Below are 55,895 nucleotides of genomic sequence, written 5' to 3'. Positions count from 1 at the left end.
GTGGGTGGTCGCTCAGGACAGTCGCCACGCAGCCACTCCCGAGGACAAATAGTAGCCACTGCACGTCAGTGCGCACCTGCTCGGCAGACGGATCGGCGATCAGTGTGCAACTCGTTGCAGTGACTACTATAGTTCGATCCAGGCAAGAGTTTATATACGAACGAGCGGCCAACAGCGGCGTGACCAGCGATCTCGTCTCGTTCAGCGATCTGCGAACCGCCGCGTACTGTCCGCGGAAGCTCTACTACCGGCAAACGCGCGATACCGATCGCGAGCCGCCGCCGACGGTTGACGCGGTTCGGAGCCTCGAGCCTCGCTATGAGGAACTACTCGAGACGCCGCCCGGCACGCTCGAGGACGAGCCGATCGCGGTCTCGCCCGTTCGGTACCGCGAACGGCTGGCAGCGACCAGGGATCGACTCGACGCTGACGGACAGTGGGAACGGCTTCGTGAGCCGAGTGAGCGAGCGCGCCTCGTAACTGGCCGGGACTGTCGCGGGATCGTCCACAAGGTACTCACGGCCCCGCTCGAGCCGGTGATCGTTTCCGCGGGTGAGCCACCGCCACGGGGAGTCTGGGAGTCACAGTCCGTTCACGCCGTCGCCGCCGCAAAGGCCCTCGCCTGGGAGCACGAGACGTCGGTAGACCGAGTCTGGCTCGAGTATCCAGCGTACGGCGTCGTCCGCTCACTCGCGATGACGACCCGGCGGAAAGCGAGATACCGTCGCACGCTACGAGCGGTTCGAGAACTAGACGGACCGCCTCCACGGACAGCGAATCGGTCGAAGTGCGACGCATGCGAGTTTGCGGCGTCGTGTGGCGTTCGAACGCGGACGCTGCGGTCGGTGCTTGGATTCGGTCGCGGTGACTGATACTGAAGACAGGGATGTGTGTGAGCGGTGACTTCGCGACGCTCGAAGGGCGGCGACACCCGCAGCCTCTCAGAGGCCGTCCAAGGCCAACCATGGTCGCAGCCCTTAACAGTCGTCACCGCCTCGATTCGTCCATGACCGACCGAGAGGGCGATCGCGACCACCGCTTCTCAGACGGGCAGGGCTTCGGCGATCCCTACGACGACTTTGACCTCGATCCGCCGGAACTGGACGTCGATCCCTCGAAGATCGACCCCGTCGATTCACGGGTCGTCGCCGACATGCTCGACGAGCACAACGTCGTAAAAGACGATGTCGACGCCGGGGAACTCCTCGATGTCGGCCTCAACTACGTACAGATCAATCGGTACGAACAGGCCACCGAAGCCTTCGAGCGGGCCGCTCGCTTCGCCGATGACGAGCGCGTCGAACAGGAAGCGTGGGTGAACAAGGGCGTCGCCCACGCCGAACTCGAGGAGTACGACGAGGCGATCGGTGCCTACCGCGAGGCCCTTTCGATCGACGACTCGAGCGAGCACGCGGCCACGGCGGAGACGAACCTCGCCTACGCGCTCTGGGAGTTCGGCGAGACCGCCCAGGCACTGGATCACGCCGAACGCGCCGTCGAACTCGACGAACGGTTCGCCGAAGGCTGGTTCAACCGGGCGTTTTTCCTCGCCGAACGCGGGCTGGCCGAGGAGGCACTCCACTGCATCGACAACGCCATCCGACTCGGCCTGCGCAACGCGAAGGTTCTCGAGGAGAAAGCGACGATCCTCGAGGAACTCGGCGAGTACGACGAGGCCGAAGCGATCGCCGAGGAGGCAAACGAGATGCTCGAGCGCGCCGAGCGACAACTGGTCGAGGAGCGCCGCGAAATGCAGGGCCAGGAAGCCGGCACTGCCGGCCAGCCACGCGGGGACGTCGAACTCGACGATCCGGGGCGCGAAGGCGAGCGCGACCGGGAGTGGCAACTCGAGTGAGCATGATCGTCAACGAGCGAGAGACCGAGCAGGGGTTGCTCGTCGCCGTCTGCGACAGCGACGTTCTGGGTGAGACGTTCGAGGACGGCGAGTTCTCGCTGACGGTCACCGAAGCGTTCTACGGCGGCGACGAAGTCGACGAGGGAACCGTCATCGACAGCCTCGTCCGGGCCGACGTCGCCAACATCGTCGGCACCCGGGCGGTAGCGCTGGCGATCGAAGAGGGGATCGTCGACGAGGCGAACGTCCTCGAGGTCGGCGAGACGCGTCACGCCCAGTTGCTGCGGATGTACTGAGAGCGACGGCGATACAGTGCTCTCAGCGAGCGACTGTGAGGCGAATGCTGATGCTCGAGTGACACGTATGTGTGTGTATGCCGGACGCTTCCCCACCGCAATCGGTCCGAACCGGCATTCGCCGGCTCATCGAGACGTACACGCCCGATGGGGCACTCGGACGGGTCGGGCTGTCGGCGGTCGCCGGGCCGGTCGGGATCTACGCGCTGATGCTCGCGGTCGGTTTTCTGGTCAACCCCTGGATCGCGTCGGTGCTGGTCGTTCCGGTGGCCGCGGTCGCCGGCGTGTTCCTCACCGTCGTGACCGTACTCACGCTCTGGCCGCTCGATCTGTCGGCGATCGGGCGGATCGACGCCGCGACCGAGTATCGAAACCACCTCGAGACAGTCTCTGAGTCCGACCGACAGTCCCAAGCCGAAGCCGACGCGTCGGCGACCGAACAACTCAAAACGCGGTATCGGCAAGGAGAGCTGTCCGAAGAGGCGTTCGAACGCGAACTCGAGCGAGCGCTATCGGAAGACGGGCACGGAACCGACGAACGGACTGAACCAACCGACAGGAGGCATCGGGGCAACGAGCGGGTTCGAGAGACCGAAGAGGGAAACTGATCATCGAGTCCAGAACGGGTCCACTGCACCGGCTGTCGTCGACGGCTCACTCGATCCGGTGGCGTTTGCCGATCGGTTCACCGGCTGTCGTGTTCGAGCCGGGTCCCTGGAGAGCGGGTTACAGGTCGGCGCGGATGAACCGATAGTAGCCGATGGCGACGGGAACGACCAGCCAGATCAAAAGCGCGACCGACGCGAACCACTCCTGGAGGTAGACGGGTGCGTCACCGGGGTATCGCTCCGCCGGCGTCATCCCGGCCGCCTCGATCGACTCGAGCCCGTACTGGAACTGCAGCGGGACCAGGTCGTTCTCGAGGACGAGATTCGTCAGGGTCGTGTACGCGAGAACGGGGTTGAACTGCTCGAGTGCGAGATACCAGGGGGCGGCCTGAACGGGCGGCCCGTGGCCGTACAGCAGGTAGTACGGACCGGCGGTGAGTAACTCCCAGAAGGCGACGATGGCGACGTAACAGCCGACGACGAACGCCATCGCCCGACCTCGAGTGGAGACGGCGGCGGAGACGCCGATGGCGACGGCGACGAACACCGAGCCGAACAGGAGCGTGATCGCGCCGAAGGTAAGCCACTCGAACACTGGAGCCTCGCCGAACAGCACCGCACCGAGGACAAGTGCGACGACGAACGCGAACGCGATGGCGACGGCAACGACGGCGAGCCGTCCGAGAAGCTTCCCGAGGACGACGTCGGTCCGGGTCGGCGGCAGCCCCAACAGGAGCTTGATACTCCCGGATCGTCGCTCGCCGACGACGGCCATGTAGCCGACCACGAGGGCGGCGATCGGAAGCAACACCTGCAACGGCACTCCGAGGAACGCCAGCGCCTCGCTCGCAGTGACCGGCTCGTCGGCGTACCACAGCGCCGCGTAGCCGAGCGACGCGACGAGCACGAGCAACCCCACAAGCGTCCAGAGCAGCCGCGAGCGACCGGCGTCGTCGAACTCCTTTCGCGCGACCGCCCACACGTTCGACGTCATCCGACCGCCTCCGGTTCGTGTTCAGCGTTCGTGTCCGAGCCGGACCCGTCCTCGAGCGCCTCGGCTGCGACGTCAGCCGCTTGTTCGTCGGTCAGCGTCGTATAAAGCGACTCGAGCGAGGCGTCTTCGACGCGAAGGTCTCGGACGGTCATGCCCGCGTCCTCGAGTTCGGTGACGGTGAGTGCTTTCGCTCGCGGATGAGTAACCAGGCACTCGAGGGTTGATCCCGTGGTCGTGACGTCGGTGACACCCTCGAGTGCGGCGACAGTCTCGGCGGCTCGGTCGACCCGCCCGGCGAGGGTGAGTTCCATCGTGGCCCCGGTGCCGACCGATGCGCGCAGCCCCGCGATCGTATCGACGGCGGCCAACTGACCGTCGACGAGGACGCCGACGCGGTCACAGACGGCTTCGACGTGCTCTAGAATGTGACTCGAGAAGAAGACGGTCGTTCCGGCGTCGGCTTCCTCGCGGACGAGCGTCTGGAGGTCGCGGATGCCGTGGGGATCCAGTCCGGAGGCGGGTTCGTCCATCAACAGCAGGTCGGGGTCGCCGACGAGGGCGATTCCAGTCGCCAGACGCTGTCGCATCCCCGTCGAATACTCGCCAGCAGGTCGATCGCGAGCGTCCGGCTCGAGGCCGACGCGCTCGAGGATCGCGTCGGGGTCGTCGTCGGCGTCGGTGGTTTCGATGGCGAACTCGACGTGGCGACGGCCGGTGAGTCGCGGATAGACGTCGAACCCCTCGGGGAGAACGCCGACGCGTTGGCTCACCTTCTGAGGGGCAGCCTGGGCGTCGTAGCCGAGCACCGTCGCCGAGCCGGCGGTCGGACGGACGAAATCGAGCAGGAGATCGATCGTGGTCGACTTGCCGGCACCGTTCGGACCGAGAAATCCGAACACCTCCCCCTCCTCGACGGTCAACTCGAGGTCGTCGACGGCCGTGACGTCGCCGTACCGTTTGGTCAACCCAGCCGTCTCGATGGCTGCCATGTTCTCCGCAGCTACCACGATCGAGCATATAAGCCGATGGTCGACCTCTCAGAGGCAGAAAACGCCTCTGTGAGACAGGGAGTGGTCGAGCGCGACCAACAGCACCAGCCTCGGATCGCGAACCGAGGACGAGCCGTTACAGATATCGGCGATCCAGTCCGTCTCGAGGCCGCAGAACCGAAGGAGTGTTTTGTCTGGGGCCCTGCTAGTCGTATGATGAGTCATCAGAACCTCGAGTCGCTCGACGTCGAGGCCATCCGGGAGGAGTTCCCTATTCTCGAGCGGGAGTTCGACGGCCAGCAGGTCGTCTACCTCGACAACGCGGCGACGACCCAGACCCCCGACGCGGTCGTCGACGCGATGAGCGAGTACTACCGGACGTACAACGCGAACGTCCATCGCGGCATCCACCACCTGAGCCAGGAGGCCTCTATTCGCTACGAGGAGGCCCACGACCGCGTCGCGGAGTTTATCGGGGCGGACGGCCGCGAGGAAATCGTCTTCACGAAGAACACGACCGAAGCCGAAAACCTGCTCGCGTACTCGTGGGGGTTGAACGAACTCGAGCCGGGCGATACGGTGGTGCTGACGGAGATGGAACACCACGCCTCGCTCGTCACCTGGCAGCAGGTCGCAAAGCGCACCGGTGCGGACGTCGCATACGTCCGCGTCGACGACGACGGCCGCCTCGACATGGACCACGCCCGCGAGCTGATCGACGACGAGACGGCCATCGTCTCCGCCGTCCACGTCTCGAACACGCTGGGCACCGTCAACCCCGTCAGCGAGTTGACCGAACTGGCCCACGACCACGGCGCCCTCGCGTTCATCGACGGTGCCCAGGCCGTCCCCAACCGCCCCGTCGACGTCGGCGAGATCGACGCCGATTTCTACGCCTTCTCGGGTCACAAAATGGCTGGCCCCACCGGTATCGGCGTCCTCTACGGCAAGGAAGCGCTATTCGAGGAGCTAGAGCCCTATCTCTACGGCGGCGGCATGATCCGCAAAGTCACCTTCGAGGAGTCGACCTGGGCCGACCTCCCCTGGAAGTTCGAACCCGGGACACCGCCGATCGCCGAAGCCGTCGGCCTCCACGCCGCCATCGACTGGCTCGAGGACCTCGGCATGGATCGGATCCGACAACACGAGGAGGAACTGGCCGCCTACGCCTACGATCAACTCGCGGCCGAAGGCGACGTCGAACTCTATGGCCCCGAGGGCGGCCCCGACCGCGGCGGGCTCGTGAGCTTCAATCTCGAGGGGGTCCACGCCCACGACCTGACCTCGATCCTGAACGACCACACGATCGCCGTCCGCGCTGGCGACCACTGTACCCAGCCGCTTCACGACAAACTCGGCGTCCCGGCATCGACTCGAGCCTCGTTTTACGTCTACAACACGCGCGAAGAGGTCGACAAGCTGGTCGCCGCACTTGACGACGCACGTCAACTGTTCGCATAATCGTGATGGGCCACGAACCGACACCAGCGGTGTAAGCACCTCGGACGCCGACCGAACTACCGACCGTCCCGTCGGCCGTAAAGGGTGGCTTTTTATGCCGACCGTCCGTACCCCGATCTATATGTTCAAGGCCATCGTGAGCGCGGAAACGCTCACCAGCGCGCTCGATTCGGTGAGCGTGCTGGTCGACGAGTGCAAGATCCACCTCGAGTCCGAGGGCCTCGAAATCCGGGCCGTCGACCCCGCGAACGTCGGGATGGTCGATCTCTCGCTCGACGCGGCCGCGTTCGAATCCTACGAGGCCGATGGCGGGACGATCGGCGTCGACCTCTCTCGGCTCGAGGACATCGCCGGAATGGCCGAATCCGGCCAGCTCATCCAGCTCGAACTCGACGAGAAAACCCGAAAGCTCCACATCCAGATCGACGGGCTCGAGTACACCCTCGCGTTGATCGACCCCGACTCGATCCGCCAGGAACCGGACATTCCGGACCTCGACCTCCCCGCTGAGGTCGTCCTCGAGGGCAAAGACGTCAACCGCTCGGTGACCGCCGCGGACATGGTCTCCGATCACATCGCCCTCGGCGTTGAGGAAGGCGAGGAGTTCTTTTATGTCGACGCAGAGGGGGACACCGACGACGTCCACCTCGAGCTCACCGAAGCAGACCTGATCGACCTTCAGGTCGGCCCGGCCCACTCGCTGTTCAGCCTCGATTATCTCAAAGACATGAACAAGGCGATTCCCGGCGACACCGAGGTCACGCTTGCACTCGGCGAGGAGTTCCCCGTCAAGATCTACTACGGCTTCGCGGAGGGCCACGGCCAGGTCACCTACATGCTCGCACCCCGCATCCAGAGCGACTGATACGGACCGCCGTACCGATGTTTGATAGCTGCAGTCCAACTCGCGGCTTCGATGGGACCGGTGGACGATAACCGTCGAAACAGCGATCCGACGATTTTTGCTGTCCGTTTCACCTCGAGCACCGACTTCGACAGCAGTGGCTCCGGGCGGTAAGAACTTGTTACCGCGACTGGAGCGAGCCGTGGTCCCATCACCCGGCACGGCCGGTCAGTAGTATAGTGCCATTACATGGAAAGGATTGGACCTAACAGCAAGAGCACAGTAGTACGAGCCATGCCCTCCACAGACGACTCCGACAACGGTTCAGACGAGCGACCGCCAGGGTACGTCACGACGTTCGATCCGGCTGGCGGCGACGAGCCGAGCGAGGCCATCGTGACGGCCGTCGCCGCGGTTGCCAACGTAGATCCGCTCGAGCTGTCACCGCTATACGACGTCGTCGAACCGGGCGCACTCGATACGCTGGTCGAACACGCCCATCGAATCGGTGCCGACGCTCATCAGGTGTGGTTCACGTACGAGGGCTTCGACGTCGGCGTCCGAACGGACGGCCAGATTCGAATCGTCGACGGGACCGATCGAGTCCAGCCGACCGCCTGAACGGTCCCGCAGACCGCCAATTGCCGTCGTCTGGGTCACCGTGATTTCGTCTTCCTCGAGCTTCGAGGCGACGGTTCGTCCACCTCCAGAAGGGGCGACTCGAGCGGTCGCTCCGGTCGGTCAGACGTCGCTCGGAGCCGTCGCGGTCGAGTTAGTCGTAGTCGTCGAGAAACGAGCAGAGTGCGTCGTTCACTCGCGGTGCGTCCTCGACGAACAGACAGTGTGAGCCGCCCTCGACGAGTTCGAGACGGGTAGTGGCGATCTTCTCCTCGAGCAGTCGGGCGTTCTCGACCGGAACGACGCGATCGTTCGTGCCGTGGATCACGAGCGTCGGGACCCTGATCTCGTGGAGTCGGTCGCTGACGTCGAATCCGAGGACTGCCGCCGCCTGTGCCTCGCGGGCCGGCTCGCCGGCGTCTTGTTCGAGTCGCCACTCGATGATCCGGTCGAGGAGGTGTGGGTTGCGGTTGGTGAAGCCCTCGTTGAACGCTGGCCGCATTTGGTGACGGAGCGTCTCACGCTCGCTGGCTCCCTTTGGGGTGTCGAAGATGTGTTCCTGGGTTTCCTCCGGTACCGGCACAGCGTCCGGGCCGCCGTGGCTCGTACACAAAAGCGTCAGCGTCTTTACGCGGTTGTAGTCGATGGCGTGTTGCAGGGCGATCATCCCACCCATGCTCGCGCCGACGAGGTGGACGGTGCGCGTGCCGACGTCGTCGAGGACAGCCTCGAGGTCGGCGGCCAGCCCCTCGATCGAGTAGCCGGCCAGTTTGAGGAGGAGAGGCACACGCAGTTTCTGTGGAAGCCGTGGGACGAGCGGCGGGAGGCCGGCGTCCGACCGACCGGTTCCGCGGTTGTCGGGGGCGATCACGGCGTGCTCGCCAGCGATGGCCTCGCGTTGCCATCGCCACATCCACCGGCCGTATCCGAGTCCCTGGACGAAGACGACCGGCGCACCGTCGCCCTCGTCGTACTCGTAGTAGATCGACACGCCGTCCCGAGTCGCACGTGGCATACCCGAACTGACGTATCGGGTCCCCTTGAAATCGACCCTCCCTGGCCGAGACGACCGTTCGGAAAGGAAGCCGACTGTAACCACGGTTTACCAGCGCCGCTGTCGTCGTCGCGGATCGAATCGCATCCCATCGTCGTCTGGGGACGGTCACCACAGCCCAGGGAATCGTGATCGCAGTAAGAACCATTTAACCGCCGTACTGGGCAACCAGCGCGCTTATCCCGTCGGAGTAATATCGTTTTACCGATGCAGCGACTTCACGCCCGGTACCCGTTTCTCGAGGCGGCCCGCGAGTCGGTGGCGACGGCAGCCGTCGACCTCGCAGCCGTCGTCGAACGGGACCAGGCGGTCGTCGACCGCGCCCGAAATCGCGTCCTGAGCGCGCTCGAGGACGGCACGATCGGTGAGCCACACCGCGACTCGCGGACCGAGTTGCTCTCGTACCCGGTCGCTCGCGTGCTCGTCTCGGTCGTCGGCGAGCGCGTCCTCGTCCGCCGGTACGCCCGGGCGGAAGCCGAGACGGCCCACGAACGGTTCGTCGCGGATCTCGAGGATACGACCGAGTTGAAAAGCGTCGAGTCGACGGCTCTCGACCTCACGGACCTGCTCACGGAGTTCGATCTCGAGTCGGCGGTCCAGGAGCGTGGCGACGAGGAGTATCGAATCGGCGTCGGCACCTATCTCCCGCTCGCGGCGGATTGTTGGGGTGACGAGTGGCGACTCGTCAACCGGTCGCTCGCCGACGGGGAGGTGCCGGTCGACGAAGACGAACTCCACGAACTCTTGCGGGAGGCGATCAGAAACCGGATCGAAGACGGCCTCCCGTTCGACGTTCCCGAGGCCATCGCAGACGACCTCGAGGGCGACGTCACGGAAATCAGGGACGTCCTCGCCGACCTCGATCTCACCCGCGAGATCGACACGGTCGTCCCCGACCTTTTCCCGCCGTGTATGAAGGCCTTGCTCGACGACGTCCAGAAGGGCGAACACCTCCCACACCACTCCCGGTTCGCGATCACTGCCTTCCTGGCGAGTATCGGGATGAGCACCGACGAGATCGTCGATCTCTATCAGGTAAACGCCGGCTTCGGCGAGGATATGACCCGCTATCAGACCGACCACATCCGTGGAGAGACCTCACCGACTGAATACTCGCCACCCTCGTGTGCGACGATGCAGTCGTACGGAGATTGCGTGAACAAAGACGACCTCTGTGAGCGCATTCCACATCCGATGGCCTACTACGAAGAGCGGATCGACGACGCCGAAGACGACGACTTAGAGGACTGGCGCGAGGCAGACGACGAAGCCGCGAGCGCCGAGTGACTCGAGCAGGAGGGGTTACTTTTCCGGTGGGTCGTTGGATAGCTCGTCGGCCTGTTTCTGAATGTCCTGAAGCGCCTGCTCCTGTTCGCTTCGGGCGAGGCCACCCGATTCGACGTGTCGACCCTCGTACTGCCAGGACGGAATAGCGTCCCACACGCTCGAGTCCTCGTCCTCAACGGTGTCGTCATCGTCGTGACCGCTCTCAGCGGTGCCGGTACGTCGCGCGAACAACAGTGCGGCAACGACGGCGAGCGTCGCCAGCCCGACAGCAGCGAGCGACGGCTCGACGGCGGCGGGCGAACGTACGAGCAACGAGGAACCGAGCAACACGAACGCGAGGCCGACGGCCAGCGGCCACAGCGACGATCGACCGCCGTCGGTCGGATCAGTTTCGGATCTGACCATAGAGAATATCAGGTCTCGAACGTGAAAGGGCTGGCGCGGTAGTCAGGCCGTACTCTTCGCGTCGGCATCGTCGTCCTCGAGCCCCTCACCGGGGTCGTTCAGCAGGAACGCCAGGGCGAGGCCGACGCCCAGCAACAGGAAGATGAACCCGATGATGGCACCGACGAGCAGTTCTGCACCGTCGGGTGAGAGTGCGTCGCCGCCGTACGAGGAGCCGATGGAAACCATGACGCCCAGCATGGTGACGACGACGGCGACCGCGACCACGATTTCGATGATCCGCTCGCGCTCGAGCATTATACGGTCGATTTCGTCGGCCGGATCAAAAGCGCTTCGAAGGACTCGAGCGACGAGCGAGGACGGCGAGCATACTGTCGTCAGAGCCGCTCGAGGTCCCGAAGTTGTTCGATTCGCTTTTCTGTCGGTGGGTGCGTGCTAAACAGTTGGCCGACGATGCCGGACTTGATCGGGATGATGAAGAAGGCGTTCATCTCCGCTTCCTCGCGCATGTCGTTTTTCGGAACCTTATCCATCCGACCGGAGATCTTCATCAGTGCGGACGCAAGCGCGGCGGGGTTACCGGTGATCGCGGCCGCGCCACGGTCGGCTGCGTACTCGCGGTACCGGGAGAGGGCTCGGATGAGGATGTAGCTGATGATCCAGACGACCAACGAAACGAGGATAGCGACGACGACGCCACCACCCTGTCGGTTCCGGCCACCGCCGAAGAGCGCCCCCCAGCGGACGATCATGAACGCGATCGTCGAGAGGAACGAGGCGATCGTCATCACCATCATGTCCCGATTCTTGACGTGGGCGAGTTCGTGGGCGATGACGCCGTCGAGTTCCTCCCGGTTGAGCGTGTTCATGAGGCCGGTGGTCACCGCGACGGCGGCGTTCTTTTGATTGCGCCCGGTCGCGAAAGCGTTGGGGACGTTCGAGTCGATTACTGCGACTTTCGGTTTCGGGAGGTCGGCCTGCTGAGAGAGGCGTTCGACCGAGCCGTGGAGCTGTGGGTATTCGTCGGCTGTGACCGCTTTTGCACCCATCGTCCGGAGCGTGAGCGTGTCGCTGAAGTAATACTGCACGAGCGACATCCCGCCGAACAACAGTCCAAATATGAGGATGCTTCCTGCCCCCTCCGTGAAGTACAGCGTTAGTACGCCAGCGAAGACGATGTACAGTGCGAACAACAGGAACATCGTCAAGAACATCCGAAACCGCAGCCCCCAGTCAGCCTGCCAGTCCATACAATCCGTAGGGGGTCAAGCCGAATAAGTGTCACCAACGCGACTTCCGAGGAAAGTACGGGGGACTGACATATGGTGCTGTCGATCGTCGAACCCCTTCGTTTCGCATGGAGACCCCGGGACGCGACACCGTCTGACACGTCGGAGGGACCCATTGTCTGCCGTCCGTCTGACATCCACCCGAACCGGCGGTCGGGTCGACCGTGTGAGTTCGAAGATCAGGTTCCCCCACCACAGACGGCCGGAAACAGCCATCTCGAGGGGCGGGTTTGAGGGCGAGGCCGGACGGCTCGAGAACGCCAACCCCCCTGTTTCGCCTGGAAAGCGGCTCGGAGCTAGGTGGTTTGCTGTCGGGACCCGCTGACCGGGTGTAGTGGTGCCCACCGGAGAAAGGAGGGCGTGAGAAAGCGCAGGCAGCACGTGGTCGCGCGCGACGATGCGAGCGAGAGCGGGCCGTTTAACTCGATCAGTCGACAACGAGACGCAATGACTGATTCGCGTGCGTTCTGTCCCCGGTGTGGGGAGCCAGTGCCCGATCGGTCGGCCGAGGACGCCGATGGGCAAGCGGTCGATCCGCTCCGTCCGGGCGCAGAGGTCGAGCTCTGTGATGCGTGTTACTTCGAGGGGTTCGACTTCGTGGACGCGCCGGATCGGATCGACGTTCGGGTGTGTGCACAGTGTGGAGCCGTCTACCGGGGGAACCGGTGGGTCGACGTCGGTGCCGACGACTACACCGACGTCGCGGTCGAGGAGGTCAGCAAGGCGCTGTCCGTCCACGTCGACGTCGACGACGTCGCCTGGCAGGTCGAACCCGAACAGATCGACCCGAACACGATCCGGATGCACTGTTATTTCACCGGTGTGGTTCGGGGGACACCCGTCGAAGAACAGCTGATGATCCCCGTCAAGATCGCCCGCCAGACCTGCACCCGGTGTGGACGGATCGCGGGCGACTACTACGCCAGCATCGTCCAGATTCGCGCCGAGGATCGGACGCCAACGAGCGAGGAAATCGATCGCGCGAAAACGATCGCAAACCGAGTCGTCGCCGACATGGAGGCCACCGGCGACCGAAACGCCTTCATCACCGAAATGGGCGAGGTCGACGATGGGCTGAACATGCGTGTCTCGACCAACAAGATCGGCAAGAAAATCTCGAGCAAGATGGTCGAGGAGTTCGGCGGCACGGTCAACGACGCCGAGACGCTCGTCACGGAAGACGAAGACGGCAACGAGGTCTACCGTGTCACCTTCGCCGTCCGCCTGCCGCCCTACCGTCCTGGCGACGTTATCGACCTCACCGACGACGACGACGGACCCGTACTCGTCCGCAGCGCCCATGGCAACCTCAAGGGGACGCGCGTGACGACTGGCGAGCGCTACGAAGCCAGCTACGAGGACGGCGCTTCGCCCGACGCGCGGAAGCTCGGCCGACTCGAGGATGGCGTCGAGACGACGGTCGTCACCGTCGAGGACGAAAACGCCGTCCAGATACTCGACCCCGAGACCTACGAGGCAAAGACCGTCTCCCGACCGGCGTACTTCGATCCCGACGCCCAGACGGTGCCCGTACTGAAAAGCCGCGCCGGGCTGCACGTCCTCCCCGACCCCGATCCGAAAACAGAAGACGACGCGGAGACCGAGTACTACGACCCGTACACGGACCACGGCGAGAGCGATGCCTGAGAACGCAGACGACGACCTCGAGTCGACGCTACCCGACCCGGACGGCGACGTGCCGTTGGCCGTCGTCGTCGAGAAAGCACACACGGAGACGGCTATCGAATCGCTTCGGAATGAGGGCGTCTACGACGACTCGAGACGCGTCCGGGCCGTGAGCGAAGCGACGCCACTGGAGACGCAAACGGCACAGAACCAGGGGGACGTCACCGACCGGATCGCACTGCCCGTCACCGAACCGCCCGCCGAGACGCCGGTCCGCGAGGTGATCCGCCAGGTCGATCCCGACTACCGGAGTCGGGACCTCGAGGACCTGCTCGTCGACCGTGGCTGGAGCGACGCCGATCTCGAGTCCGCGCCGGGATCGTGGGCTGTGATCGGCTCCGTGATCCTCGTTCGTCTGCCGGCAGACTGCCCGGACGAGACCGAGGTCGCCGAGGCGTTACTCGACCTCCACGGCGAAGCCGACAGCGTGCTGGCCGACGAGGGGATCGAAAACGACGGCACGTCGGGAACCTATCGCGAGCCCCGAACGCGGTTGCTCGCGGGCGATCCGGACACAGAGACGATCCACACGGAACACGGCACACGGTACGGGCTCGATCCCGCCGCCGTCATGTTCTCGCCGGGCAATCAGGCCGAGCGCGCGCGAATGGGCGCGGTCGTCAACGAGGGTGAGCGGGTCTTCGACATGTTCGCCGGTATCGGCTATTTTACCTTGCCGATGGCTCGCGCCGGGGCGTCCGTGACCGCGACCGAACTGAACCCCACCGCCTTCCGGTATCTCCTCGAGAACGCGGTGTTGAACGACGTGAGCGACCGGGTCGACGCCTACATGACCGACTGTCGCGCCCTCACGGGCGACCTCGAGGTCGACCGGATCGTGATGGGCTACTACGGCTCGAGTAACTCGGCGGGCGGCGACGCCGGATCGGTCGAAAGCGACGATGAAGAGGCCGCCGCGGCCGACCACGGCACCCGCACGAACGAAGCCAACGAGTTCCTCCCCGACGCACTCGAGGCACTGTCTCCCGGCGGCATCGTCCACTACCACGAGGCGACGCCCGAGTCCTGCGGCTGGGACCGTCCGCTCGAGCGACTCGAGGCCGCCACAGCGGCGGTCGACCGGGAGCTGACGGTGCTCGAGAAACGACGCGTGAAGAGCCACAGTGCGGGCGTTTCCCACGTCGTCGTCGACGCTCGATTCGACTGACGGGCGGCGGTCGCTGGACATCGGGCGACGAGCCGGGCTTGCTGGTAGCCGAGTGGCAAGCGGCCGCTGGTGTGACAGCTCCGGCAGTGGGTCAGTGGTGTGACGACTCCTACCGGTCGGTAGCGGTCGTGACATTCATGCTCCCGGAGACTGAGAGTCTACGTATGAACATGAGCAAGATCATGGCCGTCCTCTTTTCCGTCCTCATGGTGACGTCCATGATCGCCTGGGGCGCACTCGCTGCGTTCTAACTGATCGGCTGGACGACTGTCGGGGCCACTCGATCGACAGAAACCTCGATCGATCAGCCGTCCGTATCCCAGACGTCTGCTAGCGGACTCGAGCCCGACGAGCGGCGGCGATTCGATCGTGACCAGCCACGGTCGCGGTCGGTGTCACCATCTCGTCGTCCACTCGAGGCGGTGCTCGTGCGTCCGTTCGCGCGTCCGGTCGTCGAGACGCCACCCGATCGGCCACCGGACGAGGAGTCACCGAGGGCGGCCTGCGGGTCGAACGCGGGTAACTCCGGCTGGCTCATGCGCTCGACCTGGTCGGTGAACCAGTCGGGCGTATCAGTTCGTGCACGCTCGAAAAGATCGAGCAGACTCGAATCGGCGAGGTACGTCGAGCCGTAGTCGTCGGGCGCGCGGACGACGCGGCCGCAGGCCTGGATGACGGTCCGCAACGCGGCGCGGTAGTACCACGCCCACTGGCCCTCTTCCAGACGGTGGGCCACCCTCGAGTCACCCGTATTGAGGAATGGTGCCTTACAGAGCACTTGCCAGCGACAGCGGTCGCCTTTGAGGTCGAGTGCTTCTTCCATCTTGACGGAGACGAAGACGTCGGGATCGTCGGTCGCTTTCCAGGCCTCCAGGTCGGCGTCCCGGCCGTCGCGGTCGTGGACCCGGATGCGGTCGCCGACGCCGAAATCGGAGAGGAGGTCGGCGAGCCGTCCCTGGATGTCGTAGGAGTGTGCGTGGATCAGTCCCTTCTCGTCGGGGTGTTTTTGCATGAGCCGGACGATCGTGCGAGCGATCTTCGGCGTGGTCTCGTCGCGGTGCTCGAAGGTCATCTTTCCCTGGGTGACGTCGTACAGCGGCCGGTGTTCGACGGGAAACGTGTGACCGACGTCGACGAGCGCGACGTGGTCGGGGTTCAACCCGACGTGACGGCAGAACGCGTCCTTGTTGAGGATCGTCGCGGACAGTAAGACGAATTTGTTGCCCCGATCCCAGACGGTGTGTGCGAGGTACTTTTCGGGGTTCATCGGCTTGATCGTCAGCGGCCCGCCCGCCTGATCGTCGGCGTCGCCGGAGCCGTCGTCGTTCCCTCGAGCCCCCGCGTCGCGGGGTTCGCTCTGGTCGACCAGCCACGTCGTTGGACTCTGAGGGTCACGAAAGTCCTTGACGAACCACTCGAGTTCGCCGATGAGTTCTTGCAGGCGGTCGCGTTCGCGTACCTCGCCGGGGGTGAGCGACTCCTGGGCGAGCAACTCGTCTTTGCGGCGCTCGCAGGTGCCCGCGAGGTTCTCGGCGTAGCGAACCGCGCGCTCGATCGAGTCGATCGCGGGGACGCGCAGGTCGTCCCAGAACGGCACAGTGCGAGGGCCGAGTTGGATCGTCGCATACATTTCGGCCCACTCCGCGAGGCCGTGGGCTTCGTCGACGACGACGACGTCGCGCTTGCGAAACACCTCGCTGCCGGCGGTCTGCATGAAGTACGCGAGCGTCATCGCCGCAATCGACCGGTTCGAGGCAATCGCCCGGTCTGAGAAGTACGGACATCGGTGTTTGACCGAACAGTCGTACCCCCGCTCGCGAACGCAGGGGGCCTGGTTGACCGGCGTGTTCCGTTCCTGTGGGAGAATACAGCTGTAGTTCGACTTGCCGCGGATGACGTTCAAATCCTCGAGGAGGTCGTCCTCGGCGACGTCGTCGAGCTGTGAGACCTGCGGCGTCGTGTAGTAGGCCCCGGTCGCGTCGCTGGGGTCCGCCTCGTCGATCCGACGGGCACAGCCGGCGACGGCTCGGGCGAGCAGCGATTTGCCGCTGCCCGTCGGCGCACGGACGAGAACGACGTCGTTGCCGGCCGCGAACGCGTCGCGGATGTCCTGGAGGGCCTGCTCTTGATTCCCGCGGTAGCTCGGCGCGGGAAACGCCTCGAAGATCCGGTCGGGATTCACCGTTCGATGCACGGAGCGGCCCGGCCCTAAAGGCTGCGGAGCGTCGCGCCCAGTGAACTCGAGTCCGCCGGAGCTGGTGGAAGGCAGCGCTTACCGCACGAGTGGCCGCCGGCTCGCGGGCGTAAGGGTGTGCTACAGTGGGGTAGCCGACCGATTACAAATACGAACTCGGCCATCGAACCGAGTACGGAAGGGTCGCTCAGCGGTAGAGCACCGCGGTGCCATCTGGCCCGCGGCGGCCTCACAGCCTCGTGGCGTTCAAATCCCACCCCTTCCGCTTCGGGCATCGCGGTTCCCCGCCGCGTCGTGCCCACGCGGCCGTGATCACACGGCTGCACCAGTGTCCACGTTCGCATCGCGTGCCAGTCCGCCTCCCCATACCCCTACCCGTTTTCGCCGTCGCCAATTCGGACGTGACGACTCGAGTCCCGCTCACCGGCCGGAAAGCGTCGACGTCTCCGCGTCGACTTGCTCGAGTCGGTCGACGTCCACGGCGGTCGGCTCGTCGGGCAATGCCTCGAGACACGGATAACAGAGCAGGTGTTCCGAGCCGTCGCCGAGTTCGAGCAGCATCGCCGTCCCCGTACTGCCGTCGTCCTCGCCGAACGTCCAGAGGTTCTCCATCCCGCCAGCAACCCTGATACGCCGCCCACAGCCGTCACAGGTGTCTCTGACCATGCGTAAGCGAGGGGGCCGGGCGCGGAAAGTCGTTCCCCCCGGATCGATTATGCGCTATGAAGACGTAGCACACGATATGGAGGTGAACTGTGCGGGCTGTGCGGGCTGTTGTATCGACTGGCGAGGGCTCCTCCAGCCCGAGGCGAACGGCGGCTCAGACAGCCCGCGAACGGACGGGACAGCCGCACCCGACGGCGACGACGCGCTAACGACGACTCGCCAGCGCGGATCGCTCGGAACGGACGACGGCTCGAGGCGGGCGTCGATCGACGACGTGGCGAACTTCGTCCCGCTCACGCGCGAGGAGGTGCGAGCGTTTCTCGAGGCCGGATACGCCGCCGCGCTGACGCCACGGTTCTGGCGTGTACGGGACGAACACGAGGCAGTCACGGTCGACGGCTACGACCTCGCGGCCGTCGCCGATCGTCCGGCGTTCTTCGTCGGCCTGCGAAAACCCCCGAAACCCGTCACCCCGTTCGAGCTCGAGGAGCCCGTCTGGCTCCCGGCCTGTGTCTTCCTCGATCCGACGACGCTACAGTGTCGAATCCACGACGACGACCTGTTCCCGGCCGAGTGTGGCGCTTACCCTGCCCACAACCTCGCGCTCGAGGCCGAGACCGAGTGCGAACGGGTCGAAGCGGCGTTCGGCGGCGAGCGGTTGCTCGAGGCTGACGTAGAGGACGAGCCGGTGGATCTGTTGCTCGGCAGCCAGGCCATCGGCGAGAAGCTCTTCTGTCATCCCGAGCCCGACAGGCTCGAGGGCGTGATCGATCGGCTGGCCCGCGGTGAGGCGACCCGCGAGGACCGGGCGACCTGTCTGGCGGTCGCGGCCGCCTCGAGTCCCGGCACGCTCGCGATCTCCGAACACCACCGCGAGCAGGCCAGAGAGCGGGCGCTCGAGGCAGCGAGTAAAACGAACGACGACGCCTGGGTCGGTCCCACCATCCGCGAGTGGCATCGCCGGCGCGTGCAAACCGACGGGACGCCATCGCCGACCGTCGCGAGCGCTGTCGAGGAGGCTCGCGGCGCACCGGAGACGCCGGGGTGGGACGACCTCGAGTGATCGCTGTGCGGATCGTGTTCGCAACGACTGTTAAGACACCAGCAGCCCAACGGACGGCATGAACGTACTCGTTACGGGTGCAACTGGGTTCGTCGGCGGCCGACTCGTCGTCGCCCTCCTCGAGAAGACGGATCACGATGTGACCGTCCTCGTCAGGGACGAAACCGCCTACGAATCGGCGGAGTCGGTAACCGTCGTCGAAGGCGACGTCCTCGAGCCGAACGGCCTCGAGACGGCACTCGAGGACGTCGACGCCGCCTTCTACCTGATCCACGCGATGGGCGCACACGGCGATTTCGCCGACCGAGACAGACGGGCAGCCCGCAACTTCGAACGGGCGGCGAGTGCTGCAGGGGTCGAGCGAGTGATCTATCTTAGCGGGCTCGGCAGCGACGCGGAAGTGCTCTCGGCTCACCTCGAATCCCGTCACGAGGTCGAATCGGTCCTCGCAGCGGGAAGCACCGAGGTAACCGTCCTTCGGGCCGCGATCATCGTCGGCGACGGCAGCGCGAGTTTCCGGTTGTTGACACAGCTCGCGACGCGGCTTCCGGTGATGGTAACGCCCCGGTGGATTCATACGCGGTGTCAACCGATCGGCATCGACGACGTCGTCGCGTACTGCTTGGCCGTCCTCGAGCGCCCTGAGACGGCCGGTGAGACGTACGAGATCGGCGGCCCCGACGTCCTCACCTACCGGGAGCTGCTGGCGACGACGGCCGAAATCGCCACCGGCCGCCGACCGCTCGTCCTCCCCGTTCCGATCTTGAGCCCCCGACTGTCCGCCTACTGGGTCGGCCTCGTCACCGACGTCCCGACGGCAGTCGCCTACCCGCTGATCGACGGCCTCCGAAACCCCGTCGTCGTCGAGGACGACCGACTCGAGCGACTGGTCGGCCTCGAGCCGGTGTCGTTCGACGTCGCGGTTCGCCGGGCGCTCGGCCACGACACGGACGACACGACGCGGACGACACGACCGGAGCAGGCTGTCGAATGACGTCGTCTCCGCGGCCGGAATACGGGGAGACGTGGGTGTACGAAAGCCTGCTCGGGACGGTGCCCGGGTTACGGGTCTCGGGCCGAACGGCGATCCTGGTTCAGTTTCTCGGATTCGAAGCCGCGATCGTACTCGTCGCCGCCGTTTACGACCTCTGGGCCGCAGTAGTGCCGGGAACGGTCGCCGTCGTAGTCGCAACGGTCGGAAGCTGGCTCATGTTGGAGTTTAGCCGCCAGGTGCGCGAGCTTCCGACACCGACGGCGTACCGGCGGCTGCTGTTCGGCTCGAGTATCGACGTCGTTCTCGGTGTGTTCGCGTTCGTCGCACTCGTTACGTATCTGTTCGTGCTCGATCCACAGGCGAACGAGGGCGGGCTCGTGACCGAGCTGTTCGGCACCGCCCCACCTGCGGTCGCCGTCGCGCTCGCGTTGCTCGTACTGTGGGACGTCGTCTACCGGATCGGAACGTGCTGGTGGGCGAGCGTCGTCGGCCTCTGGCGGGCGCTCGTCTACGAGTTCGACCCGGTGACGGCACGGCGCTACCGCCGGGTTGACGCGCTGAACGTTGCCTTCGCTGGCGTCCAGTTACTGTTGGTTCCGTTCGTACTCGATCGACCGCTCTTGCTCGCAACACTCGGCGGTCACGTCGTCGCCGTCGTGGTGGTCGCGTCACTGTCGATTGGACTCGGGCGAAACGGCGAGACGAACAGGCGGGCACCGATGGACCGGCGTTAGTTCGACTTGATTTGCTCGAACTGGTCGAGAAGTGCTTCTGCAGAGTCGCCGGAGTCGTACTCGACCTCGCCGTGGTAGATCGTCCGCTCGTCGTCGAAGTCCGCGTCCACTCTCGAGGCCTGTTGCTCGCGGCGCTCGTGCTCGTTCTCGTCATAGGCACCCATTGACATGGTAAGTGCACACATCTATGACGCAGAGACACATGAATGTAACGGTCGTTCATCGACGGGGAGTCGGAGACGAAAGCGAGGTGACGAACGCTGGACGTGGACAACGAACAGTATTTCCGGCATCGACCCATAGCTACCGGCGTGGCACGGCCGCTTCGCTTTCGATACTCGCCCGACCACTGGAGCGAGCAACGAGTCAGACAACAGATCCTCCAGCCGCTTCGGTCGAACATCGGGGCTCGCGCAGTCACACCGCAATACGAGATCGGTGCGAACTGGGAGACCCACCGCTTCGAGATGCAAAACGGCGACGTTGCACTGTTCGCCCGCAACGGCGAGGAGGCCTACTGGATGGGCAATACGGAGACCCCCTCGTCGTTGTGGCGAACCGATAAGTTCGGCTGGCGCGAGGTCCCCTATCGCGTCACTCGCTGGACCCAGCGGGAACTGCTCGCAACGCTGTACGAGGAGGATCCGTGGCTCGCCGACTATCCCCACATTTCGTGGTTCTTCCTGCCCGTCTTCATGTCCAAAGACGGCCGAGAGGCGACCCGTGCGTTCTTTCGCGAACACGCCGCCGGTTTCCCCGACGCCGGCCGGCGCGAGACGACTCGTTACTTCGAGGAGTTCCTCGAGACCGGGGCGCTCGATGAGTACCGACACGTTATGTCGGGCAAGCTCGGGACGAGCAGCCACGTCGACCGCGTCCGGATGAGCGCCGCGATGGGCGAGTTCATCGCCGCGAGGGTGCTTACCGAAGCCGGATACCGGGTCGAACCCGAAATCGAGGTGACGACCGGACACTCACTCGACTTCCGTGCAGTCGACGACAGGACGAACGTCCTCGTCGAGGTGACTCGCCCCCAGCCACCGAAGAACCGTGCGGCCGCCGGCCCCGTCGCCGCCGTCCGCGACACCGCCGAGACGAAAACCGACGGCCAGCTCGCCAAACACGGCGGCGGTGCCGTCCTCTTCGTCGACTGTTCGTCGTTCCGGGACGACGCCTGGAACGCCGTCCGCGGCGAACAACCCGAGGTCCACCACCGACCCGCCGTCGTCTATCGCGCCCGCCCGAACGGCCACGTCGAGGCCTACCGGAAAGGATCGGTCCCGCTCGAACTCGAGGACGCGATCACGTTCGCCGACTGAGCGCAGTCGAGGCCGACCGACGGACCTCCCGGCACGCTCATCCGACGTTAGGGGATTGATATATGTGTCCTGTTATCGTAGTGTATGGCGGCTATGCGCGCAGCAATTCTCGAGGAACACGGAGAACCACTCTCGATCGAAGACATCGACGCACCCGAACCCGACCCGAAGGGTGCGGTCGTCGAGGTCGAAGCCTGCGGGGTCTGCCGGAGCGACTGGCACGGCTGGCAGGGTGACTGGGGCTGGCTCGGGCTCGAGACCCAGCCGGGACAGATCCTCGGCCACGAGCCCGCGGGAACCGTTGTCGCCGTCGGCGAGGACGTAACGACCGTCTCGGAGGGCGATCACGTGGCCGTCCCGTTCAACCTCGGTGACGGGACGTGTCCACAGTGTCGGCGAGGATTTTCGAACACCTGTGAGAACGTAATGCCGCTCGGATTCGTCGAGCCGGTTCAGGGCGCGTTCGCCGAGGAGCTTCACGTGCCGTTCGCCGACCACAACCTGGTCTCCCTGCCCGATGGCGTCTCGTCGGTCGACATGGCCGGGCTCGGCTGCCGGTTTATGACGTCGTTTCACGCACTCGCTCACCGGGCCGACGTCGAGGCGGGCGACTGGGTATCGGTCCACGGCGTCGGCGGCGTCGGCCTTTCGGCGGTCCACATCGCCGACGCCCTCGGCGCGAACGTGATCGCAGTCGATCTGGACGACGGAAAGCTCGAGAAAGCACGCGAACTCGGCGCCGTCGAGACGGTGAATGCGGGCGACGCCGAGAACGTCGCCGCCGAGGTGAAAGCGATCGCCGACGGCGGTGCCGACGTCTCGATGGACGCCCTCGGGATCGCCGCGACCTGCCAGAACTCGGTGAAGAGTCTGGGAACGCACGGCCAGCACCTCCAGGTCGGACTCACCACCCAGGACGAACAGGGGACGATCGAACTGCCGACCGACGCGATGGTCATGCAAGAGATCGAGTTCATCGGCTCGCTCGGCATGCCGCCGACCCGCTACGACGAAATCTTCCGGCTGGTCGCGACCGGCAAACTCCGACCCGCGGACGTCGTCTCCGAGACGATCGGTCTCGAGGACGTCAACGACAAACTCGAGGCGATGACTGACTACGAGACCGAAGGAATTCCCGTCATCGACGAGTTCTGAGAGGATGGGACGGGCCAGCTACTGACAGCGAGTCGACCACGCCTGAACGAACGGCAGGCTCGCAGACGAACTCGGCCGTCGAAAACGCCCTACTAAGGGTTAAAACGACACAGCGTCGGGAGCGTACGGGCTTCCGACGGGAGTCGGGTCGCGGTCGCTGTAGCCGACGCGACCGACGGCTTTGTCGCTCACTGCGGAGTAGACGGCAAAGCGCGCGTCTTCAGGGTTTTCGAAGGTTTCCGTCTCGAGGCGGGCGAGTACATCACCGACCGTCTCGGAGCCGTTTGGGAGTTCGAGGGTGCGGTCGCCGTGTGCCTCGATCATTTCCTCGGTGGTTGCGGGGTACTCGTGGTCGTCGATGACCTCGCCGGTGCCATTGAGCAGCATTACAATACGTTTCTGGGTGAACAATGATTATAAACATTGTCCATAAACGATCTCTAGGACAACCCCATACCTTATATGTCGCTCGTTGACACGCAACGAAGAGTTGCTGCAAACTCAGTGACGGCCCGCAAACGGGGCACGGACACTGAGAAACGCCTATAGGCCGCCGACCGCTCGAGTGAGCTATGCCCTACGCCGATCTGCACGTTCACACGACGCGCTCGGACGGAAGCCTCGAACTCGAGGCGATCCCCGCCGCCGCTCGGCGCGCCAACGTGAACGTCGTCGCCGTGACGGACCACGACCGACTGCAACCGTTCGACGAGCCTGCCATCGAGCGAGACGGCGTGACGGTCGTCCACGGGATCGAACTGCGCGTCGAGACCGACGCTGGCCAACGCGTCGATCTACTCGGGTACGGAATCGAGCCAACATCCGATCTCGAGGCGCTGGTCGAGGGAATCCAGACGAATAGAATCGAACGCGGCCGAGCGATCGTCGAGAAGGTCGAAGACGAACTGGGCGTCGACCTCCGAGTTACCGTTACCGACGGCTTTGGTCGACCACACGTTGCCCGAGCCATCGAGGCCCATCCCGACACCGACTACGGGTACGGGGAGGCGTTCGATCGACTGATCGGTAACGACGGTCCGTGTTTCGTCCCGCGAGACGTGCCGTCGTTCGACCACGGACGGCGAGTCCTCGCCGACGCCGGTCGACTCGTCTCGCTCGCACACCCGCTACGGTACCGCGATCCCGAACAGGCACTCGGGCTGGGAGCCCACCTCGACGCTATCGAGCGATGGTACCCCTACGCACGGGACGTCGACGTGACGCCCGTCGAGCGGGCGATCGAACGATACGAACTGGTCGCCACCGGTGGGAGCGATGCCCACGACGACGTACTCGGACGTGCCGGGCTCTCACGGGCGGCGTTCGACCGACTCGAGCTCGGTCTCGACTGACGGAACATCGCCGGGAGCGGAGGGTTCAATGCGACGTGGCCCCTACGCCCGCACATGAACTGCCACTACTGCGACAGCGAGGCCGCCTTTGCCGCCGAATCTGAAGGCCTCAAAGTCGGGCTTTGCGAGGAGCACTTCCGGGAACGGCTCCAGGAACTCGCCGAAGCCGACGGGCTGGAGACGTTGAAGGAGAAAGTCGACGTCGACCGCGCCGAATAACGGTTCTATTCTCGAGGACTCGAGAGGTTATGCGGTTCGTCCGGCATCGACGTCGATGGCGTCGACCGGACAGACGTCGACACAGAGCATACAGTCGATACACTGGGCTTCGTTTGTCGGTTCAGCCTTTCGCTCGCTTTCGGGATGGCCGGGCGTGTCGACCCACTCGAAGACATCGACAGGGCAGTCCTCGAGACAGGCACCGTCAGCGAGACAGAGGTCGAAGTCGACCGCGACGTGCGTACCTCGGATGCCGAGCTCTTCGGGTTCGTCGACGGGACCCCAGACGGCGACGCCGTTTTCTTCGCCTACCTTCTCTCGGTTCTCGTTGAACTGCGGATCTATGGCCATTGCTAACAGTCCCAAACGGCTGACGGCGACTTAAAAGTACGGACTCGTCTCCGGGCTCGAACGGCAGTGGCTAATTGGCCCCTACCGCGGTGAACGGGAGTCGGGCTTTTGGGTGCCGAGCCCGTAGCATTCCCATGACCCCTTCAGGTGCGGACGCGGCCGGTATCGAATCGGGCTCGAGCCAGCGGCCAGCGCCGCGGCTGGTCTACGACGACGACTGTGGCTTCTGTACCTGGTGTGCAGCGTTCGCCGCCGAGCGCGGCGAGTTCGAACTCGTCGGCTTCGAGGAACTCACGCCGGATCAGCTAGCGCGTCTCCCCGACGACTACGAGGAGTGTGCACACCTGCTGACGGACGACCGAGTCTACTCCTGCGGTGCGGCGATCGAAGAGGCAATGAGCCGAGTCGAAACGCCGTCTCGCTACCTTGCAGCGGTCTTCCAGCAGGTGCCCGGAAACGAGACGGTTCGGGAGTCGCTGTACCGGGAGGTCGCCGACCGGCGAGCCCTGTTCGGCAAACTCGCCAGCCGCGAGCCGCCGGCGCGACGGGACTCCTGACCGGCCTCCCGCTCGCACGGACACGACACAATCAAGAGCGGTTGAAGAGGCTCCAAGGACTACAGCAGTCCCGGCGAACGGACACGACAGACGCAGCCCTCGAGCGCACCGCTTTTGGCCGTCCCCTCGGTAGGGCGAGTATGGACCTCACCCACCGACCCCGTCGACTCCGACAGGATCGGGTTCGCGACCTCGTCAGCGAGACGAGTCTCGAGCCCACCGATTTCATCGCCCCGGTGTTCGTCGACGCGACGACGGACGAGCGAGTGCCGATCGAGTCGATGCCCGGCCACGAGCGGGTGCCGATCGACGAGAGCGTTGCCCGCGTCGAGGAGGTGCTCGAGACCGGCGTCGAGGCCGTCATGCTCTTCGGAATCCCCGAATCGAAAGACCCCGAAGGTACCCGTGCGTGGGTCGACGACGGCGTCGTCCAGGAGGCGACCCGTCGGATCACCGCTGAAACGGACGCCTACGTCGTCACCGACGTCTGTCTCTGTGAGTACACCGACCACGGCCATTGCGGCCCGCTCGAGAAGGAACTTCGTGGTGAGGTCGACCACGAACACGGCCCCGGCTGTGACCACGATCCGACGCTGACCGTCGACAACGACGCGACGCTCGAGGCACTCGAGCGCATCGCCGTCTCCCATGCCGACGCCGGCGCGGACATGGTCGCTCCCAGCGGGATGATGGACGGGATGGTCGCCGCGATTCGCGGGGCACTGGACGACGAGGGCTACGACCACGTCCCGATCATGAGCTACGCCGCCAAGTACGAGAGTGCTTTCTACGGGCCGTTTCGCGACGCCGCCGACGGCGCGCCGAGCTTCGGGAACCGACGTCACTACCAGATGGACCCGGCGAACGCCCGCGAGGCGCTACGCGAGGTCCGCCTCGACGTCGAAGAGGGTGCGGACGTGCTGATGGTCAAACCCGCGCTGCCCTACCTCGACATCGTCTCTGCCCTGCGTAGAGAGTTCGACCACCCCGTCGCCGCCTACAACGTCTCCGGCGAGTACGCCATGCTTCACGCCGCCGCCGAGAAGGGGTGGCTCGACATCGAGGCCGTCGCGCTCGAGTCGCTGCTGTCGATCAAGCGGGCGGGTGCAGATCTGATCCTGACGTACTTCGCCGAGGACGTCGCCGAAGAACTCACGTAGGCGACCCACGACGACCGTCGGCGGTCGTCGACGAGTACAGTTGTGGCCCCGATTCTGACGAACGTCCAGTTGGGCAGTTCGCTGAATGTCGCGTGGCAACATCTGCCGCGCCCGAGGTCCGCTGGTCGGAGCCACGGGCTCGAGCCGCCAGATAGCGTTCGTCGATGCCGAACGTCCGGATTGTGAGAGCGATTCTGGGTGGACGAACGACCAGAACATAGTCGTCGTCGAGATTGATCGCGACGTTCATCGACCTTATATAGATTAAACCTCACTTAGATTTTGAGGAACGCCAGCGTAGGACCCTAATTGTAGACAAACCACAACGCTAATCATTATATTGGGTTACTTCGTGTCACTCAATCGTGATTCGGAATACGACTATAGCAGAAGGGGCATCGACCGTGGACGAACGTTTATTCGCAGCCGACCAGTCACTGCGAGAGCAAAACGAAGCGACCAGCCAGGAGGTGTGCCAATGATCGATCCTGTAGTCTTCGAGGTGAGTGCCTCCGATCTCGAGTCGCTCGCGACGGGGATGAACCTGATGTGGGCGCTCACCGTGACGTTCCTGATCTTTTTCATGCACGCCGGGTTCGCAATGCTCGAGGCGGGACAGGTCCGCTCGAAGAACGTCGCAAACCAGTTGACCAAGAACATGCTGACCTGGGCGGTCGGGATCGGCGTCTTCTTCGTGATCGGGATGGGACTCTCGAATAACGTTGGTTCAGCGCTTGGCGGCGGTGAGTCCTCGCCATTGACGATGTTCGGTGAGGGGTCGTTCGACTGGGCGATGTGGCTGTTCAGCGCGGTGTTCGCGATGACTGCCGCCACGATCGTCTCGGGGGCCGTCGCTGGTCGCGCGAAACTGCGTGCGTACGTTGCTTACACGTTCTTGCTCGCGGCGGTCATCTACCCGGTCGTCGCGGCGATGGTCTGGTACGCCCCCGGCGGGACGCCGATCCTCGCGGCCTTTGGCTTCGCGGACTTCGCGGGCGGGATGGTCGTCCACGGCGTTGGCGGCGTTGCTGGCCTCACCGCGGCCTGGATCCTCGGCGCACGGATGGACAAGTACAACGACGACGGGACGTCGAACGTCATCCCCGGTCACTCGATGACCTTCGCCGTCCTGGGAACGTTGATCCTCTGTTTCGGCTGGTTCGGCTTCAACGTCGGCACGGCTGCGACCGTGATCGACCCTGGAACCTTCGAACTCGCCGACTTCGACTACGTCGGTAGCGTCGCGATGGTCACGGCACTGGGGATGGGGCTGGGCGCGATCGGCGCTTCGGTCGTCTCGCTCAAAATCAACGGCAAGGTCGACACGTTGTATGTCGCCAACGGGATGCTGGCAGGCCTCGTCGGCGTCACTGGCCCGACTGACCTCATCACCCCCATGGGTGCGATCGCGATCGGCTTCCTCGCCGGCGCACAGCTCCCGATCGTCTTCCGATTCGTCGAACAGCGCCTGAAGATCGACGACGTCTGTGCGGTGTTCCCCGTCCACGGCTCTGCGGGCATGCTCGGGCTGATCATCTACCCGCTCTGGTCGATCGAGGGCACCGCGGTCGGCGGCGGCCTCGTCGCCGGCGGCATCCTCTCGATCGAAGCGGGCGCATTCGTTCCCCAGATCGTCGGCGTCGCCGTCATCACGATCTGGACCGTCGCCGCGACCGCGGCCATCTGGGGCGCGTTCAGACTCGTCGGCGAGGCTCGAGTCACCTCCGAACACGAACGCGACGGGCTGGACCTCGCCGAACACGGCGTCGACACCTACCCCGAGTTCGGCAAGCCTGAGATCGCCACCGACGGCGGCGAACTGCGCACCGACGGCGGCTCGAGCACCTCCGAGTCGGGCATCGAACTCGTCACTGCAATCGTCCGCCCCGACCGCCTGGGCGCGATCAAGCAGTCGCTGGCTGAAGTCGGCGCGCCGTCGCTGACCGTCACGAACGTCTCCGGCCGGGGCTCCCAGCCTGCGAAGAAAGGGCAGTGGCGCGGCGAGGAGTACACGGTCGACCTCCACCAGAAGGTCAAGATCGAGTGCGTCGTGGCCGACGTTCCGACCGAGGACGTCGTCGACGCCATCCGCGAGGCCGCGAACACTGGCGAACCCGGCGACGGGAAGATCTTCGTCCTCCCGGTCGCCGACGCCTGTCAGGTTCGCACCGGCGAGACTGGCACGGAGGCGGTCTAACCGGACGGACCCTCCCGACAGGCGACTGGAACCGTCTCCCGGCAGCCACCTACGGTCAGCCGGATCGACCCACTCGAGCGCCACACAGTTTTGCGGTCTGAGGAAAGGTCGGAAGCGCTCGAGTGAACCTCGGTACTACTTTGCCGTCGGCTTCCGTACGGCCGGTTATGAACGACGACAACTCACGCGAGCTGTACGATCGGGCACTGTCGGTCATGCCCGGTGGCGTCAACTCCGCGGTTCGCGCGGCGATCGAACCGTACCCATTCTTCGTCCAGAAAGGCGACGGCGGCCACGTCATCGACGCCGACGGCAACCGACTCGTCGACTGGGTGATGGGGCTCGGTCCGCTCCTCTTGGGCCACGACCTGCCCGACCAGGTACGCGCGGCGATCCAGCAAAACGCCAGCGAAGGGCCGATGTACGGGACGCCGACAGAGGTCGAGGTCGACCTCGCCGAGTTCGTCGTCCGCCACGTCCCAAGCGTCGAGAAGATCCGCTTTGTCAACTCGGGCACCGAGGCGACGACCTCCGCCGTCCGCCTCGCCCGCGGCTACACCGGCCGGAACAAGATCGTCGTCATGCAGGGTGGGTACCACGGGGCCCAGGAGTCGACGCTGGTCGAAGGTGACGCCGAGAATCCACAGCCGTCTTCGGCGGGCGTCCCCCACTCGTTCGCCGAGCACACCCTTCCCGTCCCGTTCAACGACGAAGACGCGATGCGAGCGGTCTTCGAAGAACATGGCGAGGACATCGCGGCCGTGATGACCGAACCGATTCTCGGCAACTACGGCATCGTCTCCCCCGAGGACGGCTATCTCGAGTTCCTCCGGGAGCTCACCGACGAACACGGCTCGCTGTTCATCCTCGACGAGGTCATCACCGGCTTTCGCGTCGGCGGCCTCGGCTGTGCCCAGAGTGAGTTCGGCGTGACGCCCGACATTACCACCTTCGGAAAGATCATCGGGGGCGGCTTCCCCGTCGGCGCAATCGGCGGCAAAGCCCACATCATCGAGCAGTTCGCCCCCTCGGGGCCGGTCTTTCAGGCCGGCACCTTCTCGGGCCATCCCGTGACGATGGCCGCCGGCCTCGAGACGCTACAGTTCGCCGCCGAAAACGGCGTCTACGATCACGTCAACGGACTGGGTGAGCGGCTTCGGACGGGCCTCTCGGAGATCGTCGCCGACCAAGCGCCCGAGTACACCGTCGTCGGCACCGACAGCATGTTCAAAGTGATCTTCACGAGAGCAGGCCCCGGGAAGAACAGCCTGGACGAAGCCTGCACCGACGGCTGTCGACAGAACCCGACCTGTCCGCGTTACGACCACTGTCCGAAAAACGCCGCCGACGTCAAAAACGCCGAGACCGAACGCTGGCGGCGGGTCTTCTGGGGCCAGATGAAAGCGCAGGGGATCTTCCTCAGCCAAAACCAGTTCGAGTGTCAGTTCGTCAGCTACGCCCACACCGACGAGGACGTCGAACGGACCCTCGAGGCGTACAAAGAAGCCCTCTGATCACGAAGCCCGTCTCGTCGTGATCAGGTCGAAACGGTCATTCGTCGCGGTTCGGTCCGTCGTCGACGGTCCGGACGGACGAACGCGCGCTCATCGACGGCGCCAAACGCCATGATGGGACGCATGACTGGCGCTCGCGAGGTCGACTGGGCACGCGTCCTCGAGCGCCTGCTCTATGCCGTTCCGCCGGTGATCGGCGTCGGGGTCGTCGGCATCCTCCAGGACGCCGAGCCGGGCGTCCCCGGGCTCCAGTCGGGGCTCGTCCTGTTCGGAACGTTTGGCTACACGGTGCTCACACTGGGTGTGGCGGTCGCACTCGGACTCGACGCACGGCGCGTTCGCCGCCAGCCTCGAGCTAGCGGCAGCTGGAAACCGAGCCCGTGGCTCAACGCCGTCTTCGGGCTCCTCTGGGCGCCGGCGGCCGGCGTGGTCTATCTCGCTCGTCGACATCGGCGCTTCGGGACGCCGCCGGGCTGGTCGCGCTGGTGGCTCGTCGTGGCGCTCTCGCTTTCGACCTCACTCTTCGGGCTCATCGCGGCCGTCGTCGCGCTCGTCCTCGCGATTCCGTCGCTGTTTACCGCAGCGGTCGGACTCGCAGGAGCGATCGCATTTGGCACGTTCCCGATCGCAATTCATCAGGACGCCGCCTACGTGAGCACCTACGGCGACTCGTGGCGGCCGAACCCCGGGCTCTACCTCGGGCTTGCGTTCGTGAGTCTGTTCGTCCCGCCGCTACAGCCAGTCCTCGCCGGCTACTATCTCTTCCGGCGACGGGCCGTCGAGACGTGACGACCGCTCGAGTGTACGTGACCCTGCCCAGCGGGACGGCCGGACGACGAAGAGTCGTCCGCCGCATAAGCGTGCGCTTTTCATACTCCAAGCGTGGAGTACCGCCCATGAGAACACGCGGGACGTTGCGACTGGCGACACGGGGGTCCACACTCGCCCGGCGACAGGCGACGCTGGTGAAAGAGGCTCTGGAGGATCGCCGATACGAGGTCGAGCTCCTGACAGTAGAGACGACCGGTGACCAGATCCAGGACGAACTCATCCACCGGCTGGGGAAAACCGGGGCGTTCGTCCGCGAACTCGACGAACGGGTCCTCGATGGCGACCTCGACGGCGCGATCCACTCGATGAAGGACATGCCGACCGAACAGCCCCAGCAGCTGGTGACGGCCGCCGTCCCCGAACGCGGCTCCCCTGGCGACGTGCTGGTGACACCTGACGGCTCGAGCCTCGAGGAGTTGCCCGACGGCGCGACCGTCGGCACCTCGAGTCTCCGGCGGCGCGCACAACTGCTGTCGGAGCGACCGGATCTCGAGGTCGAACCGCTTCGCGGGAACGTCGATACACGTCTCGAGAAGCTGCTCGCACCCACGCTTCAGACCGAACACGCAGAGCGGAGCGAGGCCGACAGCGAACGGAAAGGCCAGACCGGAAACGAGGAGTTCGAATCGGAGTACGACCGGACCGTCGACGAGTGGTTCGACGAGCGTTCAGAACTCGAGAAACAGGCACTGGGTCGCGAGGTCGACACCGAGTACGACGCGATCGTGCTGGCCGAAGCCGGACTCGAGCGAAGCGGGCTCGCTCACTACGTCGACTACTGGCAACTCCCGACGAACACGTTCGTCCCGGCGCCGGGCCAGGGCGCGCTGGCGGTGACGGCGACCGACGGGGAGACGGCCCGGGAGATCCAGTCGGCGATCGATCACCCGCGGAGTCGCGTCGAAACGACGGTCGAACGGACGATCCTCGCCGAACTCGGCGGTGGCTGTATCGCGCCAGTCGGCATCTACGCCATCGTCCAGGGCGAGTACGTCCACGCGACGGTGAGCGTCTTCGACCGCGACGGCGAGGAATCCGTCGTCGCGAACCGCGACCTCCCGATCGAAACCCACGCCGAGGCCGCTCGAGCGTTCGCCGCGGACCTCGCAGACCGTGGCGCGGCCGAACTGATCGATCGCGCACGCAAAAACGCCGCGGACGACGAAACCACAGCCGACGACGAAACTGTTTCCGAGGGAGATAAGCCAGCCGGGAAATAGAGTCGGGTACGGGAATGTCAGAAGATGCCACGCCCGAGCCCGGAACGGTCTACCTCGTCGGCAGCGGCCCCGGCGATCCGGAGTTGCTGACGCTCAAGGCCAAACGGTTGCTCGAGGAAGCGGATTTCGTCTTACACGACAAGTTGCCCGGTCCGAAGATCATCGAGTTGTTGCCGGACGACCGTCGCCAGGACGTCGGTAAACGCGCCCACGGCAACCGGACGCCGCAGTGGGAGATCAACGAGCGACTGGTCGAACTCTCCCGCGAGGGGAAACGTGTCGTCCGACTCAAAGGCGGCGACTCGTTCGTCTTCGGCCGCGGCGGTGAAGAAGCAGCGTACCTCGCCGAACACGGCGTCCCATTCGAGGTCGTTCCCGCCGTTACCTCGGCGGTCGCCGCGCCCGGCGTCGCTGGCATTCCAGTCACCCATCGCGATCACGCCTCGTCCGTCTCGTTCGTCACCGGTCACGAGGACCCGACCAAACCCGAATCGACCGTCAACTGGGAGGCGCTGGCCGAAACCGGCGGCACGATCGTCGTCCTGATGGGCGTCACCCGACTCCCCCAGTACGCCGAGGCGCTCATCGACGGCGGCCTGAGCCCCGAGACGCCCGTCGCGCTCGTCGAACGGGCGACCTGGCCCGGCCAGCAGATCGCCACGGGTACCCTCGAGACGATCGTCGACGTCCGTGACGAGGTCGGTATCGAGCCCCCCGCGATAACCGTGATCGGCGGCGTCGCCGGAACGCGCGAATCGGTCGTCGACTTTCTCCGCAACGACTACAGTCAGTCAGGCGAAGGCGTATCCAATGACTGACCGGCCCACCGTCGCCGTCTTTCGACCCGACGACGAGCGCATCGAGGCTGCCGTCGCCACCCTCGAGTCGCTCGAGGCGACCCCCGTCGCCGACCCGATGCTCGAGATCGAGCCGACCGGGGAAACGCCACGACGCGACGCCGACTACGCGATCCTCACGAGTACGACCGGCGTCGAACTCGCCGCGGAGGCGGCCTGGGACCACGGCAACGGGCTCGTCTGTGCGATCGGGCCAAAAACGGCCGACGCCCTCCGCGAAGCGGGTTACGACGTCGACGTCGTCCCCGAGGAGTACACCTCGAGCGGGATGGTCGAGGCCCTGGACGGAGAGGTCGACGGCGCACGCGTCGAGATCGCCCGCAGCGACCACGGCAGCCCCGTGTTGCCCGACGGTCTCGAGGCCGCCGGCGCGTACGTCCACGAGACGACCCTCTACCGGCTCGCCAGACCCGACGGCAGCGGCCACGCGGCCGAGCGTGCCGCCGACGGCGACCTCGACGCCGCCTGTTTCACCTCACCGCTGACCGTCGAACACTTCCTCGAGGCCGCCGACGCCCGCGGCATCCGCGAGGAGACCCTCACCGGACTCGAGGACGTCGTCGTCGGCGTCATCGGCGGACCCACCCGACGCCGGGCCGAACACTGTGGCGTTCCCGTCGACGTCGTCCCCGACGAAGCCACGTTCGACGCCCTCGCACGCGAGACACTCGAGGCCGTCCGCTCGTAGCCACCCCATTTCTCTACGTCCTCTGGGCACCCGTCTACCCACCCTCTACAACCGCCCGACTAATCACCGCCTACGACCGCCTGACCAACCACCGCCGGGTGGGACTGAAAGGGGCTGGCGGCGTCGACGACGCCCGGAACCCCAAGCACCGAAGCGAGCGGAGCGAGCGAGGCGCGCAGGGCGTTTCGCGCGAGTCGAGGTCGCCAGGGGCTTTCGAGGTCGTGTCGGTCCGAGAGACGACTTCGGAGGCGACCACCCACGCAGATGTCCGCACCTTTATCGGAAATGACGCCCCACTCCAGGCTATGACCGGGCCGGTCCCCGAACTCGCCGATCGCGCCGTTGCCTGTGCCAACCGTCTGCTCGAGGCCGACCGCGTGTTGCTCGCCTCACACATCGACGCCGACGGACTGACCAGCGCCGCGATCGCCGCCAGCGCGCTCGAGCGCGCGGGACTGCCCTTCGAGACGGTCTTCGAGAAACAACTCGACGAAGCCGCCATCGAGTCGATCGCCGCGACGGAGTACGAGACCGTCCTCTTTACCGACTTCGGGAGCGGCCAGCTCGACATCATCGGCGAGTGCGAGGACGCAGGCGCGTTCACGCCCGTAATCGCAGACCACCACCAGCCCGCCGAGCGCGACACGGAGTACCACCTGAATCCGCTGCTGTTCGGCATCAACGGGGCGTCGGAACTCTCCGGTGCCGGTGCGAGCTACGTCCTCGCGCGGGCGCTGGCCGATGTCTCGGGGCAGGCGGATGCAGATGACCCACCAGTTGCGACCGACGGCGGCACCGCGACGGCAGCGACCGGAACCGAGGCTCACGCGGACAACCGCGACCTCGCCGCACTGGCCATCGTCGGCGCCGTCGGGGACATGCAGGCCTCCGGTGGGGAACTCCACGGCGCGAACGCAGAGATCGTCGCCGAGGGCGTCGACGCCGGCGTCCTCGAGACCGGCACCGATCTCGCCATCTACGGGAAACAGACCCGCCCCCTGCCGAAACTGCTCGAGTACGCGACCGACGTCGGCATCCCCGGCATCTCGAACGACGAAGCCGGTGCTCTCCGCTTTCTCGAGGACCTCGACCTCGAACTCAAGCGTGACGGCGAGTGGCGCCGCTGGGCCGGACTGACCAACGAAGAGAAACAGGTCGTCGCCAGCGCGCTCGTCAAGCGAGCCGTCTCACGTGGCGTTCCCGCGGGAAAAATCGACCAGCTGGTCGGGACGAGCTACGTCCTGCGCACGGAACCCGTCGGCACCGAACTCCGCGACGCCAGCGAATTTTCGACGTTGCTCAACGCGACTGCGCGCTACGAACGGGCCGACGTCGGCCTTGCAGTCTGTCTCGGTGACCGAGGGGAGGCGCTCGAACGAGCCCGCTCGCTCTTGCGGAACCATCGGCGGAACCTCTCACAGGGAATCGACCTCGTCACCCAGGAAGGCGTCACCCACGAGGACCACATTCAGTGGTTTCACGCGGGCGATCGTATCCGCGAGACGATCGTCGGCATCGTCGCGGGGATGGCGATGGGCAACGCCGGTGTCAGCCGCTCGAAGCCGATCTTCGCCTTCGCCGAAAAGTCTGCCGAGGAGGCGAGCGGGTCCGGCGGCGACGCCGAGGTGAAAGTATCAGCACGTGGCACCCACAGCCTCGTTCGACGAGGACTCGACCTCTCGGTCGTGATGGGCGAGGCCTCTCGGGCCGTCGGCGGCGACGGCGGCGGTCACGACGTCGCTGCTGGCGCGACCGTTCCGAGCGGTGCCGAAGACGAGTTCGTCGTCCGTGCCGACGAGATCGTCGGTGAACAGCTCTCCTGAGACTGTCAGACAGGAGTCAGTGAAGAGGATTCGTCGGACGGACACGGCGAGTTCTCACACTGTCCGGCAGTATGAGACGTCGAACGGCTTACTGTCGGTCCATCGACGACGGCACCGTCGGAACCAGAGGCGCACGCGAGGTCAGCAGATACGTCGACTTGCGAACGGCCCCTTTGGCGTACTGGACCGTACTCTTGTGGACCGGGGTCCGCTTGCCTCGGATCTGGGTTCGTCCCTCGAGGATGGCATCGATGAGGTCGTCGCCGTCGATGTCGGTTTTGGTCGGGTTCTCGGCGTCCGGTGTCACCAGGATCTCGGTGTAGGCCTTCCCGACGTTCGGAAGGTAGTGCGCGTCGCTCGCGCCGATCTCCGGGTAACCGCGTCGGCGAGCGAACGTCCGAGCCCGGCGATTTCGGTAGCCGGTAAAGAGCATGGAGTTGTACGTCTCGATCGCGTCGGCGTCTTTGATGTAGCGTTTGCGGACGCCGTGGCGGCTGCGTTGGAACGGATGTGGGACGACCGCGATTCCGCCGAGTTCGCGGACTGTCTCGACGGTTTCTGTAAACGGCTGGCCGGGTTCGGGGCGTTCCTCGACGCCGACCGCGAGCAAGTGACCGTGGCGCGTCGACACCTCGACGCCTGGAATACCGACGAGGCCGTACTCGGGTGCGAGTTCGGCCGCACGGAGTGACTCACGGATCTCGTCGTGGTCGGTGATGACGACCCCATCGAGTTCGATATCTGCGGCGTGCTCTAGGATGAGCTCGATCGGTTCGTGGCCATCGTAGGAGTCATCAGAGTGGACGTGAAAGTCGATGCGAAAGGGAATCTGGGCGGTCATAGAACCTCGAGTGCCTCCCTTCGTTTCTTTCGACGACGGCATAAGCTCTCTGTTACCACCCAGCCTCACCTTCGGCCCGATCGGTCAGGTGTCGACGTCGGACTGTCAGCGTCGCTGGCCTCGTCAGGAGTCAGGAGTCTGGGGCCGGAGAACTGTCGGCTCAGCGCTCACGCTCGGAAAAGAGAGTGTGATTCGCCGTCCACGAAACTCTGGCCGCCAGCACGCGACGGTTCGGACTCGAGTTACGGGGCGGTCGTAAATCACATTGCACGATATAAAATGAGTGCGAGCGGCGGCAGGTCTCTATGGGGACGTCCGGCAGTCCGGGACGAAATCCGAGAACGAGACGTCCTCGAGAACGGCCAACACCTCGGCCGGGCCCGATAGAGTTCCAGCGTCGTGGATGTGCTGCATGCACTCGAGGAGCCCGTCTGCGGCAGCCCGTCGCGTCGACACACAACCGATCACGTCGGCGATCGACCGGTCGCCGAGGCGGTACCGACAGCGCAGTTCCCAGCAACAGTTCAGCCCGAGCGTCGGATGGCACTGGTTCGCCGCGGTTCGATCCGCGACGAGGTCGATCGGCGGCGCCCGATAACGGTAGCCGAACCGGCCGTCACAATGTGCTGTAAGCCCCCATCCCGGCGGGAGCGCTTCCCGCGGGATCGGTGGCTGTTCGGGAGACATGTACGTCGTCATTGACCGTCGAACGAGTGGACGTTCCGCTTGCATGCGCACGCTCCGCTACTACGAGTGCGCGAGATCTCGGTCCCGAGACCATCCACGTGTAATGGTTGCATACCGTCGTTCGTGTGCGTGTAGGCACCCCAAACTCGCCCGAACGTGCGTTCTGCAGTCGCTTGCGTGTGCGGAAGCAACACCGGACTCACCCCAAACAGATCGAACGCAGACCGATCGTCCGACTTTTGTCTCCGCTGGCCGTTCGATCGCGTATGGCCGACTTCGACCCCGAAAAGTTCGAGGACAAGTACGTCCACTACTTCCCCGAACTCCAGCAAGCGTACAAGAACGCGTTCAACCGCATGAACGATCAATACGACTCCGAGCTCGTCCACGCGATCGACCAGCAGGTGTTGAACGAGAGCGAACCGTTCTACGAGGGAGACGGGCAGTTCCGCATCGAACTACCCGACAACCCCTACGACAGGCTCACCGGCGTCCTCGTCGACGAAGAGCGGTTCGATACGGTGCTCGAGAAACACGTCGACGAGATCGAGGCAGAGCTCCAACGCGTATTCAACGTCCAGTAATCGACGACAGCGTGAAGCCGACACCGGCGATGACCCAGACGGAGCCCCGCATGAGGACCGACCGTGAGTGACGGAAGGTTTAGGGGCTCGGAACCCCAACAAACGTCCATGAGCACCGAAACTCAGGACGGGGACGACTTAGAGGAGCGAGTGACGAACTTCCTCCGCCGAAACTTCCCACAGATCCAGATGCACGGCGGCAGCGCAGCGATCCAGGACATCGACCGCGAGAACGGCGAGGTCACGATCGCACTCGGCGGCGCCTGCAGTGGCTGTGGTATCTCCCCGATGACGATCCAGGCGATCAAAAGCCGGATGGTCAAAGAGATCCCCGAGATCGAAAAGGTCAACGCCCACACCGGTATGGGTGGCGGTGGCGGAGGAGGCGGCGGCATGAGCCCGTCGTTCCCCGGTGAAACCGTAGACGACGGCGAAGAAGACGAAGGTCCCGAAGCCCCGTTCTAGATCGTCTCGTCGTTCGACTCACGAGTCCCGTTTTCGTTCGCCGGTTTCGATCGGAGCTACTGCACCCCATACCGGCCACTCTCGAGTCCGCTCGAGCGATAACACCCGTTCAGAGAAGACGGAACGTTTCCTTCTCACCAAACCGTCGGTTGTGACCTGAGGCCCTCGCTCGAGGGAAGCCTGGACGCCTCGTTTCGACCAACGAGCAACGGCGCATTTCCCGATCGTCGACGATTCTATATATCGTTATTTGGTTTATCACTGGCAGAACGAGTGTAAAACTCGTCGAGAGAGGCCGACGCCGGTCACGAAGAATCGAAACCAGCATTCGAAGCGAGTGGATAACGCACTTCAAGAAACTAGCAGACAGCGGCCGAAGAGCCCTGATTCCACCATCGAAACGGGGCGAGTCCAGTGTGTGTGAAACTCGAGGGAGAGGTGAGCCGTGAGTAGACGGTTATCGCAAAGAGACGATTGAGAGCCAGAGACAGGTGGCGACTACCGGTGACCGATACCGCGTTCCCACGATCGGATCAGTGCGGTAAGCGCCCGGTTCGTCGGGGCCGCACAGTCGTGATCCGCTGCTCGGTCGACGACGTAGCCGTTGATCGCGTCGATTTCGGTTCGACGGTCGGCAAGGACATCCTGGCGCATCGAGGAGGTGTTCGCGGCGGTAGCAGTCGCGACGCGTTCCATCGCCGAGATCGCCTCCTGGTCGGAGAGTTCGACACCGCAGGCTCGAGCGACGCCTGCGGTCTCGCGTGCGGCTGACCGGGCAAGGTCGGTCGTCGGCGGCTCGAGTACAGCCCCGTTGTCGACGTTTGCCAGCGCCGTCACCGGGTTGATCGCCGCGTTGACGGCGAGTTTCTTCCACAGTCGTCGGGGCATGTCGGCGGCGACGGTCGTCTCGAGGCCGGCCGTGTCGAACGCGTCGCCCACCCGGTCGGCGAGCGAAGATCGGCCGCCAGTTCGCGATCCGAGGACGACCTCGCCCAGGCCCGTACACTCGACGACGCCGGGGTTCCGAAGCACCGCTCCGTAGGTTGCCGTCCCAGCGAGAACTGGCGACTCGAGATGGCTGGCAAGCGTCTCCTCGTTACCCATGCCGTTCTGGAGTGAGAGCACGGCGTCGAACGACCCCGTTGCGAGCGTCTCTGCCGCAGCCTTGCTGTCAGCGGCTTTCACCGCGACGATCGCGAGATCCGCAGCGAGTCCCTGACCGTCGGTCGTCGCGCTGGGCGAGACACAGAAATCAGTCACACCGGTCACGGTGAGACCATCATCCCGGACTGCCTCGGCGTGGGCCGAACGCGCAACGAGCGTCACGTCGTGTTCGCGCGCGAGGACGCCGCCGACGAGGCTCCCGAGGCTTCCGGCACCGAAGACGACGATCTCCATCGTTGTACCTCACGTGGGCAGGGCGCGAGGAAAACCGTTTTCGTCGCCGGTCAGTCCTCGGTCCAGTATAGTAGGCATTGAAAGTCATTGCACTCTCGCTCGCGATTCAGCGGCCAGCACAGCGGATGTTGGCCGCCCGAGTGCGAACGATGAGTAAATCGTTTCAACGACTACTATAGTAGCGGTTCTCTCGTTTGGCCCCAGACGACGGACGTGCCTCCAGCAGTTCCTGGTTAGGTCGCCCATCTCGCCACGCTCGAGACACTGCCATATCAGGTGGGCCTCACCGAACTCGTAGCCAGAGCGGACGTACTCGACGTTCATCCCCTCGAGGCCGGCTCTAAGGGTGACGTGGAAGCCGTTTTTGTCGACCCCCGAATCTGATCGATCTGCGTGCCGTGTTCAGTGTACACTTCGGTCCCGAACCCGAGCTGTGGATGTTCGTCTTCGATGACCATGCTCGAGTCCACCAGTCGAAGAGAAATAAGGGGAAACACGGATTAGCGAGTCTGACAGTGCTGTTTTCAGAATGGGCGAGGTTCAGGCTTCGGCGGGTTATAAATTATATAATGCTATACAAATTTTGTCGGGCCCATCCGAGACGCTGGTAGCGTGGCCCCTCGCTACTGTGAACGGACAGACGACGTCAGGAAAAGAACGGATACGACAACAAGAGACGGGCAGGACCCCCAAGCCGTTCGATGCACGGTGACGAGCGAGCTGGGAAGGCGACCGAGACGAGCAAATCAGCGCCGACGGGGGTGTGGGAAACCCCAGCTCCCGAAATCACATGAAGTCCTCGATACCGGACTGTTTGTTTTTGTCGTTCTCGAAGATGCTCTCGAGCGCTCGCTCTAACACCTCTAACCGCTGTTTCGTGTAGTCGCGGCAGTTGTACTCCTCGGCGACGTTGATCGCCGTCTGCATGTACTTGTTCACCGAGCCCTTGTGAACAGTGAGGTTGACCCGACCACCACACTCCCGGCAGTCGCCGGTCAGGGGCATCCGCCGGAACTTTTCGCCGCAGTCGAGACACCGAGTCTCCTGTCGTGAAAAGGCCCGCAAGTTGCCGATCAGGTCCGGCAAAAAGTGATACTCGATGACTCGCTCTGCGACGTCGGTCTCGTCGACCGACTCGAGTTTCCGCGAGAGTTCTAGTTGGGCGTCCATCTTGTCCATCATCGACCCCAGCGTCTTGTACGCCGACAGGTCCGGCCCCATCGCGATGTCGGTCGTGTCGTGGGTGTGAGCAAAGCCGGTGTACTCGAGGTCGGTCCCCAGGGTCTCCTCGGCGATTTTCACGTCGACCTCACCGGGGTCTGCCTGCTCTAAGGTCGCGAGGTAGAACTCGCGTGGGTACTCCGAGACGATATCCATGTTGTGAGCCTCGTCGTCGATCTCGGAGGGGTCGATCCGGGAGGACATGACAAGCGGCGCATCCATTCGACCACCCCGTTTGTCGGGGAGAAAACTCCGACTGAAATTGAGAAGTCCATCCATAAGGAGCATTACGCAGTCTTCGTCACCGTCGCAATTTCTTCGTTTCGCGGCATGAAAGTACGGATGAGCGTATCCGACCGCCGCACTCGTAAATCCGATCACCCTTCCGACAGTTGCTGCACTCGTGTGTGGAGCCATCCCGAAGACCAGCTCACCCACGAGGTCCTGGCGATCCTCGAGTTCGTAGAACGGCTCGAGGCCGTAGTACTGCTCGAGGAGGTCGTCGATGAAGTCGGCCGTCTGCATCATGTGCTCGGCTGCGCCATCCGAGAGGACGATGTCCTGGACGTTGAGTTCGACGAGCTGGTCTTCGTGTCTAAGTGGATCGCCGTGGACGTCCGTCTCGTAGCCCAGCGCCTGAAGCTGGCCGACGTCGACGTCGAGTTCGCTCGCTCGGACCGCCGTGACGGGGAGGTCGGTCATGTCGTAGCGGACGGTGCCGTCTTTGAACGCCGAAACGTCGTGTTTCGCACGTAAGACGCCCTTCTCGATCGGTTCAGGGATCTTGGTCGTTGAAGTCAGCCCCTTAACACCTTTCAGAATTTCGAAGGCGTTCTCACGTTCGCCGACCGACTCGAGGGCGCTTCGGAACTCGTCGTTGATGTCGACTTCGCGGAACTCGACGCAGGTCGCGTCGACCTCACAGCGGCCACACTCGACGCGACCGGCCTCGTCGGGTTCGACCTGCTGGTCGCAGTCGGGACAGCGGTAGTCGGGCGTCGTCCGCTCGCCGCAGTCGGGACAACGGTTCTTGAACGTCTCCGTCTCGCAGTGCTCACAGCGCTGGCGGCCGATCTGGAGTTCGACGACACCCGGCGTATCGCGCATCGTCTCGGCGTGTTTGGCCGCGTCGGCGACGTTTCGCTGTGCGCCGCCGGCCTCGCCGATGGGAAAGAGCGTGTGAACCGGCGGGCTCAGGTCACGACGTTCGGACTTCTCCGGGCGGCCCATTCGGTTGCCGATCCGGGTCGGCGCACGCTCGCGGATCTCGAACGGGGCGACCTCGTTGACCGCCTCGACGGCGTTGTTCCCCGTCTTTTCACCCCACATGCGGGCACGCTCGGAGAGGTCGTCGTCGGTCCAGGTGCGCTCGAGTTCGACCGTCGTGGTCTCCCGGTCGGCTGACTCGAGGGCGGCCCCGTCGGTCGCCGTCTGCCGGATCGCACACCCCAGCGAGCGGACGAACGGCTTCCAGTCGTCGAGCTCGATCCGGGCTGCGGACTCGCGCTGGCGGTGTTCGATCACGATCGTCTCGAGTGCGTCGCAGGTGGCCTCGTCGTAGGGGAGAACGAGGACGTCCCCGTCGTCCGTCGTCTCGACACGGCCATCGGTGACGGCGTCGGCGAGAGCACAGAACGCTTCGACTGAGAGGTCGTGCCAGAGGTAGGTGTAGGCGGGGTGAAGCGGCGCGTCGTAGGCCGTGGCCCACTCGAGGGCTCGGTCGGCGCGGGGATGCTCGAGGTCGATCCGAGGATCGTCCTGCAGCGCCTGGACGTCCGCACCGGCGGCCTCGAGATCCTGAATCCACCACTCGGGGGTATAGGATGCGGGCGCGAGCGAGTGGTTGTTTTCGACGAACTCGCCGTAGTTGACGAGGTACTCACCGAGGTCGAGGATCTTCTCGACGCCGTTTCGGATCTCGAGGGCCGCTTTGGGGTCGTCGACCTGTCGGACGTCGCCGTTAGCGAGTTTGACGGTCGGTCCCTCGATGGAGTCGACGGGGACGACCCCGGCGGCCTTCCCGGGCCGTTCGGTCTTGATCTGGGTTCCAGTAGCGAGAAAGTCGTCGACGAGGTGCATCGCGGCGGGGTGGACGCCAGCGGTCGCGAACCCGTGATTTCGTGCACGGCCGTAGCGGAGTCGGAATCCGCCTTCAGCACACGGGTGACCGAAAACCGGCCGACCGGCGATCAGGTCTCGGAGGAACTTCGTCGACGCCTCGACACGTGGTGGTCCGTCGGTACTGTCATCGCTACCGTCGCCCGCCTCCGTATCGCCCTCGTTGGCATCATCCCCGTCGGCATCGCCCTCATCGTCCTCGTCGGCATCATCAGTTCCGTCGGCTTCCGCCTCGGCTCCGGCGTCGTCGTCGTAGGTGCCGTCGATCAGGTCCTGAAGCCAGGGCCAGTCGATCTCATCGAGTTGTGAGGTATAGCGCTGGATCTTCGGAGCCTTGAGTGCGATCCCTTCGGCCATGACGAGACACATCCCACCGCGGGCGCTGTTGGTGTCGACGCGCTCTAAGTCCCGAAAGCCCGAGACTTCCTCGTCGCCGGTCGCCTCCCCATCCAGCATGATCGGGAGGTGTTTGGCGATGAATTTGGTTTCCGTATCCTTCGGCGTGTACTGTAAGCCGGTTTCCTTGTCGTAGAGGGCGACTTCTTCGGCGTAGCGTTCGATCTCCTCCGTTCGAGCCTCGTACTGCGCCATGCCCACGAGCGCGCGGGTATAATCAGCGACGAGGACCGATAGCGCCTGGGCGGTCCCACCCGCAGAACGGATCGGCCCGGCATAGTAGACGTTGACGAACTCGGAGCCGTCGTCGTTAGTGAGAATCTCGACCTTGTCGATCCCTTCGATCGGCGCGGCGACGACCCCTTCCGTGAGTAACGCGACCGCCGTCCGAACGGCTCCCTCGACTTTCCCGGCTTTCGTCTCGTAGTCGCCAACCCGGCCCTCCGCGAAGTCTTCAGCGAGAACGAGGGCGGCTTCCTCACGAGACATCTCGCCTTCGAGTTCCCGGACCCGTTCGGCGACGCCCTCGATGCCCAGAATGTTCTCGACCCGGTCGGCCATGTCCTTTGCGACCGGGATCTCGACTTCGGGTTCGGGATCACCACCGCGTGCTTTCGCTTCCTCGGCGACGTCGAACGCCTCCTCGAGTTGCGATTCGAGCCGCTCGAAGTACCGTTCGTCTGCCTCGCGCATTTCAGAGCCAGAGGTCGAGTTCGGTCGTCTCGTCGTAGGCGCGCTCGAGTGGCTCCTCGAAGACGCGCATGTGCACTTCGCCCGCCCAGACGGTCGCCTCGTTCAGGTGGCCGGCGTAGGTGGTACCGTCGGGATCGGAGAGCACCGCGTGCGTGTGTGCGAATCGATTACCATCGAGTAGGGAAACGTTACCGACACAGCTTGCGACCTCGAGCGGTTCGTCGAACTCGATGGGGAAGTACTCACGCTCGTCCTGGTCGTAAAACCACAGTTCAGCGTCCTGGACCGCCCCAAGCGCAGTGAACCAGGCGGCGTCGGCGTCGACGTCGTCGGCGAGCGTCTCGATCTCGGTACGCCACTCGGCCCCGGTCTCGAGACGAGCGACGTACTCGCTCGTGGTTTCGACGGCTCGATAGTTCATGCAGGCACGTGTGCGCTCCCGGAAGAAAAAGGCCACCGATACGACCGGTCGATGACGAGTATGCAGCCTCGAACCAAACCGCCTTTTCGTTGAAACCCGTTTGAAAAACGTACAAAGCAGTGCACAGATTTTGACAGTGGTGAATACATATTACGTTCGGATTGTTATTTTCACCGAAATAGCTCCGACTTTTGTCGATACCTGAGAAGAAGACCAAAACAAATAAGGGTTGGCCCCTCGGGAGCATAGATATCATGCGATTTGATGACAACGAGGTATCTCGACGGTGGCTACTCGCCACGGGAGCCTCGGTCTCCGCGGTAGCAGTTGCAGGGTGTATCGGTGGGAACGGCAACGGGGAGGACGCTAGCGGTGAAATTCTCGACCCAGAGGAGTACGATTACGACAGAGAAGAACCCGACGACGAAGACGCAGCGCGCGAGAGCACGCTGGTATATACCCAGGAACTCGAGCGTGACGAGGACTTCGATACGGTCGTCTCGAACGACGCCTACAGTGTCCAGGTGGCGAACCTCATCTTCGACAGCCTCTATGAATTCGACTACGAGTACGAACTCCAGCCGAAAGTCGCCGTCGACTTCCCGGAGGTCGAACGGGACGACACCCGGTATCTCTACGAGATTCACGAGGGGATCGAGTTCCACAACGGCGACGAACTCACCGCCTCGGACGTTGCCCATTCGTTCACCGCTCCCGTCGAAGAAGAGACGCCGAACATCTCGACGTACGACATGATCGACGAGATCGAGGTCATCGACGACTACCAGTTGCAAGTCGACCTCGAGCACCCGTACGGTCCGTGGGAGATGTTCAACCAGGGCGTCAGCATCGTTCCGGAAGACGTCCGGACCGACGACCCTGAGGCGTTTAACGAAGACCCGATCGGCTCCGGTCCGTTCGAGTTCGTTGACTTCGAGTACGGCGAGTACGTCGAACTCGAGCGATTCGACGACTACTGGGACGAGCCACAGCCGTACGTACAGCACATCCGTTTCGAGGACAACGTCGACGATGCAAGCCGCGTCAGCGAGATTCTGGCTGGCGATACGGACGCAATCGGTGACGTCCCGAACGACGACTGGGAGACGCTCGAGGACGAAGAGGACATCCGCGTCCACATCGCCGAGAGTCCGTCAGTCGCGTACATCTACTTCAACTGCAACGAGGGAGCAGGAACGGCCGACCCGAACGTCCGCCGTGCGATCGCACACGCCTTCTCGGCGACCGACTACGTCGAGACGTACCTGAACAACGCCGCGATGCCGCTGGTCACGCCGACCTCCCGCATCACGAACGAGCTGTGGGACTTCCCGCTCGACGAGTGGGAGGAGCTCTACCCCGATTACGATCCAGACCTCGCCCAGGAGCTGCTCGACGAACACGCACCCGACGACTGGAATCCGACGTTCCTAGCACCGGACGACGAGCGGGCGACGCTGGCCGAACGCGTCGCGACCCGCCTCGACGAGATCGGCTACGACATGCAGGTTCAGACGATGGACTTCGGGGCGATGCTCGATCAGACGATCTACAGCGACGGTGATCCGGACGACTACGAGGCCTACATCGTCGGGTGGACCGGTGGTCCAGACCCCGACCAGTATCTCTACCCCAACTTCCACGAGAGCCAGGAGTCGGTCAACCAGGGCCACTTCTACGAGGGGAGTGACGACTTCCACGATAACATCCTCGAAGCGCGGGAATCTGCCGATCACGACGAACGCGAGGCGCTCTACACCGACGTGATCGAAGAGATTCTCGAGGAACTCCCCGCCCTGCCGGTGTTTACGGAACACAACTCGATGGCGACGGGAGAACACATCAAAGACGTTCACGTCCACCCACAGATGCAGTACAACCCGAACCTCGTTCACGACGGGGCGAACGTCTGGGTCGACGACGAATAACTGAACAGCCTACTGGTCGATCGCGAACCGATCGACCGGATGAAAACAGATAGGTGTTCGTTTGCGAAAAAAGAGATAAGATATACATATGGGACTCCTCCGATACACGTTGTACCGATTTCTGCAGTCGATTCCAGTACTGATCGGAATCACGATCATTACGTTTCTCCTCGCAAATTTGGCCCCTGGCGATCCCGTTCGATTGATGCTCGCGGGACAGGAGGTCGACGAGGAGTTGATCGAGACGATCGAACAGCGGTATGGGCTCGATCGGCCCCTTCACGAACGGTACGTGACATACATGGCCGGGTTGGTACAGGGGGACTTCGGCCACAGTATCCATCGGAATCGGCCGGTCACCGAGTTGATGCTCAATCGTGTCGGCCCGACGCTCTTGCTCGTGCTCTCAGCGTACGCGTTCGCGCTCGTGACGGCGATTCCACTCGGAATCCTCGCGGCGACACGGCGGAACGAGCCGACCGACCACATCTCGCGGATCGTCGCGCTCATCGGCGTCAGCACCCCGTCGTTCTGGATTGGCATCATGCTGATCCTCGTTTTCGCCGTCCAGCTCGGGTGGCTCCCGTCGACCGGGCTGGTCTATCCGTGGCGTGGACCGGACGGTTACGACTGGATAGAGACGTGGCCGGAACTGATCTATCAAACGATCAGGCACCTCCTGTTACCGATGGTCGCCCTTGGGACCTTACAGATGGCGACGTTGATGCGCGTCGAGCGAACGCAGATGATCGAGTCACTGCAGGGAGAGTACGTCAAACTGGCTCGCGCGTACGGGGTTCCCGAGCGGACGATCCTCCGCAAACACGCCTTCCAGGTCGCACAACTTCCAATCATTACGATCGTGGGCCTCAACCTGTCGACCGCCCTCGGTGGTGCTGTCCTCATCGAGACGGTCTTCAACATCAACGGGATGGGGCGGCTGTTCATCGAAGCGATCCAACAACTCGACTATCAGCTCATCATGGGGATTACGATCGTGATCGCGACGATGTTCGTCATCGGTGTGATCATCACCGATATCGCGTACGCGTACATCGACCCCCGCGTCACGTACGGAGAGGGTGAGTAATCATGGCAATTGGCGAATCTCAGATGGACGACGGTGGATCGGGCGACGATATCGAGGTCAAACGCGGCTGGCGTCACACGGTCAGGAAAGTCAAAGAAGACACCACCGCCCGGTGGGGACTGTACATCGTGGCGATCGTGCTCGCGATCTCCGCGTACACGATGATCGACAGCAACCTCTCCCGGCTCACGCTCGGCGCGATGTCGGATTTCACGTTCGCCGAGGCGCTGCCGATCTTCGAACACCCCGAGCGAATTCCAGGCCCGGGTGAGGGTGAGGGACACCTGCCACCAGCGTTCCACGCCGACGGCTCGATGGCACATCCGCTCGGAACGGACCCTGACGGTCGGGATTACTTCACCCGAATCGTCTACGGAGCGCAGGTCTCGGTGAGTGTCGGCATCGTCTCGACGCTCATCGGTTTCGTCGGCGGAACCCTCGTGGGTGCCGTCGCCGGCTTCTACGGCGGTAAGGTCGACGACGTCCTCATGCGCATCGTCGAGACGGTCTATGCGATTCCGCCGCTGATCCTCATCATCATCTTTACGGTGTTCATAACCGGCGGAAACCCGGATATCATGTACGCAGTCGTCGGCGTCGGGATCACGTTCATCCCGGTGTTCGCACGGATCATCCGGAGTGAAGTCCTCTCGATCCGCGAGATGGACTACATCGAAGCCGCGAGAGCGTCCGGTGTGAAAAACAGGGAGATCATCCTCAGACACGTGATCCCGAACAGTTTCGCCCCTGTACTCGTCTACGCTACCTTGCAGATCGGCGTGACGATTCTCATCGTCGCGGGGCTTTCGTTCCTTGGGTACGGCGCCCAGCCACCAACGCCGGACTGGGGCCAGATGCTCAACGTCTCTCACGGCTACATGCATGCGAACGTCTGGCTCTCGATCTGGCCCGGAATCGCCATCTTGATCACCATCATGGGCTTCAACCTCTTCGGTGACGGCCTGCAAGACGCCCTCGATCCACGACTCAACGAATAACGATGTCCGAACCACTCCTCCGCGTCGAGAACTTGAAGACACAGTTTTTCACTGAAGCGGGTACCGTTCGCGCCGTCGACGGCATCTCCTTTACGGTCGAAAAAGGAGAGATCGTCGGCCTCGTCGGCGAGAGCGGCGCCGGCAAGAGCGTCGCCTCGATGAGTCTGTTACGACTCGTCGAGGACCCCGGCGAGATCGTCGCCGGCGAAATCACCTACAAGGGCGAAACCATCTTCGCTGTCGAAGAGGGTCCCGACGGCGAACTCCGCGAGCGAGACGACGTACTCTCTGAAGAAGAGATTCGCCGACAGATCCGGGGCAACGAAATCGCCGTCATCTTCCAGGACCCCATGGAATCGCTCAACCCCGTCTTTACGGTCGGCGGCCAGTTGCGCGAGTTCATCGAACTCAACCGTGACCTCTCGAAAGACGAAGCCCGCGAGGAAGCGATCGACATGCTCCGGGAAGTCGGCATCCCAGATCCCGAACAACGCTACGATGAGTACCCCCACGAGTTCTCCGGCGGGATGCGCCAGCGCGTGCTCATCGCGATGGCGCTGGCCTGCGAGCCGAGTCTCATCATCGCCGACGAGCCGACGACCGCCCTCGACGTCACCGTCGAAGGACAGATCATCGAGCTGGTGCGTGACCTCCAAGAGAAGTACGGAACGAGTTTCATCTGGGTCACCCACGATATGGGCGTCGTCGCCGAGATCTGTGATCGCGTAAACGTCATGTACCTCGGAGAGATCGTCGAGCAAGCGCCGGTTGACGAGCTGTTCTACGACACCAAACACCCCTACACGCAAGCACTGTTGAACTCGATGCCCCGTCCCGACCAGACGGCTGAAGAACTCGAGCCGATCGAGGGGATGATGCCAGAGGCGATCTCTCCACCAGCAGGCTGTCGATTCCACCCGCGCTGTCCAGACGCACGGGAGGTCTGCCAGCGCGTCCACCCGGACGCCAGGACCGTCGGCCAGGCCGGCGACTACCCCCACCGGGCGGCCTGTGTCATCCACGACACCTTCGACGTCGGCTACGACGAGAGCGTCCCGCTCGAGACAGCGCCACAAGCGGGAACACCGTCTCCGGACGATGCAGGCAGCGGGGATGTCCCTGAGATCCGGGAAGATGGAGGTGATACCCATGAGTGAAGGCGAACAACTCGGCGCTGAAACGACGAGTACCGAGTCCGTTCGAGCCGAAACGCTCCTCGAGGTTGACGGGCTGAAAAAGTATTTCACGCAGGACTCCGGGCTCTTTGCCGGTGTCTCGATCGACACTGACGAGTTCCCACCGGTCAGCCTCGGTCAGGACTACGTGAAGGCCGTCGATGGCGTGAACTTCGAGATCCGCCGCGGCGAGACGCTGGGGCTAGTCGGCGAGTCAGGCTGTGGAAAGAGTACGCTCGGGCGAACGATCCTGCGGTTGCTCGAGCCGACTGATGGGAGCATCTACTTCAAAGGAGAGGACCTGGCGACGCTGTCCGGAGAGAGTCTGCGAAAGAAGCGTTCGGAGATTCAGATGATCTTCCAGGACCCCCAGTCCTCGCTCGACCCGCGGATGACTATCGGCCAGATCGTCGAAGAGCCGATGCGAGCGCACGACATGCTCGACCGCGAGGGACGAGAAGCGCGAGCGAAGATGCTTCTCGAGAAGGTCGGACTCGACCCACACCACTACAACCGCCATCCGCACGCGTTTTCGGGTGGACAGCGCCAGCGGGTCAACCTCGCGCGGGCACTGTCGGTCGAGCCGGACTTCGTCGTCTGTGACGAGCCAGTGAGTGCGCTCGACGTCTCCGTGCAGGCGCAGGTGTTGAACGTGATGGAAGACCTCCAAGAGGAGTTCGGTCTCACCTACCTCTTTATCGCCCACGACCTCTCTGTCATCCGCCACATTTCCGACCGCGTGGCGGTCATGTACCTCGGGAACGTCGTCGAACTCGCCGACAAAGAAGAGCTATTCGAGAACCCACAACATCCCTACACGAAAGCGTTACTCGAGTCGATTCCGGTCCCTGATCCACGCGATCGGGGCGCTCGTGGGGTGCTCGAGGGGGAGGTACCGAGTCCCGTCGATCCGCCATCTGGCTGTCGGTTCCGGACGCGATGTCCCGACCTTATCGCCCCTGACGCGTACGAACTGGGTGGTGAAGAGTGGAGCCATACGCGGGCGTTCATGCGAGCCGTCAAGCGACGAACGTTCGAGGCGATGACTGCTGCCGAAATCCGTGAGGAGTTCTTCGGCGGCGATCTGCCCCACGGCGAGGCGGGCAAGATCGTCGAGGAAGCGATCGATCACCTCGCGACGGACCGCAACGGCGACGATGCGGACGACGAGGAGAGTCGCTGGGACGAAGCGACCGACCTCCTGCTCGAGTCGTTTGCCGAACAGAGCATCTGCGCTCACGAGCGACCAGAATACGAGATCGAACCGGTCTACGGCACCGAGCGACACTACGCGGCCTGTCACCTGTACCGGTAACTCTACTCTCATCGCTGCCGTTTTCGTCCGATAGACCCACCGGCCGAATGCTGGCTTCACCCACCTTGCCGAACGAAGACTGCAGTCGACGGTCACGGCTTCGATCGAGGTCCAACCAGGTGCGTGAGTGTTCGCTCGAGCGCACGCCAGCGGCGCTCACAGCGATCGCGAATGCGTTTTGCTAGCTCAGGGATATATTACCCAACAAAAATAGTCATCGGAAAAGTGTTTACGAAGACGTATCGGATAGTTACTCACATGTAAGTGAATAAGCTTAACTGATGGCGGCGTTCACGAACCGTGGCAAAAAGATCCCGCGAGCGGTCGGACACTCCCCGGAGTTCGGTACGACGGCAGGCGACAACGAGTCACCATCCGGGCGGGTTTCGCCGGGTGGGTTCCCCACCGGATGACGGCGACGAATTACGTGCGAGCGAGGGCGAGTTCTTTCTACTCGAGGACGGACGACGGATGCTTGAGGTAGACGTCCTGCTGGGCGACGCGGTCGTAGATATCGTACAGCGTCTCGACCGCGTCGGCGTCGGGCTCGAATCGGACCTGGGGTGTGACGTAGTAGCCGCGACAGGTGATAAGAAAAAGATACAGCGTCCGGTGGTGAGCTGGCGTGGCGTCGACGACGCCGAGCGCTCGACTCCCCAAATCGTTCGAGAAGTCGGTTAACATCGCCTCGATGTCGTCGTGTAACTGTTCGTCCGGCCGATAGCGTGGGATCCCAAACGTCTGCTCCATAGACGACCGCATCGCCGCAAAAAACGGGTTTTCGTCCAGCCCGGTCGGATCGACCGCCCGGAACGACCCGTACAACTCGAGCACCGTCGATAGCTCCGCTCGCGTGAGTGCGATCGGCAACACTGGATCGCCACGAGGAATGGAGCACTCCGGAACAGCGTGGGAACCAGGGTCGGGCAACTGCGCGAACACGCGCTCGATCGACATACGCGATACCACGCGACACAGCACGAAAACGCTTATCGAGCCGCTCACTCTGCGTGAGTGGCCAGCAGCGAGCGCGGGCGATTATTCGATCCGAATCGTCGTCACGTCGGACGGCTGGGAACCGTTCGGATCGGTCGCGACGAACGCACGAATCTCGTGGGTCCCAGCTTCCGGCAGGACGAACTCGTGTCGATCGTCGGTGCGTTCGAATCGGCCGGACCAGGTGACCGAGACGCGCTTTCGCTCGCCGCCTCGGAAGGTAAACGTCGACGGCTTCGAGCGGACGTATCGGCGTTCGTCGGTGGCCTCGAGTTCTCCATCGACGCTCCAGCCCCATCGGCGCCGGCGAGGCGTCGGGACGTCGACGGCGACGGGCAGTCGGTTTTTGAACTCGACCGTGATCTCGACCGGCTCGCCACGGTCGTACACCTCGCGGTCCGTCTCGACGGAGACGGCGATCGCGCGACGGGCGAGCGATGTCGGAACGAGCGACGAGAGCAGCGTCGCTACCGAGAGCCGGCGGCTGTTGGACGGCTCTCCAGTCGCCGTCTCTCGCTGTTCGTTCGTGTGTCGGCCGGGTCCGACCATCGACTACTCACTCGCTCTCCGAACAGAAAACGATCGTGATCGGCGTCGACAGTCAGTGACAGTAACGACTGTGACGGTTTCCACATCGATCACACAGCTATCGTGAAATCGTGTGTGCACTGACGTTCAGTGGCTACTGTATCACCCCTACCGCCAGGCCCGAAGTGTCGGTGCAGCGTCCGCTTCCATCGACAGCCAGGCCTCGTCGGCCGAAATATCCGCGATGACGTACTCGTTGCCGTGGCTCGAGTTGCTCGAGTCGATCGAACCGACGATCGTGTCGGCGTCCGTCATGGCGTGGGGGTTCGTCGCCATGTATGAGACTGACTCCCACCCACATATAAATTCGTCGAATCGAACTGTCAGACTCGCCGGATCGTTCACAGAACCAGGGACTGGGTCGAAGCACTGGGTTTATACGCATTTTCGCCCTACCGAGGGGATATGAACGTAGCTGACGCGATGACGTCCAGTGCGGACGTGGTGACCGTCGACCTGCCGGGGACGCGGTCTGACGTGCTCGAGTACCTTCAGGAGAAGTCGTTTTCGTCCGTGCCGGTCGTCAACCCGACCGACGACGGCGCTGAGTACCGCGGGCTGGTCTCGCGGGACGCGCTGATCGAACAGCCCGACGAAGACCAGCTCGTGATGCTGATGGAGGACGTGCCGACGACGACCGCGGAAACTCCGCTGCCCGAGGTCGCCCGGACGATGGTCGAGGATGGAGCCCGCCGCGTGCCGGTCGTCGACGGCGAGTTCGAAGGGATCGTGACGGTGACCGATATCGTCCACGCGATCGCGACGGGCGACCAGGAGACCGACGATACGGTCGGCAGCTACGCGAGCGAAGATCTGAACACGACGTACGAGGGCGCACCGCTCGCCGTCGCCGAGCGGGAGCTGTACTACGCGAACGTTCCCTACACCGTCGTTCTCGACGACGACGGCGAGATGAGCGGCGTCCTGACGGAGGTCGACATCATCGAAGTCGCCCGCATCGTCGAGGGCGAGGAGTCGACGGGCGACAACTTCCCGGATCAGGACTCCGAGTGGTCCTGGGAAGGCATCAAAGCCGTTGGCAGCCGGTACCTGCCGACGCGAGACATCGAGATCCCGAACGGACCCATCACCGAGTTCATGAGCGATGACGTCGTGACCGTCTCGGCCAGCACTTCGGTCCAGGACGCTGCCCAGCAGCTGATCAGCAACGACATCGAACAGATCCCGATGGTCACGGGCGAACAGCTCGTCGGCATCGTCCGTGACGTCGACCTGCTGGAGGCACTGTATGAGTGATGGCCAACAGCAAGCCGTCGACGACAGCGAATCGACGAGTCCGAAACTCGTCGAGCTGGCGAAACGTCGCGGCTACTTCTTTCGCTCGTCGGGATCGTACGGTGGGGTTGGCGGCTTCTACACGTTCGGTCCCCAGGGCGCGTCGCTGAAAGGCAACGTCGAAGACGCCTGGCGCGACCGCTTCGCCGTGGCCGAGGGCAACATGGAGATCGATGCCCCAACGATCATGCACGAACCCGTCTTCGAGGCCTCGGGCCATCTCGAGGGCTTCGACGACATGCTGATCGAGTGCCCAGAGTGTGAGACAAGCGGCCGAGCGGACCACCTGGTCGAGGACAACACCGAGTACGAGGACGCAGAGAGCCTTCCCATCCCTGAAGTCGAAGACGTCATCGCCGAGTACGAACTCGCCTGTCCCGAGTGCGGAGGCGGCCTCGCGGACGTCGCCGTCGAGAACTTCAACCTCATGTTCGCGACCAACATCGGCCCCGGCGACGCCCAGCCCGGCTACCTCCGACCCGAAACCGCCCAGGGCATCTTCGTCGAGTTCCCCCGGCTCAAAGAGTACGCCCGCAACCAGCTTCCGTTCGGCGTCACCCAGATCGGCCGGGCCTACCGCAACGAGATCAGCCCCCGGCGCTCCATTATCCGGACCCGCGAGTTCACCCAGGCTGAACTCGAGTACTTCATCGACCCCGAAGTCGACGAGCCACCGCTCGAGCGCGTCGAGGACGTCGCGGTGACCCTGTATCCCGCAAGCGAGCAGAACGCAGACGACGGCAGCGTGGTCGAGACCACGATCGGCGAGGCCGTTGCCGACGATGTCATCGCCGACCCGTGGGTCGCGTACTTCCTCGGCGTCGCCAAGCCGTGGTATGCATCCGTCGGCGTCGACATGGACCGGTTCCGGTTCCGCCAGCACCTCGCCGGCGAGCGTGCCCACTACGCCGCCGACTGCTGGGACGCCGAAAGCGAGATCGACGGCAACTGGATCGAGATCGCCGGCTTCGCCAACCGCGGCGACTACGACCTCTCGAAACACGCCGACCACTCCGGCGACCGCTTCACCGTCTTCAAACAGTACGACGAGCCGAAGACCGTCGAACGCGCCACCGTCGACCCCGACATGAGCTACCTGGGTCCGGAGTTCGGCGGCGCAGCGCAAGACGTGGTCGAGGAGCTCGAGGCCCTTGCGGCCCGGGACCGTGCTGCGTTCGAGGATGACACCGTCGAGATCGAGCTAGACGGCGAGAGCCACGAGCTCCCCGTCGAGAAGACTGGCTTCTCGGTCGACGAAGAGACGATCGCCGGCGAACACGTCACACCGCACGTGATCGAACCCTCCTTCGGCGTCGACCGACTCGTCTACACCGTCTTGCATCACGCTTATCGCGAGGACGAGGTCGACGGCGAAGCGCGGACCTACCTCGCCCTCGAGCCCGAAGTCGCTCCCACCTTCGTCGGTGTCTTCCCGCTGCAAAGCGACGACGAACTCGTCGCCCAGGCTACCGACATCGTCGACGACCTCCGTGCGGCCGGCCTCTCGGTGACGTACGACGACTCGGGGAACATCGGCCGACGCTACCGTCGCCAGGACGAAGTCGGCACCCCGTTCTGTGTGACCGTCGACTACGAGACGGTAGAGGCCGACGACGAGACGACCGTCACGGTTCGCGAGCGGGACACGACCGAGCAGAAACGGCTCCCGGTCTCCGACCTGCCGGAGACGCTGGCCGCGCTTCGTTCCGGCGAGCTGGCGTTCGACGACGTCTAACTCGAGCCTCGTCAGCGACGAGGTCGACTCGACGCTCGCTTCGCTTCGACTCTTCGCGAGCGTCGACGCTGTGTGGTGGTCACCGGACGACCGTGACGGGAACCGGCGACCGTGACGGGAACCGGCGACCGACGGAACACCTTCTCGGCGACGTTGCCGACGAACAGGCGTTCGGCGATGGTTCCGCCGTGGCTGCCGATGACGACCGCGTCGTAGTCGTCGGCGCGGTTGACGATCGCCCGAACGGGATGGCCCAGTACGACCTCGGTCTCGAGGTCGGCTCCCCGACTTCCGCCACCGCGATCTCCTGTGCCCGATCGAACACTGCGCTGGCGTGTTCGTCCATCGCCTTCTCGAGATCGTCCGCGAGTGCGAGTTCCGTTGCCTTCCCTAACATCGCTGAGGGCTCGCCGACGACGTGTAAGACGGTAAGCTCGGCATCAGGGTGGATCTCGAGGGCGTGCTCGAGGGCGAGTTCGCTCATCTCCGAGCCGTCCATCGG

General features: G+C 64.1%; 55 protein-coding genes, 1 tRNA gene and 1 pseudogene (1 of these 57 only partly in view). 36 read left to right on the top strand and 21 right to left on the bottom strand.

Going from position 1 to position 55,895, the window contains the following annotated elements:
• The first annotated feature begins 179 nt into the window (after positions 1–179).
• The 4 genes from AArc1_RS01695 (at position 180) to AArc1_RS18615 (ending at position 2,759) form a co-directional block, all read left to right on the top strand.
• Complete coding sequence (locus AArc1_RS01695; RefSeq protein ID WP_117362634.1) at positions 180–872, top strand: CRISPR-associated protein Cas4; 693 nt, start codon at positions 180–182, stop codon at positions 870–872.
• A gap of 134 nt (positions 873–1,006) precedes the next feature.
• The gene (locus AArc1_RS01690; RefSeq protein WP_117362633.1) at positions 1,007–1,855 is read left to right on the top strand and encodes a tetratricopeptide repeat protein; all 849 of its coding nucleotides are present in this window, start codon (positions 1,007–1,009) and stop codon (positions 1,853–1,855) included.
• Between the two features lie 2 nt (positions 1,856–1,857).
• Complete coding sequence (locus AArc1_RS01685; protein WP_117362632.1) at positions 1,858–2,151, top strand: DUF424 domain-containing protein; 294 nt, start codon at positions 1,858–1,860, stop codon at positions 2,149–2,151.
• 77 nt (positions 2,152–2,228) lie between these two features.
• A complete protein-coding gene (locus AArc1_RS18615; protein WP_154670843.1) occupies positions 2,229–2,759 on the top strand; it encodes a hypothetical protein in 531 nt (176 codons plus the stop codon).
• A gap of 118 nt (positions 2,760–2,877) precedes the next feature.
• Here AArc1_RS18615 and AArc1_RS01670 read toward each other — a convergent pair whose 3' ends face one another.
• Positions 2,878–3,753, bottom strand: coding sequence for an ABC transporter permease subunit (locus AArc1_RS01670; RefSeq protein ID WP_117362629.1), 876 nt, complete (start codon positions 3,751–3,753; stop codon positions 2,878–2,880).
• Positions 3,750–4,742, bottom strand: coding sequence for an ABC transporter ATP-binding protein (locus tag AArc1_RS01665; protein WP_117362628.1), 993 nt, complete (start codon positions 4,740–4,742; stop codon positions 3,750–3,752). Before AArc1_RS01665 ends, AArc1_RS01670 begins: the two co-directional genes overlap by 4 nt.
• 216 nt (positions 4,743–4,958) lie before the next feature.
• Between AArc1_RS01665 and AArc1_RS01660 the strand changes: the two genes are divergently transcribed.
• From AArc1_RS01660 to AArc1_RS01650, 3 genes are all read left to right on the top strand, one after another.
• Positions 4,959–6,203: an aminotransferase class V-fold PLP-dependent enzyme gene (locus AArc1_RS01660; protein WP_117365725.1), complete on the top strand. Its 1,245-nt coding sequence runs from the start codon at positions 4,959–4,961 to the stop codon at positions 6,201–6,203.
• 121 nt (positions 6,204–6,324) lie between these two features.
• Positions 6,325–7,068, top strand: coding sequence for a DNA polymerase sliding clamp (locus AArc1_RS01655; protein WP_117365724.1), 744 nt, complete (start codon positions 6,325–6,327; stop codon positions 7,066–7,068).
• Between the two features lie 273 nt (positions 7,069–7,341).
• Complete coding sequence (locus tag AArc1_RS01650; protein WP_117362627.1) at positions 7,342–7,668, top strand: HalOD1 output domain-containing protein; 327 nt, start codon at positions 7,342–7,344, stop codon at positions 7,666–7,668.
• 151 nt (positions 7,669–7,819) lie between these two features.
• Here AArc1_RS01650 and AArc1_RS01645 read toward each other — a convergent pair whose 3' ends face one another.
• The gene (locus AArc1_RS01645; protein ID WP_117362626.1) at positions 7,820–8,680 is read right to left on the bottom strand and encodes an alpha/beta fold hydrolase; all 861 of its coding nucleotides are present in this window, start codon (positions 8,678–8,680) and stop codon (positions 7,820–7,822) included.
• 246 nt (positions 8,681–8,926) lie between these two features.
• Here AArc1_RS01645 and priL point away from each other — a divergent pair, with 246 nt between their 5' ends.
• Entirely contained in the window at positions 8,927–10,006 is a 1,080-nt protein-coding gene (priL, locus tag AArc1_RS01640) for a DNA primase regulatory subunit PriL (RefSeq protein ID WP_117362625.1), read from the top strand.
• Positions 10,007–10,021: 15 nt separating this feature from the next.
• On the opposite strand, the gene AArc1_RS01635 is transcribed toward priL, so the two are convergent.
• The 3 genes from AArc1_RS01635 to htpX all read right to left on the bottom strand — a co-directional run bounded on the left by AArc1_RS01635 (position 10,022) and on the right by htpX (position 11,661).
• Entirely contained in the window at positions 10,022–10,411 is a 390-nt protein-coding gene (locus AArc1_RS01635; protein ID WP_117362624.1) for a hypothetical protein, read from the bottom strand.
• A gap of 42 nt (positions 10,412–10,453) precedes the next feature.
• Positions 10,454–10,708, bottom strand: coding sequence for a DUF7472 family protein (locus AArc1_RS01630; protein WP_117362623.1), 255 nt, complete (start codon positions 10,706–10,708; stop codon positions 10,454–10,456).
• An 80-nt stretch (positions 10,709–10,788) separates the two neighbouring features.
• On the bottom strand, positions 10,789–11,661 hold the full coding sequence (gene htpX, locus AArc1_RS01625) for a zinc metalloprotease HtpX (RefSeq protein ID WP_117362622.1): 873 nt from the start codon (positions 11,659–11,661) through the stop codon (positions 10,789–10,791).
• Positions 11,662–12,147: 486 nt separating this feature from the next.
• On the opposite strand from htpX, the gene AArc1_RS01620 reads away from it, so the two are divergent.
• Positions 12,148–13,347, top strand: a complete 1,200-nt coding sequence (locus tag AArc1_RS01620; protein WP_117365723.1) for a 60S ribosomal export protein NMD3 — start codon at positions 12,148–12,150, stop codon at positions 13,345–13,347.
• Positions 13,340–14,554: a class I SAM-dependent methyltransferase gene (locus AArc1_RS01615; RefSeq protein ID WP_117362621.1), complete on the top strand. Its 1,215-nt coding sequence runs from the start codon at positions 13,340–13,342 to the stop codon at positions 14,552–14,554. Before AArc1_RS01620 ends, AArc1_RS01615 begins: the two co-directional genes overlap by 8 nt.
• Positions 14,555–14,858: 304 nt before the next feature.
• On the opposite strand, the gene AArc1_RS01610 is transcribed toward AArc1_RS01615, so the two are convergent.
• Positions 14,859–16,736, bottom strand: coding sequence for a helicase C-terminal domain-containing protein (locus AArc1_RS01610; RefSeq protein WP_117362620.1), 1,878 nt, complete (start codon positions 16,734–16,736; stop codon positions 14,859–14,861).
• 188 nt (positions 16,737–16,924) lie between these two features.
• Between AArc1_RS01610 and AArc1_RS01605 the strand changes: the two genes are divergently transcribed.
• Positions 16,925–17,013, top strand: a tRNA-Gly gene (locus AArc1_RS01605).
• Between the two features lie 155 nt (positions 17,014–17,168).
• Here AArc1_RS01605 and AArc1_RS01600 read toward each other — a convergent pair.
• Positions 17,169–17,414, bottom strand: coding sequence for a DUF7561 family protein (locus tag AArc1_RS01600; protein ID WP_117362619.1), 246 nt, complete (start codon positions 17,412–17,414; stop codon positions 17,169–17,171).
• Between the two features lie 76 nt (positions 17,415–17,490).
• Here AArc1_RS01600 and AArc1_RS01595 point away from each other — a divergent pair, with 76 nt between their 5' ends.
• The 3 genes from AArc1_RS01595 to AArc1_RS01585 are packed head-to-tail and all read left to right on the top strand — an operon-like array spanning position 17,491 to position 20,205.
• On the top strand, positions 17,491–18,477 hold the full coding sequence (locus AArc1_RS01595; protein WP_117365722.1) for a YkgJ family cysteine cluster protein: 987 nt from the start codon (positions 17,491–17,493) through the stop codon (positions 18,475–18,477).
• Positions 18,478–18,535: 58 nt separating this feature from the next.
• Complete coding sequence (locus AArc1_RS01590) at positions 18,536–19,471, top strand: NAD(P)H-binding protein (RefSeq protein WP_117362618.1); 936 nt, start codon at positions 18,536–18,538, stop codon at positions 19,469–19,471.
• Complete coding sequence (locus tag AArc1_RS01585) at positions 19,468–20,205, top strand: DUF7530 family protein (RefSeq protein ID WP_117362617.1); 738 nt, start codon at positions 19,468–19,470, stop codon at positions 20,203–20,205. The genes AArc1_RS01590 and AArc1_RS01585 overlap by 4 nt, the downstream gene beginning before the upstream one ends.
• Here the strand turns inward: AArc1_RS01585 and AArc1_RS18875 are convergent.
• The gene (locus AArc1_RS18875; RefSeq protein WP_186336778.1) at positions 20,202–20,375 is read right to left on the bottom strand and encodes a DUF5786 family protein; all 174 of its coding nucleotides are present in this window, start codon (positions 20,373–20,375) and stop codon (positions 20,202–20,204) included. The genes AArc1_RS01585 and AArc1_RS18875 overlap by 4 nt on opposite strands.
• Before the next feature lie 141 nt (positions 20,376–20,516).
• Between AArc1_RS18875 and AArc1_RS01575 the strand changes: the two genes are divergently transcribed.
• Together AArc1_RS01575 and AArc1_RS01570 are read left to right on the top strand one after the other, a co-directional pair.
• A complete protein-coding gene (locus AArc1_RS01575; RefSeq protein ID WP_117362615.1) occupies positions 20,517–21,524 on the top strand; it encodes a DUF5784 family protein in 1,008 nt (335 codons plus the stop codon).
• Between the two features lie 93 nt (positions 21,525–21,617).
• Positions 21,618–22,679, top strand: a complete 1,062-nt coding sequence (locus AArc1_RS01570; RefSeq protein ID WP_117362614.1) for a zinc-dependent alcohol dehydrogenase family protein — start codon at positions 21,618–21,620, stop codon at positions 22,677–22,679.
• 99 nt (positions 22,680–22,778) lie between these two features.
• On the opposite strand, the gene AArc1_RS01565 is transcribed toward AArc1_RS01570, so the two are convergent.
• Complete coding sequence (locus tag AArc1_RS01565) at positions 22,779–23,066, bottom strand: DUF5789 family protein (RefSeq protein WP_117362613.1); 288 nt, start codon at positions 23,064–23,066, stop codon at positions 22,779–22,781.
• A gap of 185 nt (positions 23,067–23,251) precedes the next feature.
• Here AArc1_RS01565 and AArc1_RS01560 point away from each other — a divergent pair, with 185 nt between their 5' ends.
• Positions 23,252–24,031: a PHP domain-containing protein gene (locus tag AArc1_RS01560; RefSeq protein WP_117362612.1), complete on the top strand. Its 780-nt coding sequence runs from the start codon at positions 23,252–23,254 to the stop codon at positions 24,029–24,031.
• 54 nt (positions 24,032–24,085) lie between these two features.
• Positions 24,086–24,250 carry a DUF6757 family protein gene (locus AArc1_RS18870; protein ID WP_186336634.1) on the top strand — a complete coding sequence of 55 codons (165 nt, stop codon included), beginning with the start codon at positions 24,086–24,088 and terminating at the stop codon, positions 24,248–24,250.
• Positions 24,251–24,277: 27 nt separating this feature from the next.
• Here the strand turns inward: AArc1_RS18870 and AArc1_RS01555 are convergent, their stop codons facing one another.
• Positions 24,278–24,601, bottom strand: coding sequence for a 4Fe-4S dicluster domain-containing protein (locus AArc1_RS01555; RefSeq protein WP_117362611.1), 324 nt, complete (start codon positions 24,599–24,601; stop codon positions 24,278–24,280).
• Between the two features lie 134 nt (positions 24,602–24,735).
• Between AArc1_RS01555 and AArc1_RS01550 the strand changes: the two genes are divergently transcribed.
• The 9 genes from AArc1_RS01550 to AArc1_RS01505 all read left to right on the top strand — a co-directional run bounded on the left by AArc1_RS01550 (position 24,736) and on the right by AArc1_RS01505 (position 35,448).
• Complete coding sequence (locus AArc1_RS01550; RefSeq protein WP_117362610.1) at positions 24,736–25,158, top strand: thiol-disulfide oxidoreductase DCC family protein; 423 nt, start codon at positions 24,736–24,738, stop codon at positions 25,156–25,158.
• 140 nt (positions 25,159–25,298) lie between these two features.
• Positions 25,299–26,318: a porphobilinogen synthase gene (hemB, locus tag AArc1_RS01545; protein ID WP_117362609.1), complete on the top strand. Its 1,020-nt coding sequence runs from the start codon at positions 25,299–25,301 to the stop codon at positions 26,316–26,318.
• Between the two features lie 478 nt (positions 26,319–26,796).
• A complete protein-coding gene (locus AArc1_RS01535; protein ID WP_117362607.1) occupies positions 26,797–28,515 on the top strand; it encodes an ammonium transporter in 1,719 nt (572 codons plus the stop codon).
• Between the two features lie 167 nt (positions 28,516–28,682).
• Positions 28,683–30,029, top strand: coding sequence for a glutamate-1-semialdehyde 2,1-aminomutase (hemL, locus tag AArc1_RS01530; RefSeq protein ID WP_117362606.1), 1,347 nt, complete (start codon positions 28,683–28,685; stop codon positions 30,027–30,029).
• Between the two features lie 114 nt (positions 30,030–30,143).
• On the top strand, positions 30,144–30,818 hold the full coding sequence (locus AArc1_RS01525) for a hypothetical protein (RefSeq protein WP_394341227.1): 675 nt from the start codon (positions 30,144–30,146) through the stop codon (positions 30,816–30,818).
• 107 nt (positions 30,819–30,925) lie between these two features.
• Positions 30,926–32,080 (top strand): hydroxymethylbilane synthase, encoded by a 1,155-nt coding sequence (hemC, locus tag AArc1_RS01520; protein WP_117362605.1) that lies wholly within the window; start codon positions 30,926–30,928, stop codon positions 32,078–32,080.
• A 14-nt stretch (positions 32,081–32,094) separates the two neighbouring features.
• Positions 32,095–32,898, top strand: a complete 804-nt coding sequence (gene cobA, locus AArc1_RS01515) for a uroporphyrinogen-III C-methyltransferase (RefSeq protein WP_117362604.1) — start codon at positions 32,095–32,097, stop codon at positions 32,896–32,898.
• The gene (locus tag AArc1_RS01510; RefSeq protein ID WP_117362603.1) at positions 32,891–33,625 is read left to right on the top strand and encodes a uroporphyrinogen-III synthase; all 735 of its coding nucleotides are present in this window, start codon (positions 32,891–32,893) and stop codon (positions 33,623–33,625) included. The genes cobA and AArc1_RS01510 overlap by 8 nt, the downstream gene beginning before the upstream one ends.
• A gap of 305 nt (positions 33,626–33,930) precedes the next feature.
• Positions 33,931–35,448: a DHH family phosphoesterase gene (locus AArc1_RS01505; protein ID WP_117365720.1), complete on the top strand. Its 1,518-nt coding sequence runs from the start codon at positions 33,931–33,933 to the stop codon at positions 35,446–35,448.
• An 88-nt stretch (positions 35,449–35,536) separates the two neighbouring features.
• Here the strand turns inward: AArc1_RS01505 and AArc1_RS01500 are convergent, their stop codons facing one another.
• Both AArc1_RS01500 and AArc1_RS01495 read right to left on the bottom strand, forming a co-directional pair.
• Positions 35,537–36,289 carry a PHP-associated domain-containing protein gene (locus AArc1_RS01500; RefSeq protein ID WP_117362602.1) on the bottom strand — a complete coding sequence of 251 codons (753 nt, stop codon included), beginning with the start codon at positions 36,287–36,289 and terminating at the stop codon, positions 35,537–35,539.
• Positions 36,290–36,592: 303 nt separating this feature from the next.
• Positions 36,593–36,976 (bottom strand): hypothetical protein, encoded by a 384-nt coding sequence (locus AArc1_RS01495; protein ID WP_117365719.1) that lies wholly within the window; start codon positions 36,974–36,976, stop codon positions 36,593–36,595.
• 266 nt (positions 36,977–37,242) lie between these two features.
• Here AArc1_RS01495 and AArc1_RS01490 point away from each other — a divergent pair, with 266 nt between their 5' ends.
• The gene (locus AArc1_RS01490; protein ID WP_117362601.1) at positions 37,243–37,560 is read left to right on the top strand and encodes a DUF5783 family protein; all 318 of its coding nucleotides are present in this window, start codon (positions 37,243–37,245) and stop codon (positions 37,558–37,560) included.
• 108 nt (positions 37,561–37,668) lie between these two features.
• Positions 37,669–38,025: a NifU family protein gene (locus AArc1_RS01485; RefSeq protein ID WP_117362600.1), complete on the top strand. Its 357-nt coding sequence runs from the start codon at positions 37,669–37,671 to the stop codon at positions 38,023–38,025.
• A gap of 498 nt (positions 38,026–38,523) precedes the next feature.
• On the opposite strand, the gene AArc1_RS01480 is transcribed toward AArc1_RS01485, so the two are convergent.
• From AArc1_RS01480 to AArc1_RS01465, 4 genes are all read right to left on the bottom strand, one after another.
• Positions 38,524–39,423 (bottom strand): ketopantoate reductase family protein, encoded by a 900-nt coding sequence (locus AArc1_RS01480; RefSeq protein WP_117362599.1) that lies wholly within the window; start codon positions 39,421–39,423, stop codon positions 38,524–38,526.
• A gap of 84 nt (positions 39,424–39,507) precedes the next feature.
• On the bottom strand, positions 39,508–39,747 hold the full coding sequence (locus AArc1_RS19740) for a hypothetical protein (protein WP_449289243.1): 240 nt from the start codon (positions 39,745–39,747) through the stop codon (positions 39,508–39,510).
• 462 nt (positions 39,748–40,209) lie between these two features.
• On the bottom strand, positions 40,210–43,851 hold the full coding sequence (locus AArc1_RS01470) for a DNA polymerase II large subunit (protein WP_117362598.1): 3,642 nt from the start codon (positions 43,849–43,851) through the stop codon (positions 40,210–40,212).
• Between the two features lies 1 nt (position 43,852).
• On the bottom strand, positions 43,853–44,272 hold the full coding sequence (locus AArc1_RS01465) for a PPC domain-containing DNA-binding protein (RefSeq protein WP_117362597.1): 420 nt from the start codon (positions 44,270–44,272) through the stop codon (positions 43,853–43,855).
• A gap of 254 nt (positions 44,273–44,526) precedes the next feature.
• Between AArc1_RS01465 and AArc1_RS01460 the strand changes: the two genes are divergently transcribed.
• The 5 genes from AArc1_RS01460 to AArc1_RS01440 all read left to right on the top strand — a co-directional run bounded on the left by AArc1_RS01460 (position 44,527) and on the right by AArc1_RS01440 (position 50,778).
• On the top strand, positions 44,527–46,200 hold the full coding sequence (locus AArc1_RS01460; protein ID WP_117362596.1) for an ABC transporter substrate-binding protein: 1,674 nt from the start codon (positions 44,527–44,529) through the stop codon (positions 46,198–46,200).
• 88 nt (positions 46,201–46,288) lie between these two features.
• Positions 46,289–47,290, top strand: coding sequence for an ABC transporter permease (locus AArc1_RS01455; RefSeq protein ID WP_117362595.1), 1,002 nt, complete (start codon positions 46,289–46,291; stop codon positions 47,288–47,290).
• Positions 47,291–47,292: 2 nt separating this feature from the next.
• Positions 47,293–48,288 carry an ABC transporter permease gene (locus AArc1_RS01450; protein ID WP_117362594.1) on the top strand — a complete coding sequence of 332 codons (996 nt, stop codon included), beginning with the start codon at positions 47,293–47,295 and terminating at the stop codon, positions 48,286–48,288.
• 2 nt (positions 48,289–48,290) lie between these two features.
• Positions 48,291–49,445 (top strand): ABC transporter ATP-binding protein, encoded by a 1,155-nt coding sequence (locus tag AArc1_RS01445; protein ID WP_117362593.1) that lies wholly within the window; start codon positions 48,291–48,293, stop codon positions 49,443–49,445.
• Positions 49,438–50,778, top strand: a complete 1,341-nt coding sequence (locus AArc1_RS01440; RefSeq protein ID WP_154670842.1) for an ABC transporter ATP-binding protein — start codon at positions 49,438–49,440, stop codon at positions 50,776–50,778. Before AArc1_RS01445 ends, AArc1_RS01440 begins: the two co-directional genes overlap by 8 nt.
• A 450-nt stretch (positions 50,779–51,228) precedes the next feature.
• Here AArc1_RS01440 and AArc1_RS01435 read toward each other — a convergent pair whose 3' ends face one another.
• The 3 genes from AArc1_RS01435 to AArc1_RS18865 form a co-directional block, all read right to left on the bottom strand.
• A complete protein-coding gene (locus AArc1_RS01435; protein WP_117362591.1) occupies positions 51,229–51,735 on the bottom strand; it encodes a hypothetical protein in 507 nt (168 codons plus the stop codon).
• An 81-nt stretch (positions 51,736–51,816) separates the two neighbouring features.
• Positions 51,817–52,323 carry a hypothetical protein gene (locus AArc1_RS01430; protein ID WP_117362590.1) on the bottom strand — a complete coding sequence of 169 codons (507 nt, stop codon included), beginning with the start codon at positions 52,321–52,323 and terminating at the stop codon, positions 51,817–51,819.
• A gap of 147 nt (positions 52,324–52,470) precedes the next feature.
• On the bottom strand, positions 52,471–52,638 hold the full coding sequence (locus AArc1_RS18865) for a DUF7556 family protein (protein WP_186336632.1): 168 nt from the start codon (positions 52,636–52,638) through the stop codon (positions 52,471–52,473).
• Positions 52,639–52,767: 129 nt separating this feature from the next.
• Here AArc1_RS18865 and AArc1_RS01425 point away from each other — a divergent pair, with 129 nt between their 5' ends.
• Together AArc1_RS01425 and glyS are read left to right on the top strand one after the other, a co-directional pair.
• Positions 52,768–53,619 (top strand): CBS domain-containing protein, encoded by an 852-nt coding sequence (locus tag AArc1_RS01425; RefSeq protein WP_117362589.1) that lies wholly within the window; start codon positions 52,768–52,770, stop codon positions 53,617–53,619.
• Entirely contained in the window at positions 53,612–55,393 is a 1,782-nt protein-coding gene (gene glyS, locus AArc1_RS01420) for a glycine--tRNA ligase (protein WP_117362588.1), read from the top strand. The genes AArc1_RS01425 and glyS overlap by 8 nt, the downstream gene beginning before the upstream one ends.
• Positions 55,394–55,500: 107 nt before the next feature.
• Here glyS and AArc1_RS01415 read toward each other — a convergent pair.
• Positions 55,501–55,895: pseudogene (locus tag AArc1_RS01415) on the bottom strand (universal stress protein) (its annotated part continues 21 nt past the right edge of the window); the annotation flags it as partial.

It is taken from the genome of Natrarchaeobaculum sulfurireducens (genome assembly GCF_003430825.1).
In the GTDB taxonomy this organism is placed as follows: Archaea; Halobacteriota; Halobacteria; order Halobacteriales; family Natrialbaceae; genus Natrarchaeobaculum; species Natrarchaeobaculum sulfurireducens.
This window is presented reverse-complemented; position numbering and strand designations above follow the sequence as displayed.

Coding starts and splice junctions, on each gene's coding strand:
- AArc1_RS01435 (WP_117362591.1), bottom strand. CDS start 51,735: ATGTCGATCGAGCGCGTGTTCGCGCAGTTGCCCGACCCTGGTTCCCAC.
- AArc1_RS01595 (WP_117365722.1), top strand. CDS start 17,491: ATGGAGGTGAACTGTGCGGGCTGTGCGGGCTGTTGTATCGACTGGCGA.
- AArc1_RS01525 (WP_394341227.1), top strand. CDS start 30,144: ATGGGACGCATGACTGGCGCTCGCGAGGTCGACTGGGCACGCGTCCTC.
- AArc1_RS01565 (WP_117362613.1), bottom strand. CDS start 23,066: ATGCTGCTCAATGGCACCGGCGAGGTCATCGACGACCACGAGTACCCC.
- cobA (WP_117362604.1), top strand. CDS start 32,095: ATGTCAGAAGATGCCACGCCCGAGCCCGGAACGGTCTACCTCGTCGGC.
- AArc1_RS01535 (WP_117362607.1), top strand. CDS start 26,797: ATGATCGATCCTGTAGTCTTCGAGGTGAGTGCCTCCGATCTCGAGTCG.
- AArc1_RS01445 (WP_117362593.1), top strand. CDS start 48,291: ATGTCCGAACCACTCCTCCGCGTCGAGAACTTGAAGACACAGTTTTTC.
- AArc1_RS18875 (WP_186336778.1), bottom strand. CDS start 20,375: ATGTCAATGGGTGCCTATGACGAGAACGAGCACGAGCGCCGCGAGCAA.
- AArc1_RS01650 (WP_117362627.1), top strand. CDS start 7,342: ATGCCCTCCACAGACGACTCCGACAACGGTTCAGACGAGCGACCGCCA.
- AArc1_RS01670 (WP_117362629.1), bottom strand. CDS start 3,753: ATGACGTCGAACGTGTGGGCGGTCGCGCGAAAGGAGTTCGACGACGCC.
- AArc1_RS01685 (WP_117362632.1), top strand. CDS start 1,858: ATGATCGTCAACGAGCGAGAGACCGAGCAGGGGTTGCTCGTCGCCGTC.
- AArc1_RS01470 (WP_117362598.1), bottom strand. CDS start 43,851: ATGCGCGAGGCAGACGAACGGTACTTCGAGCGGCTCGAATCGCAACTC.
- AArc1_RS01495 (WP_117365719.1), bottom strand. CDS start 36,976: ATGTCTCCCGAACAGCCACCGATCCCGCGGGAAGCGCTCCCGCCGGGA.
- priL (WP_117362625.1), top strand. CDS start 8,927: ATGCAGCGACTTCACGCCCGGTACCCGTTTCTCGAGGCGGCCCGCGAG.
- AArc1_RS01590 (WP_117362618.1), top strand. CDS start 18,536: ATGAACGTACTCGTTACGGGTGCAACTGGGTTCGTCGGCGGCCGACTC.
- AArc1_RS01570 (WP_117362614.1), top strand. CDS start 21,618: ATGCGCGCAGCAATTCTCGAGGAACACGGAGAACCACTCTCGATCGAA.
- AArc1_RS01485 (WP_117362600.1), top strand. CDS start 37,669: ATGAGCACCGAAACTCAGGACGGGGACGACTTAGAGGAGCGAGTGACG.
- AArc1_RS01555 (WP_117362611.1), bottom strand. CDS start 24,601: ATGGCCATAGATCCGCAGTTCAACGAGAACCGAGAGAAGGTAGGCGAA.
- hemC (WP_117362605.1), top strand. CDS start 30,926: ATGAGAACACGCGGGACGTTGCGACTGGCGACACGGGGGTCCACACTC.
- AArc1_RS19740 (WP_449289243.1), bottom strand. CDS start 39,747: ATGAACGTCGAGTACGTCCGCTCTGGCTACGAGTTCGGTGAGGCCCAC.
- AArc1_RS01425 (WP_117362589.1), top strand. CDS start 52,768: ATGAACGTAGCTGACGCGATGACGTCCAGTGCGGACGTGGTGACCGTC.
- AArc1_RS01690 (WP_117362633.1), top strand. CDS start 1,007: ATGACCGACCGAGAGGGCGATCGCGACCACCGCTTCTCAGACGGGCAG.
- AArc1_RS01655 (WP_117365724.1), top strand. CDS start 6,325: ATGTTCAAGGCCATCGTGAGCGCGGAAACGCTCACCAGCGCGCTCGAT.
- AArc1_RS01430 (WP_117362590.1), bottom strand. CDS start 52,323: ATGGTCGGACCCGGCCGACACACGAACGAACAGCGAGAGACGGCGACT.
- AArc1_RS01465 (WP_117362597.1), bottom strand. CDS start 44,272: ATGAACTATCGAGCCGTCGAAACCACGAGCGAGTACGTCGCTCGTCTC.
- htpX (WP_117362622.1), bottom strand. CDS start 11,661: ATGGACTGGCAGGCTGACTGGGGGCTGCGGTTTCGGATGTTCTTGACG.
- AArc1_RS01660 (WP_117365725.1), top strand. CDS start 4,959: ATGAGTCATCAGAACCTCGAGTCGCTCGACGTCGAGGCCATCCGGGAG.
- AArc1_RS01500 (WP_117362602.1), bottom strand. CDS start 36,289: ATGACCGCCCAGATTCCCTTTCGCATCGACTTTCACGTCCACTCTGAT.
- AArc1_RS18865 (WP_186336632.1), bottom strand. CDS start 52,638: ATGGCGACGAACCCCCACGCCATGACGGACGCCGACACGATCGTCGGT.
- AArc1_RS01615 (WP_117362621.1), top strand. CDS start 13,340: ATGCCTGAGAACGCAGACGACGACCTCGAGTCGACGCTACCCGACCCG.
- AArc1_RS01455 (WP_117362595.1), top strand. CDS start 46,289: ATGGGACTCCTCCGATACACGTTGTACCGATTTCTGCAGTCGATTCCA.
- AArc1_RS18870 (WP_186336634.1), top strand. CDS start 24,086: ATGAACTGCCACTACTGCGACAGCGAGGCCGCCTTTGCCGCCGAATCT.
- AArc1_RS01645 (WP_117362626.1), bottom strand. CDS start 8,680: ATGCCACGTGCGACTCGGGACGGCGTGTCGATCTACTACGAGTACGAC.
- AArc1_RS01505 (WP_117365720.1), top strand. CDS start 33,931: ATGACCGGGCCGGTCCCCGAACTCGCCGATCGCGCCGTTGCCTGTGCC.
- AArc1_RS01600 (WP_117362619.1), bottom strand. CDS start 17,414: ATGGTCAGAGACACCTGTGACGGCTGTGGGCGGCGTATCAGGGTTGCT.
- AArc1_RS01560 (WP_117362612.1), top strand. CDS start 23,252: ATGCCCTACGCCGATCTGCACGTTCACACGACGCGCTCGGACGGAAGC.
- AArc1_RS01490 (WP_117362601.1), top strand. CDS start 37,243: ATGGCCGACTTCGACCCCGAAAAGTTCGAGGACAAGTACGTCCACTAC.
- AArc1_RS01620 (WP_117365723.1), top strand. CDS start 12,148: ATGACTGATTCGCGTGCGTTCTGTCCCCGGTGTGGGGAGCCAGTGCCC.
- AArc1_RS01630 (WP_117362623.1), bottom strand. CDS start 10,708: ATGCTCGAGCGCGAGCGGATCATCGAAATCGTGGTCGCGGTCGCCGTC.
- glyS (WP_117362588.1), top strand. CDS start 53,612: ATGAGTGATGGCCAACAGCAAGCCGTCGACGACAGCGAATCGACGAGT.
- AArc1_RS01550 (WP_117362610.1), top strand. CDS start 24,736: ATGACCCCTTCAGGTGCGGACGCGGCCGGTATCGAATCGGGCTCGAGC.
- AArc1_RS01460 (WP_117362596.1), top strand. CDS start 44,527: ATGCGATTTGATGACAACGAGGTATCTCGACGGTGGCTACTCGCCACG.
- AArc1_RS01585 (WP_117362617.1), top strand. CDS start 19,468: ATGACGTCGTCTCCGCGGCCGGAATACGGGGAGACGTGGGTGTACGAA.
- hemB (WP_117362609.1), top strand. CDS start 25,299: ATGGACCTCACCCACCGACCCCGTCGACTCCGACAGGATCGGGTTCGC.
- AArc1_RS01510 (WP_117362603.1), top strand. CDS start 32,891: ATGACTGACCGGCCCACCGTCGCCGTCTTTCGACCCGACGACGAGCGC.
- AArc1_RS01450 (WP_117362594.1), top strand. CDS start 47,293: ATGGCAATTGGCGAATCTCAGATGGACGACGGTGGATCGGGCGACGAT.
- hemL (WP_117362606.1), top strand. CDS start 28,683: ATGAACGACGACAACTCACGCGAGCTGTACGATCGGGCACTGTCGGTC.
- AArc1_RS01440 (WP_154670842.1), top strand. CDS start 49,438: ATGAGTGAAGGCGAACAACTCGGCGCTGAAACGACGAGTACCGAGTCC.
- AArc1_RS01635 (WP_117362624.1), bottom strand. CDS start 10,411: ATGGTCAGATCCGAAACTGATCCGACCGACGGCGGTCGATCGTCGCTG.
- AArc1_RS01480 (WP_117362599.1), bottom strand. CDS start 39,423: ATGGAGATCGTCGTCTTCGGTGCCGGAAGCCTCGGGAGCCTCGTCGGC.
- AArc1_RS18615 (WP_154670843.1), top strand. CDS start 2,229: ATGCCGGACGCTTCCCCACCGCAATCGGTCCGAACCGGCATTCGCCGG.
- AArc1_RS01665 (WP_117362628.1), bottom strand. CDS start 4,742: ATGGCAGCCATCGAGACGGCTGGGTTGACCAAACGGTACGGCGACGTC.